Raw genomic sequence first — 57671 nt, forward strand, 5'->3', positions numbered from 1 at the left:
CTCCCGCTGCGCCGGAGTGCCACTGCGCACTCCGGCGCAGCGGCGCCTCCACGTTGAACCAATGGCCGGCAGCGCACGTGCACAGCCCTGAAGAAGGGAGCGCACCATGCGCATGCGCCTGCTGGCGTCCGGCCTGACGGCACTGCTCGCGATGACGCTCGCCGCCTGCGGGGCCTCCTCGGCGGCGGCACCGACGTCTCCCGCGACGACCAACCAGAGCGTGCCGTCGACCTCGTCGTCGACCGGCGCGCAACCCACACCCTCCTGCACGAAACCGCAGAACAACGGTGGTGACCATGACGCGGACAACAACGGCGGCCCCGACGACGGCGACGGCTGCGGCACCTGAGCCGGCCTGGCTGGCCTGGCTCTTCCGGCCGGTGCCGCGAGCAGCTGCTCCGGCGGCGCGCGTCGCAGTCCTGGCGGGGATCGTCTTCGGCGCGGCCATGGTCGCGACGTCGGCGGTGATCCACCTGCACCTCTGGATGATCGGGTACAAGCACGTCCACCTGATCGGGCCCGCCTTCATGTTCCAGGCCATCTCGGGGTTCGTCCTGGCGCTGGTCATGCTGGGCTACCGGAGGCTGATCACGGTGCTCGCCGGCCTCGCATTCTGCGCGGGCAGCGTGGTCGCGCTGCTCCTGTCGGCGACGGTCGGCTTCCTCGGGCTGCACGACGGCCTCAGCGTGCCCTGGGCCGGCTGGTCGTTGACGTGCGAGCTTGCCGGGGCGGTGATCCTGTTCGGCTGTGCCGGCGTGATGCTGAAGCGCCGTTGAGGCCCGGGCGCCGTAGCAGCTGTCAGGCGGGCGACGTCGTGGAGGCCGTGGGCTGCGGCGTGACCGGGCGGCCGGGTCGAATCGCGGACCAGCCGCGCCGGCGCTGGAACGGCAACTCGAACACCTCGGCGAAGAGGCGGGCGAACGCGACGGTCAGCGGCACGATGACGGCGCACAGTACCAGGAACGTCGACCCACCGGTGCCGACGTGACCCTGCATCATCCCGAAGTAGGCGGCGATGACGATCGGCATGTGGGTCAGGTAGAGGCTGTAGGAGAAGCCGCCCAGGCTGCGCAGGGGGCGCAGGTCGAGGAGGCGCACGAACCACGCCGCCGGGATGCTGGCCACCGCCACGAGGAAGCAGCCGATCGCCGGCCCCAGAGCCAGATCCACCCAGAACAGATGCGTGTTCGTCCAGACCGCGCCCCTGACCGCGATCAGGACGAGCACCGGCGCGACCAGGGCGACTGAGCTCACGCCCCACACCCCTCGCCCCCGACCCTTTGCAGTGCCGACGAGGCTCGCGGCGACGACACCGACGGCGAACAGCACCGCCAGGTCGGGGGTGTACTGGTCCACCAGCCCTTGCGCGGCTCCCACGTGCGCGGCTGCGCAGCCACCCAGCGCGAACACCGGCACTCCGACGATCGCCAGCGGCGCCGCGCGGTTGACGCGGCGCACCGCCAGGACGAGGAGGGGGAGTACGACGTACAGCTGGGCCTCGATCGCGATGGACCAGAACGCCCGGTTGGGACTCGGCGCCGGGACCGCGTCCTGCACCAGGAGCGCGTTGGCGATCACCGACTTTCCGGTCGGGCGCGGCCAGCCCGGCTGGGCGACCACCATCCAGGTCATCAGCAGGCTGAAGGCGAGGGCCGCCCAGTAGGGCGGGAGGATCCGCCACGCCCGGCGCCGCGCGAAGGCCGCGACCCCGCCCAGGCGCCACCCGTGCCGCGCCGGTGACAGCGACAGCGAGAAGCCCGACAGCACGATGAAGACCACGACAGCGAAACGACCGTAGATGAAGCCGGCAGCCCACGGTGGGGCACGGTCGGCGGGATAGCCGGGGAACGCGCGCAGGAAGATGTGGTTCACCACGACGAACAGCGCGGCCAGCCCTCGGATGCCGTCGAGCCCCGCGAGCCGCCGCTCGCCCGCGGCGACCGCGGCGGTCACGACGAAGCCTGCGAGGGGCAGGCAACGTCTGCATCGGTGCAGTGCGAGAGCCCACGCAGGGTGTGTGCACCGCGGCGCGCCTTCGTCAGCAGGTAGGCCGCGTTGACGGCCGACAGGTGCACGGCTGTCGACACCAGTTCGGTCACGACGACGCCGTGCGCAGTGAGCTGTGAGGCCTTGTCGGGGTTGTTGCTCAGCAGCGCGATGCGCTGCACGTCGAGCGCCTGCAGCATCTGCGCGGCGACCGTGTAGTCGCGCTCGTCGGCGTGGCGGCCCAGCGCGAGGTTGGCCTGGTAGGTGTCGAGGCCGCAGTCCTGCAGCGCGTAGGCGTCCAGCTTGTCGTAGAGGCCGATGCCGCGACCTTCCTGTCGCAGGTAGAGCAGGTAGCCGCCGTGCCCGGAGATGCGTTCGACCGCTTCGCGAAGCTGCGCCCCGCAGTCGCACCGCTGGCTGCCGAACACGTCGCCGGTGACGCACTCGCTATGAGGTCGGACCAGGGGCGGGGTGCTGCCGTCCGGGTCGAATGCGCCCAGCGCGAGAGCGAAGTGCGGCTGCTGATCGGCCAGGCCGTTGAACGTCACCATGTCTGCGGTCGTGGTGTAGCCGTCGGCGAAGCGCAGCGGCACCGAGATCCGCCGGCGCACCGAGGCGCGGGACCGCGCGGCCGGCTTCACCGGCCCGCCCGTTCCGCCTCGAAGCGTGACGACAGCGCGTAGCGGGTGAGCACGACGTCGCCCACCTGGCGGACCTCGGCTAGCTCGGCCCGGCGGTCGACCGTCCACGGGAAGCAGCCGTCGAGCACGAACCGGCGCGCCCGCGAGTCGCCGACGAAGAACGGCGCGATCACGAGCTGCAGCTCGTCGGCCAGCCCGGTGGTGAGGAACTGCGTGTGCAAGGTGGCACCGCCCTCGACCATCAACCGATTGACCCCGCGTGCGCTGAGGTCCTCGCTGATCAGCCGCATGTCGAGCGACTCGCCGAGGTCGATCACGGTGGCTACCGCACCCAGCCGTGCGGCGATCCGGGCCGCTGCCGCGTTGCTGCAGTAGACGTACTTGTCGGCGTCGTCCGTGGCGAAGAAGTGGGCGCAGGGGTCGAGGTGCCCGGAGGAGGTGACCGTCACCTTGACGGGGGTCGGCGGGTCGCCGCGCTCGATCCGGTCCCGCCGACGTGCGGGGGAGCGCACGAGCAGCCGCGGGTTGTCGTTGCGCAGGGTCGTCGCGCCGACCATGATCGCGTCGCAACCGGCCCGGACGCCGTCGACGCGATCGAGGTCGGCGTCGTTGGACAGCACCAGCCGCCGGACGTCCGGGCTGTCCAGGTAACCGTCGAGCGACATGCTGGCGCTGAGCAGTGTGTACGGACGGTCAGCCACCGTTGCCTCCTTCCAGCGAGCGGGCGATTGCGAGCTGCGGCGGCGTGCCGGCGGGATGGGGCGGCACCCGCCGGCGGGCCGCCGTCCGCGACATCTCCGCGACCAGCACGGCGGCTCCGGGCGACACCGAAGCGAGCGCCAGCACGCCGTACAGCGTCGTGATTGCGACCCCGGTCGCGGCACCGAGACCGGCAGCGGCGAACGCCCAGGCCGCGGCCCCTTCGCGTGGTCCCCAGCCCGCGATGCCGAGCGGCGCCGATGTCGCCAGCTGCACCAGGATCGCCAGCGGCAGCAGTGTGCTGACGGAAGCAGACGCCCCGGCCGCGTGCGCGGCGATGAGGAAGACCGTGGTGTGCCCGGCCACCACGACGAGCGAGGCCAGTGCGACCTCGAGCCGGATGCCGCGGGCGAGCGGACCCGCGCGCAGGTCTGCGGTCACGGCACGGACTGCACGTGCGACGCGGCCGGCGGGCATCCGCGCGGCCAGCACCGCCACGGCAGCGGCGACTGCTGCGGCGGCACCGAGGACGAGGAGGGCGGCCGGGACGGCGGCGCGCACGGGCGAGGGCAGCGCGGCCAGCACGACGATCGCGACGGCCGCCTGCACCAGCTGTCCGGCGGTGCGTTCCCAGGCGACCGCCCGCAGGCCGCCGCCGACACTGCCCACGTCGCGCCCGTGCACCACACCGCGGTGCACGTCACCGACGATGCCTCCCGGCAGCACCAGGTTGAGCAGCTGCGAGCGGTAGTAGGCCGCGACGGCGACCGGCAGGGGGAGCCGCACCCCGAGGCCGTGCGCCACCAGCGTCCAGCGCCAGGCGGCACAGGTCGTCGTCAGCGCGGTGATGACGACGGATGCAGCGAGGGTCGTCGGCGTCATCGCGCGCAGACCGTGCGCGAACGGCGACGGCCCGATCCGCGCGACGACCGCGACGAGCACGGCCATCCCGATCACGAGCCGCAGCGCGCGCCCCCGGCTCATGCGTGCGCCACCTTCTCGGCCACCAGCGCGAACTTGCGGACGCGCCCGTCGCGCAACCAGTCACGCCACAGCCGGTGCGACGTGAGCAGGTCGTGGAGGCAGTCACGACCGAGCTGGGCGGCGATTGCGTGGGCATCCGCGCGGAACGCGTCGTGGAGAGCCGCAGCGGTGGACCGATGGGCCTGCGTGCACTCGGTCTGCCAGGTCACCCGCAACCCGGCCCGATCGAGGGACGACAGGAGATCCGGCAGCGCGACCGGCCACACGGTGCCGGACGCGGGCATGCGCGATCGCTCCGCTGCGGTCAGCGGGGGTCCTTCCTCCGCGGTGACGGCGAGACGCCCGCCCACGTCGAGGACGGCGGCGACCTGCTGCAGCAGCGACTCCTTGTCGGCGAAGGCGAGCAGCGTCTCCAGCATGAGGACGACGTCGTAGGGGCCACGGGGGATGGGCGGCACCCGGGCGACCTCGAAGCGGCAGTCCAGATCCAGGGCCCGTTGGCGCGCGACGCCGATCGCTTCGGCGTCCTCGTCGATCCCCACGTAGCTGCAGCCCAGCTCTCGGCTGATCAGCAGCCCGGGGCCACCGACACCGCAGCAGAGGTCCAGGACGGCCACTCCTGGTGCAACCCCAGCCCGGGCGGCCAGCTGCAGGATCTCGGTCGCCCCCATGAAGCTCTCCTGGCCGACGAACTCACCCGGCGCGAAGGCCGACAGGCGCGCCTGCAGCAGTGCGCGGTCGTAGTGCGCCCGCCCGTTGACCCGTCGCGGCTGCCGGACCACGTTCACGGCTGGGCCACGATCGGTGCTGTTGGTGCCGCACTGAACGCGCGCAGGAAACGGTTGCGGAAGGCATCCATCCGCCAGACCGGTGCATGCGCGTTCGGCAGCAGTCCGGGCTGCCACCGCCAAGCTGCGATGCGCGCGAGCACCTGGGGATCGCGGGCGATGATCGAGACCGGGACGTCGTGTCCGGCCCTCGCGCCGCTGACGACGGTGGCCGGCTGATGGTCGCCCAGCACGATGAGCACGAGGTTGTCGTCGTGGACGTTCTGCAGGAACGAATCCAGGGCGTGCAGTGAGTACTGCACGGACTCGCCGTACGCCGCCTGCACCTGCGCCCCGTCGCGCCAGACGGCCGACGGCTGTTCGCCCTGCGCCGGCATCGGGTCGTAGACGCTGCCGTCGCCGAGGCGCTGCCACGGGACGATGCGCGGCAGCGGTGCCCACGGCGTGTGGCTGGACACCAGGTCGATCTCCGCCATCACGGGTCGGCGGTGCGCCGGAGCGAGCTCCCGCCGGGCGAACGCCGCCAGGGTGTACTGGTCGGGGATCTTCGCGTAGCTGAAGCTCGGGCCCCGGTAGCCGACGTCGTTGCTGCCGTACAACGCGTCGAAGTCGTACAGGTGCTGACCCTCTGGCCACGGCGGGCGGCTCGACGGGATGTCCACGACTGTGCGCCAGCCGCCTCGTTTGAACAGCTTGCTGAGCGTCTCCCGGTTGCTCGCTGCCAGCTGGTCGTAGCGCTGCTGGCTGTCGATCCACAGTCCGGACTGCAGGGTGGAGTGCGCCAGCCAGCTGATGCCGCCGAACGTCGGTGAGGTGAGGAACGCGCTGCGGGCGCCGTAGCCCACGGCCTGCAGCTCCCGGGTGCTCGACCGCAGCACCGCATCGACTGGTGCGGAGAACGACGAGCCCTCGACCGCGACCCGGCCGTAGCTCTCGACGAACACCAGGAGCACGTCCTTGCCCCGCAGGCCGGTGAGCAGTGCGCTACCTGCTGTGCCGGCGTACGGGTCGGTGGCCGCGATCTGTTCGGTGAAGGCGTGCTGGTCCTCGACGGCCGTCCGCGCCCGATCGACCTCGCTGGTCAACGTTCCCGCCGCCGAGGTCGAGGCGAGCGGCGCACCGCCTCCGGCCGTGACCCCGAGTGCGATGCACAGCGTCCAGACGACGGCCAGCGTCGTGACCGTCGGAATCGCGGTGGGCCGGTGCCGGGCCGCGAGCGCCGCAACCCGCAGGGTCGCCAGCGTGATGACGGCGGCGAGCGCGACCATGGCGCATCCCGCTGCCACGAGGTAGAGGACCGCTCGGACCCGGCCGACCGAGTCGCTCAGCACCCCGATCGCGGGCCCGAAGCTGCTCCAGTCGGTGACCGGGTTGAACGGCCGGTCGAGGACGGTGAAGAACCCGAGGTCCAGGATCCGGATCAGGGTCAGCCCGCTGAGTGCCACGCCGGCGACCCCGGCGATGAGCCGTCGGGGTCGAGGCGGTACGGCGACTGCGACGGCGACGAGCAGCAGCCCCTCGACGGGCACCCGCAGGAACGCCCCGGGGGTCAGCTCGGTCAGGTGATCGGGCACTACGAGCGCGGCCCAGACCACGAGCACGGCGACGACGGCGACCACCCTGCGGATGGCCGGGCGCAGCCCCGACGGCGCCGGCGGTGCCGGCCGGTGCCGGTGCAGCCACCAGACGTCGCGGCCGAACGACTCGAGCAGCAACGCGAGCGCGACGGCCACGGCGACCCGGCCCCACACGGCGGGCAGCAGCGTCGCCGCGGCAACGGTGAGGACGATTCCCTGGATCGCGGCGACCGACTTCCGCCACTGCCGCGGCGGCAGCGCGGCGCGCAGCCAGGGCGCCGGCCGGCCCGCGACGAGGAAGGCGTAGCGCATCAGCCCGATGGCGAGCACCCACGGAGCCAGCGACTGCGCGACCTCGACGCTGAGGGCCAGGATCAGGAAGGCGTCGACCTCCCCGTCGAACCGTGCGCCGACCGCCGACGCCGTCGCGGTGCGACGAGCGATCCATCCGTCCACCGCGTCCAGGGCGATGACGAGCGAGGCCAGCGTGACGATCGCCGCGGTCGGCGCCGGCCGGCTGAGGCCCGTCGTGACCAGCGCGGCCACGGCGCCGGCCAGGATCGAGCGCCCCAGAGTCACCAGGTTCGCCGGGCCCAGCCGATCGGCGCCGGCTCGGAGCAGGCCGCGGTGCAGCAGCCCCGCGGTGACCGCTGCGCCGGCAACGCCGACGCCCCAGCCAGCGGCCGTCAACCCGACCACGCCGTCGAGCAGCCCGAGCAGCGCGAGCGCCGCGGCGAGACCGGTGAGCAGGGCTGATTGAACCGCGCGCACTCCCGCCTCCGTGTCTAGGCCGCAACGCTGTGCACGCGAGCGTCGGCGAGACGGTTCAACGCCCCGCAGAAACGAGGTCGAGGTGGATGAGGCCCGGGCGTTCTGGGTGCGCGAGCCCGGTACCGGTGAGATCCGCGCGGCGCGACTGCCTGCGCTCGGGCAGGGTGACGTCCGCGTGCGCACGCTCTGGTCCGCAGTCAGCCGCGGGACGGAGGCGCTGGTCTTCCGCGGCGGCGTGCCGGCGAGCCAGTACGCCGCGATGCGCGCGCCGTTCCAGGACGGCGAGCTGCCCGGCCCCGTGAAGTACGGCTATCTCAACGTCGGCGTCGTCGAGGAGGGGTCGACGGCGCTGCGGGGACGCCGCGTCTTCTGCCTCTACCCGCATCAGACGTCGTACGTCGTCCCGGCCGGATCCGTGATCGTCGTGCCCGACGACGTCCCGTCGCGTCGTGCGGTGCTTGCCGGAACGGTCGAGACGGCGGTCAACGCGCTGTGGGACGCCGCGCCGCTGCTGGGTGACCGGATCGCCGTGGTCGGCGCCGGGATGGTCGGCTGCTGCGTGGCGCGGCTGCTCGCGCAGTTTCCGGGCATCGACGTCACCCTCGTCGACGTCGACCCGCAACGCGCGCAGGTCGCCGAGGCGCTCGGGGTTGCGTTCGCCGTGCCGTCAGCGGCGCCGCGGGGGCGCGACCTGGTCGTGCACGCCAGCGCGACGTCCGCCGGTCTGCAGCTGTCGCTGGACCTGCTCGCATTCGAGGGCACGGTCGTCGACCTCAGCTGGTACGGCGACACCGAGGTCACCCTGTCGCTCGGCGGTGCCTTCCACTCGGGCCGGCTCGCCATCAGGGCCAGCCAGGTCGGTCGCGTGGCGCCGGGCCGCCGGGCCAGCCGGACCGGTGCGGATCGGCTCGCGCTCGCCCTCGACCTGCTGCGCGACGGCGCGTTCGATGCCCTGCTGACCGGCTCGTCGAAGTTCGAGGAGCTGCCCGACGTGATGGTCGGGCTGGCCACCGGTGCGCTGCCGGCGCTGTGTCACACGATCAGCTACGACGAGGGGTGAGGCGTGTTCAGCGTGACGGTCCGCGACCACATGATGGTCGCTCACAGCCTGCGCGGAGAGGTCTTCGGCCCGGCGCAGCGGTTGCACGGCGCGACGTACGTCGTCGACGTCACCTTCCGCCGGCAGGCGCTCGATGCCGACGGCGTGGTCGTCGACATCGCCGCTGCGGCCGCGCAGGTCGGAGAGGTCATCGCGGAGCTCACCTATCGCAACCTCGACGGCGAGCCGACGCTGGCCGGTGTCAACACGACGACCGAGGTGTTGGCGCAGGTGGTCGCCGACCGGCTCGCGCAGCGGATCCATGACGGGCGGCTCGGTGCGACCGCGCTGGGGCTCGGGGAGATCCACGTCACGCTGCACGAGTCGCACATCGCCTGGGCCAGCTACGAGCGGTCGCTGTGACGTCCCTGCACGTCGTCGTCCCGGACGGTGTCGACGACCCGACGCGGCCCAGCGGTGGCAACGTCTACGACCGTGAGATCTGCGACGGGTTGGCGGCGGCCGGGTGGTCGGTCCACGAGCACCCGGTGCCCGGGGCGTGGCCGTGCCCGGACGGTGCTGCCACGGCGGCTTTGGCCGACGTCGTCGGCGCGATCCCGGACGGCGCCACGGTGCTCGTCGACGGCCTGATCGGCTCGACCGTGCCGGGCGTCCTTGCGGCTGCCGCCACCCGGTTGCGTCTCGTCGTGCTCGTCCACATGCCGTTGGGGGACGGGCCGCCGGGCCACCGGGTCCGCGACGCCCGCGACCGCGAGCGAGACGTGCTGCGCGCTGCGGCAGCCGTCATCACGACCAGCGCCTGGACACGCGAGAAGTTGCTCTCCGACTACGCGCTGGCGGTCGATCGCGTGCACGTCGCCGAACCCGGAACGCGACCTGCCGCGCCGGCCCCGGGCACCGCCGCCGGCGGGCGGCTGCTCTGCGTCGCCGCGGTCACCCGGCAGAAGGGCCACGACCTGCTGCTCGCGGCACTGGCCGGGATCCGCGACCTTTCCTGGCACTGCGACGTCGTCGGCAGCCTGGAGCGGGAGCCCGGCTTCGTGGCGGCGCTGCGCCGGCAGGCCGAGGCGCTGCACGTCGGCGACCGCGTCGCCTTCCGGGGGACCCAGGTTCGCGACCGCCTCGACAGCGCCTACGCCGCCGCCGACGTGCTGGTCCTGCCGTCGCGTGCGGAGACGTTCGGCATGGTCGTCAGCGAGGCGCTCGCGCGTGGGCTGCCGGTGATCGCGACCGGTGTCGGAGGAGTGCCCGGTGCGCTGGGCCGCGCCCCGGACGGCCGGCCACCGGGGCTCCTCGTCCGCCCGGCCGACCAGCAGGCTCTGGCCGCTGCCTTGCGCGGCTGGCTCTCGGACGCCGAGCTGCGCGCGCGGCTGCGACGAGCCGCCGCACAGCGCCGCCCGATGTTGCCGCGGTGGTCGGCGACGGTCGACTGTGTCGTCCGGGTCCTGGCGGCGGTGGCGGCGTGAGCGACGCAGTGGGGGTGGTGAGCCCGGCGTGGCTGGACCTCCGGGAGCGGGCCGACGCCTCCGCCCGCGATCCGGCTCTGGTCGACGCGCTCCGCCACCAGCTGCCTGGCGGTGCCCCGCTGGTGGCCCATGACCTGGGGTGCGGGAGTGGCGCCATGACGCGCTGGCTCGCGCCGCAGCTCGCCGGCCCCCAGCACTGGGTGCTCCACGACCGCGATGCCACGCTGCTTCGGCTCGCCGCAGCTGTGGCCGTGCGGTCAGCGGATGGCGCCGCCGTCACCGTCGAGACCCGGCTCGAAGACCTCACCGACTTCGATGCCCACGACCTGGCCGGTGCCTCGCTCGTCACTGCCTCGGCGCTGCTGGACGTGCTCACCGTCGAGCAGGTGCGGCGCGTCGTGTCCGTGAGCACGGCGGCCGGCTGCCCAGCCCTGATCACGCTCACGGTGGTCGGACGCGTCGAATTCACTCCGGCCGACCCGTCCGACGCGGCGCTCACGTGCGCGTTCAACGCCCACCAACGACGAACGGTCGACGGGCACCGGCTGCTCGGCCCGGACGCGATCGCGTTCACGACCGCGGCATTCACCCACGCTGGAGCCGCGGTGCTGGTCCGGCCGAGCTGCTGGCGTCTCGACGCGTCACACCAGGACCTGCTGGGTGAGTGGCTCGCCGGCTGGATCGACGCGGCGTGCGAGCAGGAGCCCGGACTCGCGCCGGTCGCTCGCGCCTACGCCCGGCGTCGCGCCGCCGAGTTGGCCCGCGGCGACCTGCGAGTCGTGGTGCACCACCGGGACCTGCTCGCACTTCCGCCCTAGACGAGCCCCGGTGGCGCCGCGTCCAGGAGGGCGAGGATGCCCAGTGCGAGCCGCCGCGCGTCGTGCGGGTCGAGCTCGACGGCGACCCGCGCAGAGGGCCCCCGGTCGGGATTGCGGAAGTCGATGTTGAGCGTGTGCGTCGCCGGAGCGGACACGGGGTGGTCCAGGTAGAGCATGGCGTCGGACAGCGGGAACCAGCCCGTCGCTCCCTTGCCGGCGCCGCTGATCGCTACGTGCGTCGTCTCGTAGGTGCACATGAGAGCTCTCACGCAGCCAGGTGTCGGCCGAAGAACTGCCAGATCTTCTGCCATCCGTCGGCGGCCGCCTCCGGTCGGTAGCTCGGCCGGTCGGTGGAGAAGAACGCGTGACCCGCGTCGTCGTAGGTGTGGAACTCGAACTCCTTGCCCGCGGCCGCGAGCGCTTGCCGCAGGACCTCGGTCTCCTCCGGAGTCGGGTAGCTGTCGTCGGCCCCGAAGAGTCCGAGCAGCGGGCAGCGCAGCTCGGGCGCCAGGTCGACGATCGGCTCCGCGCGCAGCGGCATGCCCTCCGGTGGCCGGGCGACGAGGAACGCGCCGTAGCAGTCGACGGCCGCGTCGAGCGGCAGGCTGCAGGCGGCGAGAAACGACTGGCGACCGCCGGAGCAGTAGCCGATCGTCGCGACCTTGCCGTTCGACGCCGGCAGCGATCGAAGGTAGTCGACGGCGGCACCGACGTCTCCGATCAACCGATCGTCCGGCACCCCGCCCACGGCGCGCGCTGCCGCCGCCGCGTCGTCCGGGTCTGCACCGGGCGCCTCTCGGCTGTAGAGGTTCGGGCACAGCGCGAGGTAGCCGTGTGCGGCGAACTTGCGGGTGATCTCCTTCGTCCCCTCGTCATATCCGGGCATGTGATGAATGACGACCACGGCGCCGTAGCGGCCCTCGGCCAGCGGTTCCGCGAGATAGGCCTCCACGGGATCGCCGCCGTGGCCGGTCAGCGTGATGGTGTGGGCCCGTAGATCAGCACTCATCCGGACTCCTCGGCGTCGGGTGCGGCCAGACCTGCCGGCCGGCCGCACCCGACCCTATGGCCGGCGGAGTGCGTGACTCAGACGTGCTGCTGCGCCGCCGCGAACAGCTCGAGCTCGATGCCGTCGGGGTCGCGGACGACGAACCCGGAGCCGTACGGCGCGTCCGTGATCGTCCCCGGCGCGACGCCCCTGTCGGTGAGTGTGCCGCGCCACCGGACGAGCTTCTCACGATCCGCGCAGCTCACGGCGACGTGCTGGACCTCCGCGGCGGGAGCGCCGGCCAGCGCGAGGATCCATCCGCCCGTCGGGCTCAGCAACGTGACGTGTCCGGTGCCGTCGTCGGCGATCTCGCCGTCGATGCGTACGAGGTCGAACGCCTCGCGGTACCAGCGCTCACTCCTCGCCAGGTCGGTGACGCAGAGTGCGATGTGGTTGATCGAGCCGAGCGTGGGCGCGTCGCTGCCGGGTGGCAGGTGGCGGCGTGCCTCGTCCTCCTCCAGCGACGGACCGATCATCGGCGCGCCGTGCTCGGCGCTGGCGCGCGAGAGCGTCTCGAAATCGAGGTCGAACTCGTCGTGGGGCGGCAGCCGGCGGTCGTCGGTCGGCGTACCGACGGCCTGGACGAAGCGCAGGAAGCTGTCGTCCGCATGCACGAGGAGCAGGCGCGCCGGGACGCGGCTGGTGACGCGGAACGTGTGGCCGATCCCGTGGGGCAGCACGACGTAGCTGCCAGGCCGCGCGACGATCGTCCGGTCGCCGCAGCGGATCACCAGCTCGCCGTCGAGCAGGTAGAACGAGTCGTCCAGCGACTCGTGCACGTGCTCCGGCGGCGACCCGCCGGGCGGGATCGTCAGCTCCATGACGGCCGGGCACACCGGTGCGCCCTCGGGGTTGCGCAGCACCAGGAGCGTGCCGAGGAACCACCAGGCGCGGCTGGTGGCGGGCTCGCTGGCGATCTCCCGGTCGCCGATCTGCGTCGGTGCGGATGTGACGGTCATCGAGATTCCCCCTTCGTGGACCTGGATGGAGACGTCGTACGGCTTCTGGCCTTTCGGCGGTCGTGGCTCTCGTCGCGCAATGCGGCCACCAGCGTGTCGATCGCCCACGCCACGGCCTGCTGTGCGTCGGTGTCGTCGAGCCCGCTGTCGTCGCTGATGCTCACCCACGACACGGCACTGCAGAGATGCGCGATCACCGCGGTGGCGCGGCGCGCGGTGTCCGCGTCGAGGCCGTCGGTCAACGGCTTCAGGGCGGTGCGGATCGCCGCGACGCGGTGCGGGCGGCCCGAGGATCGCGCGGCACGCCCGGCCGTGGTCTGCACCAGTGCGCGGGTGAGCGTCGGCCGGGAGGAGAGGCGGCGTGCTGCGTCGAGGAAGCTGGCGGAGATGTCGTCCGGGTCGCCGATGTCGAACGGAACTCCGAGTGATCCGTAGAGGTGTTCGCCGGCTGCGGCCAGCAAGGACGCCCGGTCGGGGAAGTAGCGGTAGAGCGTGCGCAGCGAGATCCCGGCCGCGGCCGAAACGTCCGACATCGACACGTCGTCGACGGTCTTCTCCTCGAGCAGGCCGACCGCCGCCTCGAGCACCGCCAGCCGGACGTGGTCGGCTTGGCGCTCGCGGAGTGACCGCTCCGGAAAGGTCATGACACGACTATGACATCGAGACATAGTCATGTCAACGCAAGTCGCGTCGCGAGTTTCCGACCGAGCAGGCCGATGACGGCGCGGCCTCAGGTGCTGCCGACGTAGGTCGCCAGGTGCGCGCCGGTGAGGGTCGCCCGGCCGGCGACGAGATCGGCCGGGATGCCCTCGAAGACGACGCGGCCGCCGTCGTGACCCGCCCCGGGGCCGAGGTCGATGATCCAGTCGGCGTGGGCCACGACGGCTTGATGATGCTCGATGACGATGACCGACTTCCCGGAGTCGACGAGCCGGTCGAGCAGGCCGAGCAGCTGGTCGACGTCGGCGAGGTGCAGCCCGGTGGTCGGTTCGTCGAGGACGTAGACGTCACCCTTGTCCGACATCTGGGTCGCCAGCTTCAGCCGTTGCAGCTCGCCGCCGGACAGCGTGGTCAGGGGTTGTCCGAGAGTCAGGTAGCCGAGCCCGACGTCCGTCAGCCGGTCGAGGATCGCCCGAGCGGCCGGAACGTTCGCGGCGTCGTCGCCGAAGAAGTCCCGCGCCTCGGTCACGGGCATCGCGAGCACCTCGCTGATGTCGCGTCCGGCGAGGCGGTAGTCGAGCACCGACGCCTGGAAACGTTTGCCGTCGCACTCCTCGCAGGTGGTGGAGACGCCGGCCATCATCGCCAGATCCATGTAGACGACGCCGGCGCCGTGGCAGGCCGCGCAGGCGCCGTCGGAGTTGGCGCTGAACAGCGCCGGCTTCACGCCGTTGGCCTTGGCGAAGGCCTTGCGGATCGGGTCGAGCAGCCCGCTGTAGGTCGCCGGGTTGCTGCGTCGGGATCCGCGGATCGCGGCCTGGTCGACGGTCACCACACCGTCGCGCCCGGACAATGATCCGTGGACCAGTGAGCTCTTGCCGGAGCCGGCCACACCGGTGATGGCGACGAGGATGCCGAGTGGCACGTCGACGTCGACGTCCTTCAGGTTGTGGGTGTTCGCGCCGCGAACCTCCAAAACGCCCGACGGCGCGCGCACGGACCCCTTCAGCGAGGCGCGATCGTCCAGGTGCTGCCCGGTGAGCGTCCCGCTCGCGCGCAGTCCGCCGACCGTTCCCTCGAACACGACCTCGCCCCCGGCCGTGCCGGCCCCCGGCCCGAGGTCGACGACGTGGTCGGCGATGGTGACGACCTCCGGCTTGTGCTCGACGACGAGGACCGTGTTGCCCTTGTCGCGCAGCTGGAGCAGCAGGCCGTTCATGCGCTGGATGTCGTGCGGGTGCATCCCGATCGTCGGCTCGTCGAAGACGTAGGTGACGTCGGTGAGCGACGACCCGAGATGGCGGATCATCTTCGTGCGCTGGGACTCACCGCCTGACAGGGTGCCCGACGGCCGGTCCAGGCTCAGGTAGCCCAGCCCGATCTCCACGAACGACTCGAGGGTGTGCAGCAGGGCGGCCAGCAGCGGTGCGACCGACGGCTCGTCGAGGCCGCGCACCCATGCGGCGAGATCGCTGATCTGCATCGCGCCCGCGTCGGCGATGTTGATGCCGCTGATCTTCGACGACCGGGCCGCCTCGTTGAGCCGGGTGCCGTCGCAGTCGGGGCAGGTCGCGAAGGTGACCGCCCGCTCCACGAACGCACGGATGTGCGGCTGCATCGCGTCCGGGTCCTTGGACAGCATTGACTTCCGGATCCTCGGGATCAGCCCTTCGTAGGTCAGGTTGATGCCGTCGACCTTGATCTTCGTCGGCTCGCGGTAGAGGAGGTCGTGCAGCTCCTTCTTGGTGTACCTGCCGATCGGCTTGTCGAAGTTGAAGAACCCGGAGCCGCGGAAGATGCGGCCGTACCAACCCTCCATGCTGAATCCCGGCACGGTGAGCGCACCGTCGGCGAGCGACTTGCTGTCGTCGTACAACGCCGCCAGGTCGAAGTCGGTGACCGCACCGCGACCTTCACACCGCGGGCACATGCCGCCCTGGTAGACGACCTCGCGTACGACGACCCGCTCGCCCTTCCCGCGGTCGACGTCCATCGACCCACGCGCCGTCCTCGTGGGCACGTTGAACGAGAACGCCGTGGGCGGGCCGACGTGTGGCCGGCCGATGCGGCTGAACAGGATGCGCAGCATCGCGTTGGCGTCCGTGGCGGTGCCGACGGTGGAGCGGGCGTCGGCACCCATCCGCTGCTGGTCGACGAGGATCGCCGGCGTCAGCCCGTCGAGGACGTCGACCTCCGGGCGGGCCAGGGTGGGCATGAACCCCTGCACGAACGCGCTGTAGGTCTCGTTGATCAGGCGCTGCGACTCGGCGGCGATCGTGTCGAACACCAGCGAGCTCTTGCCCGACCCCGAGACGCCGGTGAACACGGTGAGCCGCCGCTTGGGGATCTCGACGCTGACGTCCTTGAGGTTGTTGACGCGCGCACCGTGCACGCGGATGAGGTCGTGGCTGTCCGCGACGTGCTGCTCCATGCCGTTCAGGCTAGGGGCGACCGGAAGGTCGGCAGGTCTCGCGCCAGACCGCTGCCGGCAGCCTCAGGCAGCGGCGTCCAGTGCCCCCGGGAACAGCAGCGCCAGCTCGCGTGGGTAGCGGGCGATGAGGCCGAGCTCGTCGTCGGTGAGCGGCCGGCCGGACATCGCGTTGCACAGCTGGACGACCTGGAACGCCAGCTCCTCGTCGGGACTGTCCAGCCCGAGCCCGTCCATCACGTGCCGGAACCCCGCCTTCCCGCCGTACTCGCCGGTGAGGACGACGCGTCCCTCCCGGCCGTGCCAGTCGTGGGGGAACGGACCGAGGGTCTGCTCGTCGTAGAGCTCGTAGTTGCCGTGGTCCTTGAGCGCGCCGTCGGCGTGGATCCCCGACTCGTGCGCGAACGCGTTGCGCCCCACGCCGACCTGGTTGAGGGGGAGCGGCTGGCCGAGCGCGTACGACGCCCACAGGGCGAACCGCCGTGCCCACGACAGGTCGATGGGGTCGCCGATCTCCGCCGGGGACAACCCGAACCCGTGGCGGAATGCGAGGATCGTGGACAGCAGGTCGGCGTTGCCGGCCCGCTCCCCGATGCCGTTGATGCAGGTGTTGATCCAAGCATCCTGGCCCGCGTCGAGATCGCCGAGCGCACCGGACACGGAGTTGGCGACGGCGAGGCCGAGGTCGTTGTGGCAGTGCGTCTCGATCGGCAGCCCGGTGTCGGTCGCCAGCTTGGCGAACCGTTCGCGGATGCGGTCGGGAGTGTCACCGCCGATCGTGTCGCAGTAGCGCGCGCGGTCGGCGCCGGCCTCCTTCGCCGCGAGGGCGAATTCACGCAGGAACGCGTCGTCGGTGCGCGACCCGTCCTCGGCGTTGACGCCGACCGTGGTAGCGCCGGCCTGCTTGGCCAGCCGCACCGCCGCCGTCATCTCCCGGACGATGGCATCGCGATCGAGCCGCCCGCGGAACTTGTTGGCGATCATGTAGTCGGAGGTCGAGATCGAGAGGTTGTAGTGCCGCAGACCCAGCGGCGCGGCCTTCTCGACGTCGGCGGGCACGGCGCGGCACCAGCCGGAGAGGCGCAGATCTCCGAACGCGCCCGCCTCGGCCAGCGCGATCTGCGCGCGGACGTAGGGGACCTCGTGGAAGAGGAACGGGAAGCCGATCTCCGACTGCGCCACGCCGAGGCGCCCCAGGTAGACGTTGACCATCGTCTTGCCGAACTTCGACAACCCGGTCCGGGCCGTCTGGACGCCGTCGCGGTTGGTCACGTCGAGGAAGTGGATCTGGGGCATGCGTCCTCCTGTCGGGCTCGTTCTTCGCCTCTCACATTGACAGTTGGAGCGACATCGATCAACATTGATTCCACAATCAATGTCAGAGGGTGGCGGATGGCGGCTCGCGACTGGGTCGATGCCGCCGAGGCGGCCCGGCGCCTCGGGGTGAAGCCGGCGACGCTCTACTCCTACGTGAGCCGGGGCCTGCTGCGCTCCCGTCGCGATGCCGACGGGCGGCGCAGCCTCTTCGACGCGGCCGAGGTGGCGGCGCTGCGCCGGCGGGCGCACCCGCCCAGCCAGGACCAGCAGCTGACGATCGAGTCCGCGATCACCACGCTCGGCGACGACCGCCCCTACTACCGGGGGCGTGACGCGCTGGCCCTGGCGCGGACCGCGACCTTCGAGCAGGTGGCGGAGTGGCTCTGGAGCGGCCCGGAGGCGCCTACCGCTACGCCGTGGCAGGCGGACCCGGCGGCGGCGGCAACGGCCGCGGCCGCGCAGACGCTGCTGCCGGAGACGGCCCTCCCGCTGGATCGGCTGCACGTCGTCGTCACCACGCTCGCGATGAGCGACCCGCTCCGGTTCGCACTGGAACCCGAATCGGTGGCCGCGGTCGGCAGGTCGATGATCGCGGGCATGGTCGAGGCGTTGCCGGCGCAGAGGCGCCGCCGCCCGGGCCCGGCGATCGCCGAGCGGTTGTGGTCCAGGCTGGCCCGGACCCCGCCGGCATCAGGCCTGCTGCGCGCGCTCGACGCCGCGTTGATCCTGCTGGCCGATCACGAGCTCGCCGCCTCGACCGTCGCCGCGCGCGTCGCTGCCTCGGTGCAGGCCGATCCCTATGCCGTGGTGAGCGCCGGCCTCGGCGTCGTCGGTGGCCCCATGCACGGCGGGGCGACGTTGGGTGCCGAGCGAATGCTCGCCGAGGTCCGCGAGCCGGAGAGTGCAGCGGCGGTGATCGGCGAGCGCCTGCGCCGCGGCGAGCGCATCCCCGGCATCGGGCACATGGTCTACCGGGAGGCGGACGGCCGCGCGCGGGTGCTGCTCGACCTCGTGCGCGCGGCGGCACCGGGTCACCCGAGGCTGCAGGCGGCGGAGGCGCTGCTCGCAGAGTTCGCCGCGCGGGGCCTGCCGATGATGAACATCGACTTCTCGCTGGCCGCGCTGACCGCGGTGGCCGGCATGGTGACCGGCGCGGGGGAGGCGGTCTTCGCGGTGGCCCGCACGGCGGGCTGGCTCGCGCACGCGCTGGAGGAGTACGCGCACCCCTCGCCGCTACGCCCGCGCGCGGTCTACGTCGGCCCTGCTCCGCTGGACGCGCCGCTCGAGCCGGTCTAGCCGCGGACGATCAGCGTGCCCTTCATGTAGGGGTGGATCGTGCAGATGTAGTCGTAGGTGCCGGGTTTGGTGGGTGCGGTGAACGTCGCCGTCTTGCCCGGGTCGATGGTGCCCGTGTCGAACGACTTGTCCTTGGCGGTCACCGTGTGCGGGGCCGTGTCGTTGTTGCGCACCGTGATCCGGGCTCCCGGCGCGACGGTCAGCGTGGCCGGTGAGTAAGCGAAGTTCTTGATGCTGATCGTCGACCCCGACACCGGCGTCGACGAACCGCCGCTCGACGACGCCGACGACATCGGCATGTTCGACATCGACGCGGTGCCCGACGCGCCGGAACCGCCCGACGAGCCGCCGCAACCGGCGGCAACCACGGCCAGCGTCAGGATGGCGAGCGCGGTGGCGGGAAGGCCGGACGCGCGGGAGCGGTGGTGGGAGGTCATGGCCCAGATCCTGACATGCGTGCCTAGAGCGTCTTCACCGCTTGCGCCAACTCTCGCCAGCCGTCGCGCGGGGGTGCCGCGAGGTCTTCGCCGAGCACTTGGACGCAGACGTGGTCGGCCCCGAAGTCGAGGTGCTGCTGCACCCGGTCGACCGCCTTCTCGACCGGCCCGACCGCGACGATCGCGTCGACGAGCCGCTCGCTACCGCCGTCGGCCACGTCGTCGTCGTTGAACCCGAGCCGCTTGAGGTTGTTGACGTAGTTGGGCGCCCGCAGGTAGACGGCCATGCCCTTGCGGGCCGTCTCGAGGCCCCGCTCACGGTTGCTGTCGATGACGACCATCTGCTCCGGCGCGAGGATCGGGCCGGGCCCGAGGATCTCCCGTGCCGTCTTCGTGTGCTCGACCGGCACGAAGTAGGGGTGCGCGCCGTCGGCCTTGGTGGCGGCCAGCTGCAGCATCTTGGGCCCGAGCGCCGCCAGCACGGTCGCGGAGCGCTCCTTCGGCCCGACCCCGCGGAAGATCGCCTGATCCATCTCCTCGAGGTAGCCGACCATCTTCGAGTAGGGCTTCGAGTAGTCGTGGTGCCGCACCCGGTCCACCAGGTGGTGATGGCTGACGCCGAGCCCGAGGAGGAAGCGGCCGGGGAACGCTTCCTCGAGGCTGCGCTGGGTGTTGGCCATCGTGACCGCGTCGCGCGCCCAGATGTTCGCGATACCGGTGGCGATGTGGAGGCGCTCGGTGGAGTCGAGCAGCAGCGTCGCGGTGACGAACGGATCGCGCCCGACCGTCTCCGGGATCCACAACGTCGGGAAACCGAGCTCCTCGAGCTCACCGGCGACCCGCCGAGCCTCTGCGGAGGGCAGGGCGTCGAGAACTCCGGTCCAGATACCGACCCGACCCAGGTCGAAGCGCTTCGTCGTCACGATGCCGACCATACGTGAGGCGCTGCCCGCGCCTACCGGCGTACCGGCTGCTTCTCGCGCTCCGACGACGGGTACGGCGCCGCGCCGGGAGTTCCCTCGCGCTTCGCGCGCTGGGTGCGAATCACCTCGGCCGCGACGCGCACGAGCAGAGCCGCGACGTAGACGACGGCGTAGAGGAGTGCGAAGACGATGAGCGCCACGGCGAGCCACGACAACCAGACCACGTCGGGTGGTGTACCCGAATCCGGGCCGTTACTCCTGGGTGTCGGCTCGCCGGGTTGGCGGGTAGGGAGCACGAATGCCCCGCGTTCCCTGGCCTTCGCCCCTGCTCGTGCTCAAGATCGCCGGCGGCATCTTCGGAGCGTTCGCCCTGATCTCCGGGGCGGTGTTCGCGGTCGTCTACCTCACCACGCCCACGCCCGAGCCCAAGGCGTCGGCCACGGCGCAGGCGACCACGTTCTCCTTCGCCGACGGCAGCTCGCTGGCGACGGTGGGGCAGGTGATGCGCAAGAACGTGCCGCTGCAACACGTGCCACTCGACCTGCGGCACGCCGTGCTGGCCGCGGAGGACGACAGCTTCTACTCGGCGCCGGCGATCGATCCCTGGCGCACGCTCGAGGCCGGCTTCCGTGACCTCGCCGGCGGCAGCATCCAGGGCGCCTCGACGCTGACGCAGCAGTACGTGAAGATCGCCTACCTCAACGACGAGCGCAGCATCGGACGCAAGCTGCAGCAGGCGGTCCTCGCGGTGAAGCTGGCGCAGGCCCAGCCGGCCGACCAGATCTTCCAGGACTACCTCAACGCCGTCTACTTCGGCCGGCACGCCTACGGCGTCGACACTGCGGCCGAGGCCTACTTCGGTCAGCCGCTGTGGAAGCTCGACACCGCGCAGTCGGCGCTGCTCGCCGGGGTCATCAACGCCCCGAGCTCGCTCGACCCGGCGCTGAACCCGCAGGCGGCGAAGACGCGATGGCACTACGTCGTCAACCGCCTCGTCGCCGACGGCTACCTGGCGCAGGCCGAGGCCGACCGGCTGCAGTTCCCGAAGACGGTCCCGCCGCACGCCTCCGCCGCGCAGGCATACAACGGCTCGCGCGGCTACCTCGTGCAGGCGGTCAAGCAGGAGCTGCGGCGACACGGATTCAGCGACCGGGAGATCGAGACCGGCGGGTTGAAGGTGACGACCACCATCGACCCCAGGATGCAGCGGGCCGCGGTGGCCGCCGAGGAGCAGGTGCTGCGCGCCGGTCCGCCGACCGACCCCCTGTCCGGGCTCGTCGCGGAGGTGCCCGGCGACGGCGCGATCCGTGCGCTCTACGGCGGCCGCGACTACGGCGGCAAGTACCCCGCGTCGCAGGTCAACACGGCGCTGGACGCACGCCGTCAGGCCGGGTCGTCCTTCAAGCCCTACGTCCTCGCGACCGCGCTCGAGCACGGCATCCCGCTCAGCCAGCCCTTCGACGGGTCAAGCCCGAAGACGGTGCCCGGCTACCCGCACCCGGTCCTCAACTTCAACAACGAGCAGTGCACGCCCTGCACGCTGCTCGACGCGACCGCTCAGTCGGTCAACACCGTCTACGTGCCGCTCGCCGCGCAGGTCGGTCCCAACCAGGTGGCCGCCCTCGCGCACGGCGCGGGCATCCCGGCGTCGGTGCCGTTGCACGGTACGCACGGCTATGCCGATGCGGGTATCGCGCTCGGCATCTACGGCGTACACGTTGTCGACCAGGCGACGGCCTACGGCACGTTCGCCGACGGCGGCGTCGCGGTCGAGCCCTACCTCGTGTCGAAGGTCGTGCGGCCGGGGCACGGCGTCGTCTACCAGCACAAGGCGGTGCGGCACCGGGCGATGCCGCCGAGCATCGCCGCGGGCGTGACCTACGCGCTGCAGGACGTCATCGCCAACGGCACCGGCAAGGGCGCGACCCTGCCGGGCCGACCGGCGGCCGGCAAGACCGGCACGGCCGAGAACGCCGCCGACGCCTGGTTCGTCGGCTACACCCCGCAGCTCGTCACTGCGGTCTGGATGGGCTACCCGAGCCCGTCACACACCCTGCACGACGTCGAAGGAGTCGCGACGGTGACCGGCGGCACCCTCCCCGCCACGCTGTGGCAGCATTTCATGACCGCGGCACTGGCCGGGGTCCCGGCGGCGCCCTTCCCCGCCTACAGCGTCGCGCCCGCGCCCGCCCCGGCGGCGCCGGCCGCCCAGCCGCCGCCTCAGCCGCAGCCGGCCGTCCCGCCGCAGAACCTGCCGTTCGGGCACGGCGGCAAGCATCATCGCCACGGCTAACCGGCCGGCCGCCGGCTCGCCGGGCGGCGCGGTGCCGAGGACAGTGAGGGCATGAGCGGACCCGTCAGCACCGTCGACGCAGCAGCCGTCCCCGAGCACGGGGAGCCGACCGCGCCCGAGGTCGAGATCAGCGAGAGCCACTTGGCGACCGTCGGCCGCTTCCGGGTGCGACGCGCGCTGCCGCGTCGCACCCGCCGCACGGTGGGAGCGTGGTGCTTCGCCGACCACATGGGCCCCGCGAGCGTGACGGAGAACGCGAGCCTCGACGTCGGCCCGCACCCGCACATCGGGCTGCAGACCGTCACCTGGCTGCTCGACGGCCAGGTGCTGCATCGCGACAGCCTGGGCAGCGAGCAGATCATCAGCCCCGGGCAGCTGAACCTCATGACCGCCGGGGGCGGGGTGAGCCACAGCGAGGAGGCGACCGGGCACTACCGCGGCGAGCTCGAGGGCATCCAGCTCTGGATCGCGCAGCCCGACGCGACCCGCACGGCGGGCGCACGGTTCGAGCACCACACCGACCTGCCCGCTGTCGACCTGCACCGCGGCGCGGCCACCGTGCTGGTCGGCGAGCTGATGGGTGCCGGCAGCAGCGCGCGCCACGACTCGCCGCTCGTCGGCGCCGACCTGCACCTGGGCGGCGGGCGGGTCCTCGTCGAGCTGCGACCGCAGTGGGAGTACGCCGTCGTGGTGCTGCGCGGCCGGCTGGTCGTGGACGGCGCGCCGCTCGGGCCGGGCCATCTCGGCTACCTCGGCCGCGGCCGGGACGAGCTCGCCCTCGACGCCGACGTCGAGACCCGGGCGATGCTGCTCGGGGGTGAGCCCTTCGAGGAGCGGATCGTCATGTGGTGGAACTTCGTCGCCCGCAGCCGCGAGGAGCTGGCCGCCGCCTACGCCTCGTGGGACCTCGGTGACGACCGCTTCGGCACGATCGACTCGCCCCTGGCGCGCATCCCGGCCCCGACGCCCTACTGGCTGACGATGCGTGAGCCGTGAGCGCCGGTGGCAGGCTGAGGGCATGGCGCGACCCGAGCTTCTGAACGAGTCCGAGGTGCAGCGACGGCTCGCCGAGCTTCCCGGCTGGTCGGGGGACTCGCAGCGGATCAGACGCAGCGTGGCGCTGCCGGCCGAGCGGTTGAGTGCGCTGCTCGGGGAGGTCGACCGGGTGCAGGCAGAGCTCGACCATCACGCGCAGATCGAGCAGCAGGACGGCGGCGTGACGTTCGTGGTCTGGACCCATTCGGCCGGCGGCGTCACCGGCCTCGACTTCGAGCTGGCGCTGCGCATCAACGCCGTCATCGGCGGTTGAGCGGGCCGCCTGGGAGCTAGTGGACCTCGAGGCCGGCCTGGTCGGCCTCGACCCAGAAGCCGACCTCGTCGAGGTGGCGGAGCAGCCGTTCCCTGCCGGCCATGATGTGGGCCGCGGTCGCGTCTCGCGCGCCGTCGGCGTCCCCCGCGCGAAGCGCCGACAGGATCGCCTTGTGGTCGCGCGTGACCGCGCGCCGCCACTGCGGGTCGGCGCTGTAGAAGTTCTGCGGCAGGTACTGCGAGGCGCTGCGCAGCAGGTAGGCGAGCTTGCGCGACCCGGCTGCGGTGTTGAGCGTGCGATGGAAGAGGTACTCCAGCGTCTGGATCTGCCGCGGCGTGCCCTCGGCGACGGCCACGGTGAGCCGCCCGTTGATGTCGTCGAGCTTGGCGATGCGCTCGTCGTCGACGCCCGCGGTGGCTCGCGCGGCGAGCTCGCCGGCGAGGCGAGCCTGGACCTCGAAGAGGTCCTCGACGTCGAGACGGCTCAGCGGCGAGACGACGAAGCCGCGCCGCGGCAGCAGCCGCACGATGTCCTCGCCGCGGAGCAGGAGCAGTGCCTCGCGCACGGGGGTGACGCTCGTGCCCAGCCGTTGCGCGACCGCTTCGAGCCGGATGAACTCACCGGGGCGAAGCTTGCCGGACATCACCTCGTCGCGCAGCTGCGCCGCGATCTCTGCCGAGAGCTGTCGCCGGTTGCCGACCTCTGCCGCGCTGCCCTCCCATGCGGAAGTCACCACGACAGGCCTCACTTCCGACGCGACGAGCCAGGACCTCGCGGAACGCCTAACGGTACCGCGGGCGAATCGTCGCGATCCGGCGACGGAGCGCCCCGCAGATGGACGTGGCAGCGGCAGATTCGTGGCCGAGCGGGGCGGGAATCTCGACGGCACGTCGTACAGACAGGAGATCCCCATGGCAGCCACAGACGCCATCACCTTGCTCACGAAGGACCACCGGGAGGCGGAGACGCTGTTCGGCAAGATCGAGGCCTGCACCGGCAACGACGACAAGACGCTGTCCCGCAAGCGGGACCTCGCCGAAGAGGTCGTCACCGAGCTGATCCGCCACTCGATCGCCGAGGAGGAGTACCTCTACCCGGCGGTCCGTGACGCGTTGCCCGACGGCGACCAGATCGCCGACCGCGAGATCTCGGAGCACTCCGAGGCCGAGAAGACGATGAAGAAGCTCGAGGGGCTCAGCCCCGACAACATCGAGTTCGACGCGGCGTTCCGCACGCTCGTGACGCAGATCAAGGCGCACGTCTCCGAGGAGGAGGGCGAGCTCTTCCCGCGGCTGCAGCAGGCGTGCACCCCCGAGCAGCTGCGCGAGCTCGGTGGCAAGCTGGAGACCGCGAAGAAGATCGCTCCGACCCGGCCGCACCCGTCGTCGCCGAAGACGCCGCCTGGGAACAAGATGGTCGGCCCGCTGGTGGGTCTCGTCGACCGGCTGCGCGACGCTCTGACCGGGCGCGGCGCCAAGCGGTGAGCCGGACCGCGCCGACTTGCTCTACTCGCGGGTAACCGATGGCATCGGTGTGTGACGGAACAGAAGCCTGATGACGCCCGCGGCATCCAGTTCCCGCAGGTAGGCGGGCGGCGCAGCACCACGCAGACGGCGCGGCAGGTGTTCGCCGCCGCCGTGCGCGACGTGGACGCGCGCACGGCGGCGGCGATCGAAGGCGAGACCGCCTGGCGCAAGCGCTACCCGCGGCACCTGCGCGCCGTCCTCGAGGCGGAGGCGGGGACGACCGACGCAGCGGTGCGCATCGCCCGCACCGGGCTCGACCGGCTGCGCGCAGAGCTGGTGTTCGCCGATGCGCAGGAGGAGCGACCGCTCGCCGCCGGCCTGCCGTCCCGACGGGGCGCGGCTCTCGGCACGACCAGCGTCAAGGGCGAGGGCGTGCGCCAGCGGGAGCTCGTCGTCCCCTACCGCGGACGGCAGCTTCGCGGCGACGAGTTGCACCGGCAGCTGGACGACTGGGTGGGGCGCGACATCGCCGAGCCGTCGTTCGCCGAGGTGATCCGGCGGGTGATGGCCAACCCGGACTGGCTCGCCGTGCCCGACCGGCAGGTGGTCCTGCTCGGCGCCGGTGCGGAGATGGGGCCGTTGCAGCCGCTGACCGCGTGGGGCGCCAGTGTGCTCGCCGTCGACGTCGCCCGGCCGACGATCTGGAAGCGGATCGCCGCGACCGCCCGGGCCGGCAGCGGCGTGGTGCACGCCCCCGTCCACGACAACGCCGACCTCGAGCAGGCCGGCGCCGACCTGCTGACCGAGACCCCGGAGATCCTCGACTGGATCGGCGGCGTCGACGGGCCGATCGTCGTCGGCAACTATGCGTACGCCGACGGCTCGTCCTTCGTGCGGGTCGCGATGGCTGCCGACAGCATCACCGCCGAACTGCTCGCGCAGCGCGGCGACGTGGCCGTCGCCTACCTCGCGACGCCTACCGACGTCTTCGTCGTACCTCCCGAAGCCGCGGCTGCCGCGCAGGAGCGCTTCGCGCACCAGGGCTGGCGGGGCGGCGTCTACCGACCTCTGCGGCTGATGACCGGGGGCCGGCTGTTCGCTCCTCACTACGCCGGCACGGTGACCACGCAGGCCGGACCGGTTGGCATCGCCGATGCACTGGTCACGCAGCAGGGGCCGAACTATGCCCTGGCCAAGCGTCTGCAGCGTTGGCGGGCGGTCGTCGCCCGGCACGACGGCGTACTGACCTCTGCGCACGTCGCGCCGTCCACCCGCACGCGGTCGGTGATGAAGAACCGCATCCTCGCCGCCGCATACCGGGGCGCACCCCTGTTCGGCGTCGAGATCTTCGACCCCGCCACGTCGAACACGCTGATGGCCGCGGTCCTCGTGCACGACCTGCACGAGCCGTCCGCGGCGGCCAACCCGGCCACGCCGCTCGCGCACCCGCACCAGCTGTTCATGGAGGCCGCCAACCACGGCGGCCTGTGGCGGGAGCAGTTCCACCCGCGCACCGCGCTGCCGGTCGCTGCCGTGCTGGGGCTGGCGGGTCTCGGCCCGCGGTCGTGAGCCTCGGGTCGTTCGATCGCGCCGCCGGCTACTACGACGCCACCCGCGGCCTATCGCCCGACGTCCAACGTCAGGTCGCCGACGTCCTGACCGATGCACTGCGCGGTGCAGGCCCGTCCCTCGAGATCGGGGTCGGCACCGGGCGGATCGCGCTGCCGCTGCACGCGCGCGGGGTGCGGCTGGTCGGCACGGACGTCGCGGCCGCGATGGTGGCGCGACTCGTCGCCAACGCGGGTGGGCGCCAGCCCTTTCCCCTGGTGCTGTCCGACGCCGCGGCGCTGCCGTTCCGTGACGCGGCGTTCGACGGGGCGCTGGCCTGCCACGTGCTGCACCTCATCCCCGAGTGGACGACCGTGGTGGACGAGGTGTGGCGGGTCCTGCGGCCGGGTGCGCCGTTTCTCGTCGACTTCGGCGGCGGCACGCCCGCGCCGTGGAGCAAGGACATCGCGCGCATCTTCCGGGGCCACGGGATCGAGCACCGGCGGCCAGGAGTCTCGTCGGTCGATCCGGTGGCGGAGCGGCTCGGGGTCGCGCCGCTGCCGCTGCCAGAGATCCGCGTGCCCGTCGAGCGCACCCTGGGCGGGGACCTGGCCGACTGGGAGGCGCAGATCCACTCGTGGACCTGGCCCTACTCGGCGGCTCAGATCCGGGCCGCCTGCGACGACGTGCGGGAGTGGGCCCGCGACAGTGGCCGCGCGCTCGGCGAGCCCGCGTGCCTCGAGCAGGTCATCAGGTGGTGGTCCTTCATCCGGCCTGCTGCTTGATGGCGCGACGCGTCGCCTGACACGCTCGCCGCATGAGCGATCTCGATGTACGGCGTCTTTCCACGCTCGCGGCACAGCTGCGGGACGCCCATCACGCGGGCGGCCCGCTGGTGCTGCCCAACGCCTGGGACGCCGCGAGTGCCCGGTCGGTCGCGGCTGCGGGCTTTCCGGTGGCGACGACCAGCGGCGGGGTGGCGGCAGCCCTGGGTTATCCCGACGGCGAGCGCATCCCGGCCGACGAGATGTTCGCGGCAGCTGCCCGCATCGCCGCCGCCGTCGACGTCCCGGTCACTGCCGACATCGAGTCCGGCTACGGGTTGTCCCCCGACGAGCTGGTCACACGGCTGCTCGCCGCAGGCGTCGTGGGCTGCAACCTCGAGGACACCGACCACCGGGAGCGCGGCGCGTTGGTCCCGGTTGATGTGCAGGCGCAGCGCCTGGCCGACGTGAAGGAGGCTGCGCAGCAGCAGGGTGTCGACATCGTGGTCAACGCGCGGGTCGACGTGTTCGTGCAGCAGGTCGGCAGTGCCGGCGAACGCGTGGCGCTGTCGCTGCAGCGCGCAGCGGAGTACGTCGCGGCCGGCGCCGACTGCGTCTACCCGATCCTGGCCAATGCTGAGCAGCTCGCGGAATTCGCCGCGTCTCACCCGGGGCCGGTCAACGGCATGGTGCGGCCCACGGACCCGACGCTGGCGGAACTGCTACGCCTGGGCATCGCGCGCATCAGCTTCGGCTCCGGCCTGCACCGCAGCACCGATCAGGATCTGCAGCGGCGCCTGGCCGCCATCGCGCAGGGCAGCGACGACTGGTCCGCAGCCCCAGACCGGGCCTGATTCTCGGTAGCGTTGCGCGATGGACATCTCCTGTGCCTTCGCCACCTCGCTCGAGACGCCGCAGCACATCGCGCGCGCGGAGTCGCTCGGTTACAAGCGCGCCTGGTGCTACGACAGTCCGGGGCTCTACCCCGATGTCTGGATGATCCTGGCGAAGGCGGCCGAGATCACCGACCGGATCGCCCTCGGTCCCGGCGTACTCGTGCCGAGCAACCGGCACGTGATGACCAACGCCGCAGCCATCGCCACCCTGGAGGCGCTGGCGCCCGGGCGGGTCGTGGTCGCGGTCGGCTCCGGCTTCACCGGTCGGTTCGTGCTCGGCCAGAAGCCCGTGAAGTGGGCGGCGGTGCGGGCGTACGTCGAAGCGCTCCGGGCGCTCCTGCGCGGTGAGGACGTCGAGTGGGAGGGGGCCACGATCCGGATGATCCATCCGCAGGGCTTCGTCGCCGACCGGCCGGTCGACGTCCCGCTCATCATCGGCGCCGCCGGTCCGGTCGGTACCGAGGTCGCACGCGCCGTCGGTGACGGTGTCTTCGCCGCGGGGGCGACGGTGACCGGCTTCGACTGGGCCGCCGCGCTGACGTTCGGCACCGTGCTCGAGGACGGCGAGGACCCGGGCTCCGAGCGAGCCCTGCAAGCCGCCGGCCCGGCCGTCAGCGTGCTGTTCCACTTCCTCTACGAGCACAACCGGGATGCGCTGGCCGCGATCCCCGGCGGCGCCGAGTGGGCCGCGATGATCGAGACGCTCGACCCGCGCACGCGCCACCTCGCCGTGCACGAGGACCACCTGGTCGCGCTCACCGAACGCGATCGTCCCTACGTCAGCGGCGAGGCCCTTCTCGCGCTGACGACCAGCGGCACCAGAGAGCAGGTGGCCGACAAACTCCGCGCGATGGCCGACTCCGGAGTCACCGAGGTGGCCTACCAACCCGCGGGCGCCGACATCGACCGTGAGCTCACCGCGTTCATGGATGCCGCTTCGCTGGTCTCCTAGCGCGCCGGCTCGATAGGTCGTGACCCGTGAGTTCTCCTAGTGAAGGGCCACCCGCGGGTCTACTGTCGGCGCCGTGAGCGAAGCGCTTGACGCGACGGCGGAAGGACGACTGGCGGAAGCGGGTCGCCTGTTCACGTCGGACCTGTCCGTCCCCGAGTTCACCCTGCTCGAGCACACCGGCTTCGCGCCCGTCGAGTTCGTGATGGGGGTGTCCGTCTACCACGTCGGCTTCCAGCCGTCGCGCGGCATGGCCGCCGGTGAGTACCAGGTGCTCACGCAGGCGATGTACCAGGCGCGGATGAACGCCATCGCGCGTCTCGTCGCCGAGACCAAGAAGGTCAACGCGGACGGTGTCGTGGGCGTGCAGCTCGGCTACCGCGCGCACGGCCCGGAGTCGATCGAGTTCACCGCCATCGGTACGGCGGTGCGCCGCAGCGACGGCCAGGGATCGGGCTACCGGCGGCCGAACGGTGAGCCGTTCACCTCGCACCTCGGCGTCAAGGAGTTCTTCCAGCTGCTGAACGTCGGCTGGTGCCCGGTGTCGTTCGTGCTCGGGACCTGCGTCTACCACATCGCCGTGCAGGGTCTGCTGCAGACGATGAAGCAGGTCGGTCGCAACACTGAGATGCCGCAGTGGACACAGGGTTTCTACGACGCCCGTGAACTCGCGATGTCGAGGCTGCAGTCGGAGGCCGAGCGGGACGGGGCTGAGGGCGTCGTCGGCGTCAACACCGAGACCAAGGAATGGGTCTGGGGCGGCCACACCCTCGAGTTCTACGTCTCCGGCACCGGCATCAGGCGGATCAGCGACCAGCGCGGCGAGCTGCCCGCCTTGGTCGTGCCCACCGGATGAGCCGGGCGCAGCTGACCGCAGCCCTGCAGGCGGCCGCGCAGCACCCGGACGGTGGCGCCTGGGCGCTGCAGGCACTCGGCAACGTGCCGGGCTGCTCGTGGGCGCAGGCCGAGAAGTCCCTGTTCGGCCGCGAGAAGTCGCCGGCCGGTCTCACGGTCGGCGAGTGGAGGTTCGAGCCCACCGTCGTCTCCGGGCTGCCCGGTGTGCGGGTCGTCCATGCCGTCGGCGGGATCAGGCTTGCGGAGACGGAGGCAACGCTGGAGAGCTGCGCGCAGGAACTGGCGGGCGTCATCGCCGATCGGGTGCAGGCGCTGGGCACCGGCGCGCAGACCGAGCTCGCCGCGGTGACCGAGGGCCTCGCCCGCGCCGCCGAGGAAGTCGGCGGCTGACCGGTCGCAGCGTCCGATCAGACCGCAGATGGGCGGCAACGGAGCCGTCGGGGAGTCACGGGCCGGCGTAGACGTCGACCCAGACGTGCGTGCCGTCGGGCAGCAGGACCCCGCGGGTCTGCTGGTCGGGTGCCGCCTGCGGTCGGCCGTCCAGGTCCATCCACTGCACGCCGGCGCTGCCGGGCGTGTAGGTGGTTGCGGTTCTCGCGTCGTACGACGTGGCGCCCGCGGTCGCGACGGTGACGCCCACCGCACCCCCGCCCGGAGCCGCTGTGAAGCCGCTGGTCGCCGGGCCGCAGCCGAGGAGGCCGTCGCCGGTCGGGTCGCTGTGCAGGGAACCGCCGGCGTAGACGTAACGCCCGCTGCGCACCTGGTCGTGCGGCGACCGCGGCAGCAGCGCGGTGAGCGCGTCGTCGACGACGTCGCCCTCCTGCCCGCTCGACGCCTCCGCGTCGTCGACGTGGTGGCAGCCGAACCGGTCGACGTCGTTGCCGTTGGGGTTGGACGGCGTCGGTGTGCCGACCTCGTTGTCGGCCGGGAAGATGTAGCCCGACAGGTCCTCGCCCAGGCCTTGCACGAAGCGCCAGCGCCCGCCGAGCTGGGCGAGCACCCAGCCGTGCACCGGCCCCGCCGTCGGGGCCGCCTCGCCGGACGCGCCGTGGAAGTCGTGCGCGTAGGTGAAGGGGAACAGCTCACCCGGTGCGGTCACGAACGAGCCGTCGCCGATCCGGAAGTAGCCCACGTCGGTGGCGATCTGGTTGCCCGCACCGCAGGCCGGCGGGATTCCGGTGCCGGTAGGGATGCCGTCGGTGTAGAGGATGCGGTAGTCGAAGACGCAGGCCGGGCCGGCGGCCAGGAACAGCAGGTTGGTCACCGGCGCCTGGATCGTCTCGACGGCGTAGGAGATCTGGTCACTGCGCGACCAGGCCCCCTCGTCGAGCGCCCGCTCCGCCCAGCCGGCGACCCGCTCGCCGAGCGTCTTCGTGTAGGTGTCGTAGCCGCCCTCGTGCGGGACGGTCTCCGGCGGCCCCTGATAGATCGTGCGGCACCCGTCGAGCGAGGGGTCCTCGTGCTCGCCGACAGGGGTGCGGTCGAACGGGCCGCTGAGGATGCGTGGCATCTCGACGGAGCCGACCATGCCAGCCATCGACAGCACCGGCGAGTCGCCGTAGCGGGCCCGGATCGACGTGCGCAGGAAGTGCCACCAGTCGCCCGACACGTAGTGCTTGGTGCTGCTGGAGAACCCGAGGTCCTCGGCGTGGATGCCGTAGTTGACCAGCGTGGCGAACACGTTGTCGCCGTGGGCGGAGACCACCTGCATGGCACCGACGCTCTCGTCGGCGGTGAACGGATAGGACGACCAGCACGGCATCAGGTCGTCGGCGAGCACGCGGCCGTAGCGCACCCGGGCCGGTTGCACGTCTGCCGCGGCCTTCTCGATGGCAGACGAGATGCGACCGACGAGGAACTCCACGTAGAACGGGTCGACGCCGCTCGTCGTCTGGGTCGGTCCGGTGATGCCGATGGTGTCCGGTGCCGACTCGTCGTGGGTCGAGGACGGGAAGACGGCGTCGAGGCGCACGCCGTCGGCCGCCACCTTCGCCCGCACCTCGTCCCAGATCTCCTTGAAGACGCCCTCGTTGTCGGCGGTGACGATCGCGATTCGCTTGCTGCCGTTGGCGACGACGAGCGCGTCGGCCTCGAGCGGGTCGAGCGTCTTGCTGGCCAGGCGATCGCAGCAGTCGCCGCCGCCGAGGTAGATGCCGTCCCAGCGGCCGTCCGGCGGGCGCAGGCCACCCAGCGCGGTCGGCGTCGGGCAGTCGAGGAACGGCTCGCCGGCCACGCCGTTCGCCGGGTCGGGAGCGTCGTAGTGGCCGTTGCCGTTGAGGTCCTTGTAGGGCTCCTCCAGAGCGAACTGGCGTGGGCCGTCGTAGATCCCGGGAGTCCCGACCGGCCGGCAGTCGGCCGGGTCGGGCGCCGTACCCGCGGCGGGTGGCGTGATGTCGACGGATGCGGCGCCGGCGACCAGCCCGGCCTGCACCTGGCCGGCGTCTGCCGCGACGACGGTCAGGGGTGTCGCGGTCAGCACGAGCACCGCCGATGCGACGAGCACGCGTCGCACGTCAGGCCTCCCGGCGTCGGCGGTGGCGGCGCCGCAGCAGCGCTGCCGCGAGAGCGAGCAGCGCGACGTCGACGGGCGCGAGGAGGGCCGCCAGGTTGCGTTTCGCACCCGAGCCCGTGGTCGCGGCAGCGGCAACGGTCCCGGCCGGCAGCGGTGTGGCGCCGGCGCCGGACGCCGGCGGCGACGCGGCCCGCACGGCGAACTGCACGGGGACGCCGCTGTGCACGTCGATCGGGAACGACAGGTTGCCCGCGGCATCCCGCTCGCTCACGGTCACCGTGCTGCCGCCGTCGGCGAGAGTGCCGAGGTCGATGTCCTGCGCCGTGCCCGCCGCTGCCGGCTTGGTCGGCAGCACGTGCGGGGTGCCGTCGACGGTCACGACGTACGCCGTGCCGGCCTGGCCCGCGCAGTAGCCGTTGTCGCCGCTCGCCGTCAGGTGCAGGACGTCGCCGCTCAGCGACACGTGCCGCAGTGCGCCGGGAGGTGTCGCGTCGGTGTCGTAGTCGCCGCTGTTGCGCAGGTCGTGCTGGAACTTCGGCCACTCGAGGTCGCCGCAGACCGAGCCCGTGGTGTGCCAGACGAAGAGGTTGCCCTCCCGGGTCGGGATCGCGACCTCGAGCCCGCCGTCGCCGAGCAGGTCACCGACGGCCGGTGTCTGGGTGACCCAGCCGCCCGTGAACTTCGGCCAGCCGGTCGGTGACGTGCCGCCGAGCTGGTAGGCGCGCAGGTCGTAGACGGCCGATCCCTGCAGCACCGACGCCCGGCCGCTGCCATCGATGTCGGCGATCGCCGGGGTGTCGAAGAACATCAGGTCGTTCATGCGCGCCGGGAAGCCGGGCTCGAAGGTGCCGGTCGTGGCGTCCCAGGCGTCGAGGTGGTCCTCGGCGCCGAGCTGCTGGTCGGGCAGCACGATGTCGAGCAGCCGCTTGAGGCCGGTCGCACCCATCGCGAACGACATCGGCGAGCTGGGCCCGGCCAGCCGGCCGAGCACCCCGCCGCCGAGCGACGCGATCGAGGGCCCGTCGGTCGCCCCGCTCTTGAACTCCGCCTGCTCCTCGGCCATGGTCAGGTAGTGGCCCTGGGGGTCGGTGCCGTAGGCGCTGGTGCCGTCGGGGTTCAGCAGGTAGGGCGGGCTGGCGATGGACGCGGTCGCGATCTGAGGCGTCGTCGAGTTGGGTAGCACGTGACCGACGACCGGTGAGCCGTTGGAGCCCGAGCCGACGTCGGGCAGCACCTCGGTTTCGACCATGCCGATCTTCACCGGCCACCCGGGCAGGTAGGCGTTGTCGCCGAGGCCGGCGACCGTCGGCTTGCCCGGGTGCGCCGTGCCGTCGGCCCAGAGCGCGTAGGTGCGGGTGTTGCCCCCGGCGATCGCACCGCTCTGCCCGATGAGGTCCGCGAGCGGGGTGCGCATGCCGTAGTTCGGCGTCTCGGCGTACTCCTCGTCGACGTTGACGAGCACCTCGGGGCGGCCGTCGCCGTTGATGTCGGCGACCGTCGGCGTCGTGATGATCTGCCGGCCGTACTTCGGCGCCGCGTCGGGCTTGAAGTCGATCCGGTTGCTGACCGGGTCGACCGAGGCGACCTTGACCGGGTCGCGCAGCAGCACCGGCCAGCCGGCCACCGGGGTCCCGTCGTCGTGCCACGCGTAGACGTGCCCGTCCATCGCGCCGGCGACGATCTCCAGCCCCGGGTGGTGCGGGTCGAGGTCGCCGATCGAGGGCATCGACGCGAACGCCTTGTCGACCGTGTTGACGTGGTCGCGCGCGTGGTGCGCCACGTAGTGGTCGCAGATGGGGCCGATGCCGGTCTCGCAACCCGGATCGTGGGAGTACGCCGGATCTGTGTGCACCGGGAAGCCGGGCAGTTCGTGACCGGTGTGGTCGAAGACGTGGAGGGTGCCCTCGACGTCGGTGACCGCCACCTCCGGGTAGCCGTCGTCGTTCAGGTCGGTCACGACCGGGCTGCCGAGCAGCAGCGGAGCGTGGACGTCGGCCGACACCGCTCCGGACGTGAAGGCGTTGTGCCCCTTGGTCGGCAACCAGTCGAGCGGGTCGGTCTGCGCCGGCCAGCCGGTGGCCTCCGTGCCGTCGGCCTTCAGGGCGTGGATGTAGCCGTTGCCGTCGCCGAACACCATCTCGGCCTTGCCGTCGCCGTCGACGTCGGCGAAGGCGACCGCGGTCATGTCGGCGTCGAGGTAGCGCGGGAAGCCGGGCAGCAGGTCGGGGTCGGCGTGCGCGAAGTACTCGCGCTGCTCGATCGCGTCGAGCCCGGACGACGGGTGCACGACGACCCGCACCCGGAACGCATCCTTCTCGGGCAGGTCCGGCGACGTCGGGTCGTCGAGAGGCGTGTAGGCCGGCGGTGCCGCGTCGACGAGCGCGCGGACCTTGGCCAGGTCGAGGGTGGCCAGCGTGCCCGTCCTCGGCGAGGACCCGTGCCCGGCGGCGACCGTCGTCCACGTCTCGGACATCGGGAACGGCGGCGGCTGCACGCCCGGCGCGACCTGGACGCTGTAGTCGTAGGACGCCGCGCGCGGGGCGGCCACCGTGCCCACGACGTCGACGGTGCCGGTGGTGCCGAGGGGTGACCACCAGCGAGGCGACGTGATGTCGGCCTCCGCCGGCACCGTGCCCGCGGCGACGAGGTGCACGAGCTTGTCGGCGGAGATGCGGCCCCAGCCGGTCATCTGGTCCCAGCCCTTGGTCGTCACGTAGCGCACGGTGCCGGGCAGGGTCGTGGCGCGGTTGTCCGGCGGGCCGAACGGCGGCGCGGGGTCGGAGAAGTCGATGTCGTCGGCGGCCAGCCGGAACAGCTGCTTGGCCTCTTCGGCCGACAGTGGGCGACCGCTCGCGTCGGGCTTGATCAGCCCGTGCTGCACGGCGTTCTGCGCCGCGGAGTAGAGCAGCCCGGCCATGCCGGACGCCTGGCCGGTCGCATCGGAGGAGCACGAGTTGGACTCCACCGACACCCATGTGTAGCCGCCGTAGTTGGTGCAGCCGTTGAACGCCAGGTAGGACTTGGGCGACTCCAGCGCGACCCCGCTCTGGTCGGCGTAGTGGGTCACCGAGTTGACGACCATCGTGTGGTTCAGGGCGGCCGGATAGTTGTGGTGGCCGGCCTCCTCGTCGGCCTCGCTGGCCACGACGAGCACGCCGTGCCGGTAGGCGTAGTCGACCGCCGTCTGCCCGAACGCCGTGTGGTTGATCGTGCCCAGCGCCTCCTGCACCACGTCGGCCCCGTTGTCGGTTGCGTAGACGACTGCGGCGGCGAACTTGTTGATGTCGGCGATGAACGAGTCGCCCACCCGCAGCGGCAGCACGCGACAGCTCGGGCACTCGCTGATCGAGGTGGCCGTCGCGGCGGCGCTCGAGTCCTGCGCCTCGCCGGTGCCGTGCCCGTAGGTCACGTCGTCGGCCGGGTCGTTGTCGTGCTGGTAGAAGTCCCAGCCGGCGATGTCGTTCTTGTAGCCGTTGTGGTCGTGGTCCTTGCCGTCGGAGAACGTGCGGATCAGGTCCTCGGGCGTGAGGTAGCCGCGGGTCTTCGACTCGGGCACGGCAGCGGCGATCCGGGGGTCGCCGTCGTAGTCGCTGACGCTGAACACGTGGTCGCCGTTGGTGTCGTAGACGCCGTGGCGGGCGCCGTACGTGTTGTCGCACGCGGCCGGGTCGTTGCCCTTGCAGGGGGGTGGCAGCTCGCCCCGGTTGAGCTCGACCTTGTCGACCAGGTTCGGGGTGTCCCACTCGATGCCGGAGTCGAGCACCGCGATCACGGTGTCGGGCCGGCCGGTCGTCACCTGCCACGCGCGGTTGGTGCCGGCCCCCTTGACGCCGTAGAGCTCCTGCGGATTGTTCTCGACGAGCGGGTCGTAGTCGCTGTCGCCCGGCTGCGGCGCGTAGTCGGTGAGCTTCTGCGAGTCCTTGCACTTGAAGCCCGGCGGCAGGTCGCTGCCGGCCGGGTGCTGCGTCGCCGGGTCGAGCGTCCCGGCGCAGCTGCCGTCGCGGATGTGCAGGGTGCTGTAGTCGCTGCTCGCCAGCGCCGGGTAGGTCGTGGCCGGCCCGGCCTCGGCCGTGGCCGGCGAGGCGAGCACGACGAGGGCGACTGCGGTGACGGCGGGCAGGGCGCGACGGCCCGGCAGCATGCGCATGCGCGGCTCATTCGACGCCACCGGCGCGCGTCCCTGCCGGCTCACGGGGGCAGCAGGACGTACTGGTCCCGGGAGCTCGTGGCGCTGGTGCCGGCCGGCGTGCGCACGACGACGTCGACCTGCCCGGGCACGAGGCCGGCCGGCGGGGTCGCGACGAGGTAGTTGGCCGACAGCACCCGCACGCCGTGCGCGCGGTGCGCGGCATCGGTGCCACCGAGGAAGACCTGCGTTTCCGGGCCGAAGCCGGAGCCGCTGACCAGCACCGGTTGCGAGGAGGCGCCGGCCGCGTAGTCGGGCCCGCCCGGGCCGACGCCGGTGACCTCGGGCCGCTGGGAGGTGACGAGGTCGCGGTAGGCCGGCTCCAGCCCGGCGTTCTTCAGCAGGGACTCCGGCAGGTCGCTCGGTCCCGGGTGGTCGGGCAGCACGTGCGGGTCGACGATGCGGATGTCGACGGGCGGGGGCGGGCAGATGTACGCCGGTGCCGGCTGCGCCCAGTAGTTGTGCTGCATGAGGATGTGGCCGACCGTGTTGCAGCCGCCGTGGGCGAACGCGTGCGCCTGGTACTCCGCGTTGGTGTCGTAGGTGACGTAGTCGCTGCCCTCGTCGTTGTAGTAGGTGAACTCCGCCCAGGTGGCCAGCAGCGCCACGTTGCCCCGGATCATCAGGCCCCGGGCCATCTGGGCGTCGGAGGTGCTCGTGGTCAGGAACGGGTCCGTTGCCGGGCCGGCCGGGTCGACCGGCCCCTGCGTGCCGTTGGTGTAGATCGCGCCACCGTCGGGCGTGGTCGTGAGGTAGTCGTAGATGAGGTTGTCGGCGATGAGGTTGTGACCGACGATCGACGGGTTGTCGGGGTTGAGGGTGTCGGTGTGCCAGCCGCCCCAGCCGAAGCTGATCGCCGTGTAGGGCGTGCGGGCGATCTGGTTGTGCGCGATGACCGTGTCGCGCGTGTAGCCGACCCAGATGCCGATCGCGCCGTGGTACTCCTGCGCGACGTCGTGGATCCAGTTGTCCTCGATGACGTCGCGCTCGTTGATCTCGCGGGCGTCGGCGTGCACCCACGACGGCAGCGGGTCGTCGGTGCTGCCGAGCTGGATGCCCGACCCGGAGGTGTCCCAGATCTCGTTGCCGCGGATCACGTCGTCCTTCGCGCCGTACGAGAAGTCGACCGCCGCGGCACCGACGTGCGCGAAGCGGTTGCGCTCGAGCAGTACGCCGCGGGCAGCGGTGAACTCCACCGTCGCGGGCGGCTTGGTCCAGGCGGCGAAGGGGCAGGTCCCGCGCGGGGTCGTGTACTGGCAGGTGCCCTGCGGCGGCCGTCCCGACGACGGGTCCGAGCCGGACGCGTTGACGCCGGTGAGCGTCATGTTGGCCTGCATCTCGGCGAAGCCGTCGTCACCGCTCGGTTGCCGCCACGTCGTGTAACCGAACGTCAGGCCACGGATCGTCAGGTGCTCGATCGGCCGGTCGAGCGACCCGTGCGCGTCGATGAGGGTCTGCAGGACGGGCAGCTCGACGTCCTGGCGGTTGGGGTCGACGCCTGCGGGCGGGTGGTAGTAGAGCCGGCCCGCCGGCTGGTCGAGGTACCACTGGCCGGTGGTCAACGGCTGCCAGACGTTCTCGATCGCACTCGGCGGGTTGGCCGCCGACAGCCCCTCGAAGCCGCCCATCGCGTTGTCGTCGGGATCGGTGCCCGCGACGAGCGTGTCGGGGATGTGCAGGTTGGACCAGCACGGCTGGCGCACCCGGACGGCCGCCCCGCCCGGCACCGCCGCGACCGAGGCGACGTCGCAGCGTGGCTCGGTCCAGAAGCCGTTGCCCATGCTGAAGACCAGCTCGACGTCTGAGGGGTTGCGCCACGCGAGGACGCCGGTGTCGGCGGTCAGGTAGCCGTCGGAGGTCTGGACCCACGCGCTGGGACCAGAGGACGTCCTGGCCAGCCGTTGCCCGTCGGCGTACAGCTCGCGGCTGACGAGGTTCTTCGGCACCGGCGCCGACCAGGTGCCGGTGGACGCGTCGGGGACCCAGCCGGTGACCTGCCGGCCGCCGGACAGCAGGGGGGCGGCGCCAGGAGCGTTCTCGTAGACGACCTCGTGTCCGTCGCGTCCGCCGTCGCGGGCGTCCATGGCCAGCGGTGCGGTCAGCCGGTAGGTGCCGCCGGTCAGCTCCACGGTGACGTCGCGCGTGCCGTCGAGCGTGCGCGCGAGCCGCTGCGCCTGCAGCAGCGAGCAGGGAACCTGGGCGCTGCACGCAGCGCCGGCCCCGGTCGGCGCGACCGTCAGCACCGCGGGCACACCGCTGTCGGCCCAGCTCGCAGCGCCCGCCGTTCCGGTGACGGCCAGCGCGGCCCCGACCAGCCATACCCAACCGTGCCGACGCATGTCCGGAACCCCTAACCTGACGCGGGCTTCAGGTGAAGGTAGGGGAACCGTCACCATCGCGCCAGGGAGGTCATTTCGGCCGATGGCCGGCGACCGGCCCGCCGATCCGGCGTATGGTCCAATCAGTATCTGAGACCTACGTCACATACCTCGTGGAGGGCCGTGTGATCCCGCAGCAAAACGACAACCGGACGCCCGATTTCGACGCCGTGGTGGTGGGGGCAGGGTTCTCCGGGCTCTATCTCCTGCACCGGCTGCGCACGCTCGGCTTCTCGGTGCGGGTCTTCGACGGCGCGGGCGACGTGGGCGGCACGTGGTACTGGAACCGCTACCCCGGGGCTCGCTGCGACATCCCGACGACCGACTACACCTACAGCTTCGACCCGGAGCTCGAGGATGCCTGGCAGTGGTCGGAGAAGTACGCCACCCAGCCAGAGATCCTCCGCTACCTGGGCTTCGTCGCGGACCGCTACGACCTGCGCCGCGACATCCAGTTCAACACGCGCATCGAGTCGGCCACGTGGGACGACGCGGCATCGCTCTGGCGGCTCACGACCGACCAGGGCAAGCACGTCACCTGCCGCTTCTACGTCATGGCCACGGGCTGCCTGTCGCTGCCGAAGGAAGTCGACATCGAGGGTGCCCCGTCGTTCGCAGGCGAGGTCTACTACACCGGTCGATGGCCGCACGAGCCGGTCGACTTCACCGGCAAGCGGGTGGCCGTCATCGGCACCGGCTCCTCGGGCATCCAGTCGATCCCGCTCATCGCGCAGCAGGCCGCACAGCTGACGGTGTTCCAGCGCACCCCCAACTTCTCTGTCCCGGCGCACAACGGCCCACAGCCGGCCGACCGCGTCGCTCAGATCAAGGCCGACCGGGCCGCCTACCGCGACGCCGCGAAGTGGTCACGTGGAGGCATCCCGACCGAGATCAGCGAGGTCAGCGGCCTGACCGCGCCCGACGACGTGGCGCGGGCCCGTTTCGACGAGGCGATCGCGCGCGGGGAGCTGTTCGCGATCCTGGGCGTCTTCAACGACCAGGGCGTGCACCTGCAGTCCAACGAGCGGGTCGCCGAGATGATCCGCGAGCGCATCCGCTCGATCGTAAAGGACCCGGAGACGGCCGAGACGCTGTGTCCCAAGGACCACCCCTTCGGCACCAAGCGGCCGTGTCTCGACACCAACTACTTCGAGACCTACAACCTGCCGCACGTGCGGCTGGTCGATCTGCGCAAGCACCCGATCAGCAAGATCACCCCGACCGGCATCGACACCGTCGACGAGTCGTTGGAGTTCGACGCGATCGTCTACGCCACGGGCTTCGACGCGATGACCGGCCCGATCGTCGCGGTCGACATCACCGGGCGCGACGGCGTGACCCTCAAGGAGAAGTGGGCCGACGGCCCGTCGACCTACCTCGGCCTCACGACCGTCGGCTTCCCGAACTTCTTCGCCATCACGGGCCCCGGCAGCCCTTCGGTGCTGTCCAACATGGCGGTCTCGATCGAGCAGCACGTCGACTGGGTCTCCGACGCCATCGCCTACCTGCGCGACCACCAGTTCACGACGATCGAGCCGACGCCGGGTGCAGAGGCCGGGTGGAACCAGCACAACGCCGACTGCGCGGCGATCACGCTGCACCCGACCGCCAACTCCTGGTACATGGGCGCCAACGTCCCGGGCAAGCCGCGCGTCTTCTACCCCTACATCGGCGGGGTCGACGCCTACCGCGGGGCCTGCGACGAGGTCGCCGCCAAGGACTACCTCGGCTTCAAGCTCACCGGCCCCGCCGGTGAGCAGTGCCACGACGGCGTCGTCCGCCGCGTCCAGCCCGACGTGCAGCTCGTCCTCGACATGATGGGCATGCTCGGGCTGCCGCCGCTCGAGTCCCTTCCGGTGCCGGACGCCCGCGCGTTCATGGAGCAGACCAACGCGATGCGAATGCCCGGGCCCGAGGTCGGCGAGATCGTCGACGGCCAGCTGCCCGGCGCCGCCGGCCCGCTCGACTTCCGGCTGTTCCGGCCGCCGACCCCCGGCGCGCACCCGGTCGTCGTCTACTTCCACGGCGGTGGCTGGGTGCTCGGCGACCACGTCTCCGACGAGCCGCTGTGCCGCGACCTGTGCGTGCGCACGGGCGCGGTCGTGGTCTCGGTCAACTACCGGCACGCGCCCGAGGACCGCTTCCCGGCCGCGGCCGACGACGCCTTCGCGGCCGTGCGCTGGGTCGCCGACAACGCGGTCGAGCTGGGGGGCATCCCCGGGCAGCTCGTGGTCGCCGGCTGGAGCGCCGGGGGCAACGTCGCCGCGGTCGCCTGCCAGCGAGCACGCGACGAGGGCGGCCCGGAGATCCTCGGCCAGCTGCTGCTGACGCCGGTCACCGACGAGGACATGACGCGCCCGTCGTACGTCGAGAATGCCGACGGCTACGTCCTGACCGCACCGCTGATGCAGTGGTTCTGGGACCACTACGCCGACCCGGCCGATCGCGCCGACCCGGTCGCGTCGCCGCTGCACGGCAAGCTCGAGGGGCTGCCGCCGGCCGTCATCGTCACGGCCGACTTCGACCCGCTGCGCGACAGCGGTGAGGCCTACGCCCAGGCGCTGTCGGCGGCCGGTGTGCCGGTGCAGCGCATCAGGGCGCGCGGCCACACGCACACGTCGCTGACCATGGTCGACGTGGTGATCTCCGGGGCGCCGGTGCGCGCCGAGATCGCCGGGGCGCTGCGGTCGATGCTCAAGGCGCCGGTGCCGGCCTGACGGTCAGCCGGCGCCGGGGAGCACGCGGCGGTCGATGAGCACCTGCAGCCAGTGGCAGAAGCTCTGCTCGGTGTCGTAGGTCGCGCAGAACCCTGCCTGCTTGATCTTCACCGTGCTGACGAACGCCGGCGGTGGTGCCTGCTCGGCACCGTAGGCGAAGCAGAAGTCGGCGTAGTGGTGCGACTCACCGAGCAGGTCGGCCATCGGCACCGGTCGCAGGCCCCGATCGCGGACGATCTCGTCCCACACCTGCGCGTGTGCCGGAAGGAACTCCGCGAGGCGCACCGGGTCGTCGGGCCCGGCCTCGACGCCGAGCACCTCGGCCATGGCCGGCCACAGGTCGCGCCAGGCGAACACCTCGCCGTTGGTGAGGTTGAAGTGCTGACCGGCCGCAGCCGGCGTCGTCGCGGCCCAGCGGATGGCGTCGGCCACCAGCCGGGTGTCGACCGCCTCCCACACGTAGGGCACGCCGCCGGGGAACCCGAACGGCTTGCCCAGCCTGGTGCAGATCGCGGCGTAGGCCCCGATGACCGGAGGCAGGTTCATCACCACGCCGTAGTTGGGCCCGACGATGAGCTGGGGCCGCATGATCGTCCAGTCGTAGCCGGCGCGGGCGGATTGCTCGCGGACGAAGTCCTCCTGCAGCCAGTAGAAGTTCTCGTGCTGGTCGCGGGGAAGACGTTCTCGCGCCGGCACCGGCATCGGGTGCAGGTGGATGCCGTAGGCCTTGGTGCCCTGCAGCAGCGTCACGTGTCGCAGGTCGGCCGCGACCTCGGCGAGCGGCTCCATGAGGTTGCGCAGCATCGCCAGGTTGGTGTCCATCTGCTCGCGCTGGGTCCAGCCCGGCACCAGGCCTGGCAGCTCGTGCACGGCTGTGTAGACGACGTGCGTCACCGCGCCGAGGTCGGCGGCGGCCGCGCGGCACGACGCCGTGTCTCTCAGGTCGAGGGACAGGTGGCGGAAGGGCTGGTCGCTGAACACCTCGGGCGTACGTCGCGACACCGCCACGACGTCCCACCCGTCATCGAGGAAGGCGTCGACGCACGCCGTTCCCACCAGGCCGCTGGCCCCCGCGACGAGAACGGTGCCGGCCATGGCCGCTCCTTCAGAAGTTGAGCCGGAGTCCTGGGCACGACCACTCGGTCGCGTAGAGCTTTCCACGGCCGGACGACGTGATGTAGGCCGTGCGCAGGTCGTCACCGCCGAAGCAGATGTTCGTGACGAACACGTCGTACTCCGGGACCTTGACGACCTCCTTGACCTTGCCGTCCGGGGTGATCGCGGTGATGGCCCCGGTCAGCAGGGTGGCGACGCAGACGTTGCCCTCGCTGTCGACGGCGAGCGAGTCGAGCAGCTGGAACCCCTCGAACGAGTGCAGCAAGGTCGCGCCCGCCGGTGTGTAGAGCTGGGTGCCGGGCTTGAGCACCCCGGGCCCCTCGACCTCCCACTGCCAGACCCGCCCGGTCATGGTCTCCGCGACGTAGAGGCGGGTGCCGTCGGGGGACAGCCCTACGCCGTTGGGGTGGTCGAGCGGGAAGACGATCTCGCGAATCGACGAGCCGTCGGGCAGCGCGTAGTAGAGCGCGCCCCGGTCCACCTCGCGGTCGCGGGTCTTGCCCAGGTCGGTGAAGTAGAAGCCGCCCTCGGCGTCGAACACGATGTCGTTGGGCCCGCGCAGGCCGCGGCCGTCGCACTCGGTGTAGAGGTCCTCGACCGTGCCCGTAGCCGGGTCGACCTTCTGGATGCGCCCGCCGATGTAGTCGGGCGGCTGCGGCCCGGGTGCGGTGATGCCGTCCACCTCGAACCACACGAACCCGCCGTTGTTGCAGACGTAGATCGCGCCGTCGGGACCGACGGCCGCGCCGTTCGGCCCGCCGCCGCAGTCGGCGAACCGCTCGATGCTGCCGTCGGGCGAGACGCGGGCGAGAGTGCCGCCCTGGATCTCCACCACGACCACCGACCCGTCGGGCATGGCGATCGGTCCCTCCGGGAAGCGCAGCCCGGAAGTGACCTCGCGCAGCTCGGGCACGGATTTCTCCTTTCCACGGCGCGGATCCGGAGGCGTGGACCGGTCGTGACGGGTACCTCCGAAGACGGCGACCATCGCACTACTTGACGTTGACGTCAAATACAGGTTTGTTGGGAGATCGGGTCCGGGGCGGTGGTGTCGCGGCCACTGGCAGGAGGTGTCGCAGGACATGGTCGAGACGGTGGCGGCGGCGTTCGAGACGCTGATCCTCGACGTGGCCGACTCGATCGCGACGATCACGCTCAACCGGCCCGAGCGCATGAACGCCTACACGGCGTTGATGGGACGCGAGCTGGCGGCCGCCATGCGGCGGTGCGACGAGGACGACGAGGTGCGTGCCGTCGTCGTCACCGGCGCCGGCCGGGCGTTCTGCGCGGGGCTCGACCTCGACTCCGGCGGCGACGCGTTCTCGCCCGACTCGCTCAAGCAGCACGAGCAGGGCCGCGGTGAGGGGCGCTCGCCGATCGACGTGCGCAAGCCGGTCATCGCCGCGATGAACGGCCACGCGGTCGGCATCGGGCTCACCATCGCCATGCAGTGCGACATCCGCATCGCCGCTGAGGAGGGCAAGTACGGCTTCGTCTTCGTCTCCCGCGGGATCGTGCCGGAGAACAACTCCAACTGGATCCTGCCGCGGGTGGTCGGCAGCGCGGTCGCCGCGGAGCTCATGCTGACCGGCCGCATCTTCTCCGGCGCCGAGGCGGCGGCGCTCGGGGTCGCCGGTCGCGCGCTGCCGTCGGCCGAGGTGCTCCCGGCCGCGCGGGCACTCGCCGAGCAGATCCGCGACAACACCGCACCCGTGTCGGTCGCGCTGACCAAGCAGCTGCTGTGGCACGCGATGGAGAGCACCCGGCTGCAGAGCCTGGCCGCCGAGCGGGCCTTGCTGGGCTGGGTCGGTGCACAGCCCGACGCCACCGAAGGGGTGCTGTCTTTCGCCGAGAAGCGGCCACCGAAGTGGTCGTTGCGGGTGTCCACCGACATGCCGGACTGGCCCGCCACCTGAGCCGTCGGAGGACCCATGGCACGCACGCGAGACCAGCTCGTCCAGGAGCTCACCGCACCGGGCGGCCCGTTCGAGATCGTCGAGAAGCCGGTGCGCGGCGTCCCCCTGCGGGTCTACACGATGCCGCCGCGCACGCTGCGCGACGTCGTCATGTCGATGGAGCAGCACGCCGACCGCGACTACCTCGTCTACCGCGGTGAGCGCTGGACCTTCGGCGACGGGCTGCGGATCATCGCCGGCCTGGCCACCCACCTGCGCGAGCAGTACGGCGTACGGCGGGGCGACCGGGTCGCCATCGCGATGCGCAACTATCCCGAGTGGCCGTTCGCGTTCTGGGCCTGCCAGGTGCTCGGCGCGGTCGCCGTACCCCTCAACGCCTGGTGGACCGGACCGGAGCTGGCCTACGCGCTGGGCGACTCCGGGGCCGTCGCGCTGTTCGCCGACGGGGAGCGGGTCGAGCGGCTGCAGCCCGAGCGCGCCGGTCTGCCACAGCTGCGCCACGTCGTCTGCGTCCGCGGTGACACGGCCCACAGCGACACCCACCCGTGGCAGGACGTGCTCGATGCGCTGGACCCGGGCGCGACGTTGCCCGACCCGGACATCGACACCGACGACGACGCCACGATCATGTACACCTCCGGCACGACCGGCGTGCCGAAGGGTGCCGTCGCCACCCACCGCAACCACTGCACCAACCTGCTCAACACCGCTTTGCTCGGCGCCGTGAACGCCGTGCTCGCCGCGCCCGACGGTGCCGCTCCGCAGGCGCCGGCGGCGCCGGCCCAGCCGGCGTCGCTGCAGACGTTCCCGCTGTTCCACATCGGCGGGCTGACGGGGCTCTACGTCAACACCGCGTTCGGCGGCAAGATCGTGCTGCAGTACAAGTGGGACACCGCGGAGGCGCTCGATCTCATCGAGCAGGAGGGCATCACCGGCCTCGCGCTGGTGCCGACCCTGCTGCGCCGGCTGCTGGAGTCACCGGAGATCGAGAAGCGTGACCTGTCGACGCTGGGCGGCATCTCGTCGGGCGGTGCACCGGTGCCCGCCGACCTGATCACCCGCATCGAGTCCGACTTCGAGCGCAAGGTCGCCCCCGCCAACGGCTACGGGCTCACCGAGACGACCTCGGCGGTCATCGTCAACGCGGCCGACATGTACTTCGCGCACCCCGACAGCATCGGGCGCCCGGTGCCCGGCACCGACGTCCGGGTCGTGGAGCCGGGCGGCGACGACGTGCCCACCGGCGAGGTGGGCGAGCTCTGGGTGCGCGGCCCCAACGTGGTGCGCGGCTACTGGAACAAGCCCGAGGCGACGGCCGAGGCCTTCACCGACGGGTGGTTCCACACCGGCGACCTGGGCTACGTCGACGCCGACGGCTTCGTCTACGTCGTCGACCGGCTCAAGGACGTCGTCCTGCGCGGCGGCGAGAACGTCTACTGCGCCGAGGTCGAGGCGGTGCTCTACCAGCACCCCGCGGTCTACGACGCCGCCGTCATCGGCGTGCCGCACCCGAGCCTCGGCGAGGAGGTCGCCGCGGTGGTGCAGCCGCGCCCGGGCAGCGACCTCGGCGCCGACGAGGTCCGGCGTTACGCGGCGCAGCACCTGGCGGCGTTCAAGGTGCCCGTGCACGTCTTCGTGCAGCGCGAGGACCTGCCTCGCAACGCCGCCGGCAAGGTGCTCAAGCGCGAGCTGCGGGAGCGGGTGACGCAGCCGGCGGGGCTGACGCCCGGCGCCTAGCCCGTCACCGGCCAGCAGACCTCGGTGGTGTGCGCGAGCAGGTCGTCCGGGTCGCCGGTCGGCAGGTAGTACTCCCGGATCGGCCCCGCCGCGCCGGTCGCCCGCTCGAGCACCCAGGTGCCGAGCGTGCCGTAGGTCCGGTCGAGATCGCCGAACGGCCCGTCGTGCACGAGCACCGCGACGTCGACGCCCGGCACCTCGGCGTACGTCACGCGCGGCGGCAGGGCCGACGCCGGCGCCGCGTCGACCGGGACGAACACGACCACGTCTCCCTCCTCGTCCTCGAAGAACTCGCGCGGGAACAATGCGCCGTCGGGACCGCTGCGCGTCGCCGCACTGCCGGCCAGAGTCCGGTGCAGCAGGGTGAACGCCTCCATCCACCACGCCACGGCCTGCTCCGCCGGCACGTGCTCGGCGACCATCAGCGCCGGGGTCGCCGGGAGGTGGCGCCGCTGCACCCGCTCGTCGTCGCGCGGCTGCTCCAGCAGCGAGCGCAGCGACGCGACGGTCTGCTGGGTCTCCTGCAGACGCTCCTCCATCCGGCGCAGGTGCGCGACGAGTGCGGCATCGCGCCGGGACGGGTCCGGCGCCTGCACGATCTCGCGCACGTCGTCGAGCGGCATGCCCAGGTCGCGCAGCCGCCGGATCATCTGGGCGGTGCCGACCTGGTCGGGCGTGTAGAACCGGTAGCCGGTCGACGCGTCGATCTCGGCCGGGTCGAGCACGCCGACGTCGTGGTAGTGCCGCAACGCCTTGACGCTGAGATAGGTCATCCGCGAGAAGTCGCCGATCGACAGCTTGGTCGTCATGGGCACACGGTGGACTCTCCCGTAGGGGGAGGGTCAAGTGCGCGCGACGCCGCGAGATTCGCTGCTTGACTCTCCCGTTGGGGGAGGCCCGACAACGGCTGCATGACAGACATCGCTCCCGTGGCCACCCGCGTCACCGCTCCCCGCACGGTTACCGGCAGGCTCGCCGACCTGCGCGCCAGCCGCTGGCTGCCGCTCCCGGTGCTGCTCGCCGGCACCTGCCTCATCGTCCTCGACTTCTTCATCGTCAACGTCGCGATGCCGGCGCTGCAGCGCGAGCTGCACGCGGGCACGTCCGCGCTCGAGTGGGTCGTCGCCGGCTACGGCCTGACATTCGCGGTGTTCCTGCTCGCCGCCGGTCGGCTCGGCGACCGCATCGGTCGCCGGCGGATGTTCGGTCTCGGCGTCGGGGTGTTCACCGCCGCGTCGCTGGCGTGCGGCCTGGCCCCGTCGGCCGAGGTGCTCGTGCTGGCCCGGCTGGTGCAGGGCCTCGGCGGCGCGATGATCTCGCCCACGGTCCTCGCCCTTCTCGGGACGTTGTACGACGGAGCCGATCGCGCCAAGGCGATCGGCGCCTACGCCACGGTCATGGGCGTCGCGGCCGCCGGCGGCCAGCTGGTCGGTGGCGTGCTGCTGCACGTCGACCTCGCCGGCCTCGGCTGGCGCACGGTATTCCTCATCAACGTGCCGGTCGGCGTGCTCGTGCTGGCGCTGCTGCGCAGCAGCGTGCCGGCCTCGCGGCCCACGGCGCGGGTGAGAGTCGACGTGGTCGGCCTGCTGCTCGCGACCCTGGCGCTGACCGCGCTGGTCTTTCCGCTCGTCGACGACCCGGCGCGCGGCTGGCCGGTCTGGTCGTTCGTCTCGCTCGCGGCGGCACCGCTGCTGGGCGCGGACTTCCTGCTCTGGCAGCGCCGGCTGGTGCGCCGCGGCGGGTCCCCGCTGCTGGTGCCGGCGTGGTTCCGCGAGCGGCACTTCAGCATCGGCATGGTCACGCAGTTCGCGTTCTGGTGCGGGCAGGCGTCGTACTTCCTCGTGCTCGCGCTCTACCTCCAGCTCGGCCGGGGGTTGACGGCGCTGCAGGCCGGTGCGGTCTTCTCGGTCCTGGCTGCGGCGTACCTCCTCGCCTCGATGCGGTCAGCCACGCTCGTCGCGCGGTTCGGTCGCGCGGTCGTCGTCGACGGCGCCCTGGCGCTGGCGCTGGGCCACGTCGCCACCGTGCTCGCCGTCGCCGAGGCCGGCGGCTCGGTGCTTGCGCTCGTGCCCGGCCTGCTGCTCGCCGGCGCCGGCATGGGCCTGTGCCTGGCGCCGATCACCACGATCGTGCTGACGAGCATCGACCCCGCCCGCGCCGGGGCGGTGGGCGGGCTGCTGTCGACGATGCAGCAGATCGGCAACGCCGTCGGCGTGGCCGTCATCGGCCTGGTGTTCTTCGGCAGCGCCGACCAGGGCTACCCGCACGCGTTCGCGCTCAGCACCGGCCTGCTCGCGATCCTGCTGTGCGGCGTCGCGGGTTGCGCGCGGCTGCTGCCCGGCGACCAGGGGCGCGACGGCGCGTGAGGTGCGCTAATACGGTTGCCGGCGCTCGGCAGGATGGCGGCATGAGCGATCCGTCGACCGTCCACATCCTGCGCGTCTTCACCGACGTCGACGGGCGCCACGGCAATGCGCTCGGCGTGGTGCTCGACACCGCGGGCATGCCCGACGACCGGTGTCAGGAGATCGCCCGAGATCTGGCGTTCAGCGAGACCGTCTTCGTCGACGACCCCGCCCGCGGGGCGTGCCGCATCTTCACGCCGGCCGTGCAGCTGCCGTTCGCCGGCCACCCGATGGTCGGCACCGCCTGGCTGCTCGCGCACGAGGGAGGCGGCCCCGACAATCTGCGTCCGCCGGCCGGCGCCGTGCGTTACGGCCACGACGGCGACGACTGGTGGGTGCAGGCGCAGGTCGCCTGGTGCCCGGCCTGGGGGTTGCGTCAGCTGGCTTCCGCGGCGGAGGTGCTCGCGGCCGCCGCCCCCACCGACCACGCTCACGACCTCGTGTGGGCGTGGGCCGACCGCGCCGAAGGCGCGGTGCGCGCCCGGGTCTTCGCCGCCGACCTCGGCGTGGTCGAGGACGAGGCCACCGGTTCCGCCGCCATCCCCCTCGCGGCGCACCTCGGGCGTCGCATCGTCATCACCCAGGGCGTGGGCTCGCGGCTGGTCGCCGAGCCGACCGGCGACGGATCGGCGCGGGTCGCCGGCCGCGTCGTGCTCGACGGCCAGCGGGTTCTCTGAGCCCGACGTCTACGCCGCCCCGACGTGGCCGCCGACGAACGCGGTCGGGAGACTGGCCGTCAGGTGGCTCGGCCGTGGGGGCCGGCCGGATCGGAGGCACCCGGTGAGCACTGTCCGCGTCGAGCGCGAGCGGCCCGAGATCGCGGTCGTCACCCTGGACCGACCCGACCGGCTCAACGCGATGAACCACGACCTGGTGTCGGACCTGCACGCGGCCCTCGACGAGCTCGCCGCGGACCTGACCTGCCGGGTGGTCATCCTCACCGGTGCCGGACGGGGGTTCTGCGCCGGGCTGGACCTGAAGGGGGCCGGGCAGGCACCGCACACCGAGGGGCTCGGCCGCGCCGCCGCCGGGATGCGCTCGCAGCAGCACATCGCGGCGCTCGTGCCGCGGCTGCGGTCGATGCCGCAACCGGTCATCGCCGCGGTCAACGGCGCGGCCGCCGGCGGCGGGCTGGCGCTCGCCCTCGCCTCCGACGTACGCATCGCGTCGGCCTCGGCGAAGTTCAACGTCGCCTTCGTGCGCATCGGGTTGTCCGGCTGCGACATCGGGGTCAGCTGGCTGCTGCCCCGGCTGATCGGGGCGACCCGCGCCTTCGAGCTCATGCTGACCGGGCGGATCATCGACGCGGCGGAGGCCGACCGGATCGGTCTGGTCGTCCGCGTCGTCGCCGACGACGAGCTGATGGGCGCGGCGATGCAGACCGCCGAGCTGATCTGCGCCAACTCGCCGTTCGGAATCTGGATGACCAAAGAGGTCATGTGGTCCAACCTGGAGACGCCCAGCCTGCACGCCGGCATCGACCTCGAGAACCGCACGCAGATCCTGTCGTCGTTCACCGAGGACATGCAGGAGGCGCTGGCGGCGTTCCGCGACAAGCGCCCACCCCGCTTCGGCGGGATGGGCTGAACCGGACAGGTCGGTGCCGCGGAATGGGGGCGCCGGGTCCGGAGTTGTCGGCGGGGAGCGATAGGGAGGGCCGGTGAGCCTGAGCGCACCGCAACGGCACGTCCCCGACGGGATGATCCTGGCGCTGGTCTGCGCCGCGCAGTTCATGGTCGTGCTCGACGTGTCGGTGGTCAACGTCGCGCTGCCCTCCATCGGGCGCGAGCTGCACTACACCGCCGGCGGCCTGCAGTGGGTCGTCAACGCCTATGTCCTGACATTCGCCGGTTTCCTGCTGCTCGGAGGCCGCATCGCCGACCTGTTCGGGCGCCGCCGCGTCTTCATCGGCGGCCTCGCGCTGTTCTCGATCGCGAGCCTGCTCGGCGGGCTGGCCCAGACGTCGACCGAGCTGACGATCGCCCGCGCCGTGCAGGGCGTCGGCGGTGCGGTGCTCTCGCCCGCCACCCTCACCGTGATCATGACGACGTTCGCCGAGGGCAAGGCCCGACACCGCGCGCTCGGCATGTGGAGCGCGGTGGCGGGCGCCGGCGGCGCGTTCGGCGGCATCATCGGCGGCGTCCTCACCAACTACCTCAGCTGGCGCTGGGTGCTGTTCGTCAACGTCCCGATCGGCGCCGCTGCGGTCGTCGCCGCGGTCGCCCTGCTCACCGAGACCCGCCGGAGGGAGGCGACGCGCGACATCGACGTCAGCGGTGCGGTCCTCGCGACCGTCGGCCTGGCCACCGTCGTCTACGCGATCGTCGGCACGACGACCCACCCGTGGGGCTCGGCGCGCACGATCGCGCTGCTGGCCGTCGGCATCGTGCTCCTCGGTGCCTTCCTGTTCAGCCAGGCCCGGCTGGCCAAGGCGCCGCTCATGCCACTGTCGCTGTTCCGCTCGCGGTCGGTGTCCGGCGCCAACGCGGTGATGCTGCTGTCGGGCATCGCGTTCTTCTCGATGTGGTACTTCCTGTCGCTCTACCTCCAGGACGTGCTCGGCTACGGCCCGCTGAAGGCCGGGCTGCTGTTCCTGCCGATGAGCGGCGCGATCATCATCGGCGCGCAGACCAGCGCGCGCCTCGTCACCCGAGTGGGAGTGCGCCCGGTGCTCACCACCGGCCTGCTACTGGCCACCGGCGGGTTCGTCTGGCTGGCCGAGCTCGGCGCCGCCAGCGGCTACGTCTCCGGCGTGCTGGGCGGCAGCCTGCTCACCAGCCTCGGCATGGGGCTGTCGTTCACCCCGCTCGCCACCGCCGCGACGGCCGGGGTGCCGATGCACCAGGCCGGACTGGCCTCCGGCGTCCTCAACACCTCGCGGCAGGTCGGCGGCTCGCTGGGCCTCGCGATCCTCGCCACCATCGCCACCGACCGCACGCACGCGCTGCTCAGCGGAGCGCACACCGGCACCGGGGCCGCGCTCACCGCCGGCTACGACCGGGCGTTCCTGGCTGCCGCGGTGGTCATGCTGGTGGCGGCCGCGGTGGCGGCGCTGGCGATCCCGGCCCTTCGGCGTACGCCGGAGGAGGAGGTCCGCACCGCGGTCGGCACCCCGACCCCGGTGCTCACCGACTGACCGAGGCCCGTCCTACGAGCCGAACCGCTGCTCGAGGTCGCGCACCTCGGTCATCCCGATGAAGTCGGCGAACTCCTGCAGCGAGGGCAGCCCGTCGAGCGCGCCCGCGGGGGTGCCGTCGGCGCGCAGGGTCGCCAGCAGGCGGCGCATGCCGGCCGTCGCCGCGAGCAGCGTCCCGACCGGGAAGATCACCAGTCGGTAGCCCAGCTCGGTCAGCCGCGCCAGCGGCACGGGAGGCGTGCGGCCGCCTTCGGCCCAGTTGAACAGCAGCGGCACGCCGCGCAGGGTCGCCGCGATCGCCTCGACCTCGGCCTCGTCCTGCGGTGCCTCGACGAACAGCATGTCGGCGCCCGCCTCGGCGTAGGCCGCGGCCCGGCGCAGCGCACTCTCGAGCCCCTCCGGCGCGCGCGCGTCGGTGCGGGCGATGAGCAGGAAGTCGGGGTTGGTGCGGGCCGCGACCGCCGCGCGGATCTTGGCGACCATGTCCTCCTGCGGCACCACGGCCTTGCCGGCGAGGTGCCCGCATCGCTTGGGCATCACCTGGTCCTCCAGGTGGATGCCGGCGACGCCCGCCTGCTCGTAGTCGCGGACCGTGCGGATGACGTTGATCGGGTTGCCGTAGCCGGTGTCCGCGTCGGCGACGACCGGTACGCCGACCGCACCGGCGATCGCGCGGGCGTTGTCGACCATCTCGCTTCCGGTGAGCAGGCCGATGTCCGGCCGGCCGAGCCGGGCGGCCGCGGTGCCGAACCCGGTCATGTAGACGCAGTCGAACCCGGCCGCCTCGACCAGCCGCGCCGACAGCGCGTCGTAGGCGCCGGGTGCGAGGACCGGCGACTCGGACGCGAGCAGCTCGCGGAGCCGGCCGGCGGGCGCCCGGGGCTGCAGCAGGGCGGACATCGCTGCAGACCGTAACCCGTCAGCGTCCCGGCCGGAGCCGCCGGTGCAGCCGGTAGCCCGCGAACGCCAGCACCGCCACCGCGATCGCGACCCCGACGTAGACCTCGTCGTGGCGGAACGACCGGTAAAGGCTGTCGATGTGGCTTCCCGCGACGTAGCCGACGGTGAGCCAGACCGCGACCCAGAGCACGGCGCCGATCACGTTGAAGACGATGAAGCGGCGCCAGTGCATCTTGGCGATGCCGGCCACGATGCCGTTGGCCTGCCGCAGCCCCTCGACGAACCGGGCGATCGTCACGACCTTGCCGCCGTGCCGGGTGAAGAACTGCTCGGCCTTGTCGAGTCGCTTCTCGGTGAGGAACACCCGCCGGCCCCACCGCAGGACGAGCTGGCGCCCGCCGAAGTGACCGATCGCGAAGCCGACGTTGTCGCCGGCGATCGCCGCGAGTGTGGCGACTACGCCGAGCACCACGATGTCGAGCCGGCCGGCGCCCGCGTAGACCGCCGCCGCGATGAGGATGGTCTCGCCCGGCACCGGGACGCCGAAGTCCTCGAGGAACAGGAACAGCGCCACCGCGCCGTAGCCGTAGTGGTTCAGCGTCGGGGCCAGGGAGGCGAAGACGCCGGGAAGATGTGGCGAGCCGGTCACCGCGGAAGACCAGGCCGGGGCACGCACACGGCGTTGGTCGTGCCCAGGCCCCGTGGGGCCATGCCCGAATGCTACGAGAAGGCGGGCGCGTGCGGCTTGGGCAGCAGCTCGATCCAGGTGCGGCCCGGGTGCAGGGGCAGCGGGTGACCCGCGGCATCGACGATGACCATCGGCCGTGCGACCGTCGGTCGCTGCCACGTGCCCTGCTGCACCTGGCCGTCGCGCAGCAGCCAGCAGGTGCCGCTGCCGATGACGACCGGCAGCGGGTCTTCGTTGCCGGCGGCGTCGGTGATGCCGGTGCCGGCGGTCGCGACCGAGAGGATCACGATGTTGTCGGCCGTTACGCGGCTGCCGTCGACGAGGACGTCGGGGGAGCCGTCCTGGGTGCGCAGCCAGTGCCCACCCGACCAGGTCCAGGCGGCGCTCGACATCGGTGAGAACGCCATCGTCACGTGACCGGCGGGCGTGCCGGCGCCGGGCGTCGCCGAGTAGCTGAACAGCCGTGGCGGGGCGGGCATCGTCGGGCGCTGCGCATGCCCGGCTGCCCACAGCGACGCGGTCGAGGTGAAGACGTTGTGTGGCGCGTAGCGGCCGTGCGCCCGGTAGTAGAGGCTCGGGTGGTCGTCGAAGCCCAGCAGCAGCGACGTCGAGTGGTCGATGACCGGTGCGATCTCGCCGGCCGCCGCGCCCGAGTAGCCGAAGTAGCCGCCGTTCAGCTCGCGCAGCAGGTCGGCGTCGACCGGCCGGGCGGAGCGCACGGGGCCGACCGCGGACGCACCGGTCGACTGGTAGGTCGCGAGCAGCCTCGTCAGCCCGCCCTCGACCAGCGCCTCGGTCACGATGTCGGCCTGGTTGACTCCCGCCTGCGGCAGCGCGGACGCGATGTTGTCGATCTTGATCGAGAGGGCGGGCCGGGCGATCGACGCAGGGTCGGCGGCGGGCAGCCCGGTCAGTGGTGAGACCGGCCGCGGGCTCGGCGTCGCCGACGGCGGCGCGGGCGGCGACGGGGTCTGCAGGGTGACCGTGTGCGCGGCGGGTTTGGTGCCACCTGCACAGCCGGCCAATGCGGCCACGCCGAGGGCGCCGACGGCGAGGAGCACGCTGGAGCGGCCGAGGGGTTTTGCTGCCACGAATCGCACGGTAGGCCGGTCCGTCCGGTTTCCGGCGTCGCCATGCCGACAGTCACCCGAACGGCCAGGGTCAACCCGCCGACGGGCCCTGGACGCGGCTCACGTTGTCGACCGCCGGGTGCTGCTCGCCGGCGGGTCCGGCCGCAAACGCCCGGAGCAGGTTGGCCGTGACGACCCGGATCACCACCTGTGCCCGCTTGTCGCCGCGCCCCTGGGTGCAGATGTCATCGAGCGCGCACACCCACGAGCTGGTGCCGCTGTCGAAGACGCCGGCGCCGCTGCCCGTCGTGTAGTAGGCCGACTCCTGCGCATCCGACTGTCCCCGGCACTGGACCGGCGAGTGGAAGAGCACCTCGATCGGTCGCGGCGTCTGCGGGCGGCTCAGGTCGACCCGGTCGTACTCCGAGCCGACGAGACCCGGCAGCTGCTCGCCGTCCCGCGCACCGGTCCCGGCGAACAGCCAGCTCGACGCGTCGGCCACGACCAGCGGGTCGTCGACCGGGTTGCACTGGTAGGTGACGCCGGTCAGCGACGTCTCCGGGTCGTCGAGCGGCGGCGCGCGCCAGTTGACCGTGACCTGCTTGTCGTCGACGCCGTCGAGCGGGTCCTCGCTGGCGGACTTGTAGTCGATGATCAGGCGGTCGGGCCCGAGCGGCCCGTCGCCGAACCGGATGTGCCGGTAGATCGCGTTGGCACCGAGGAACGCGACGTTCGTGCCCCGGTCGCGGGCCGCCGTGACCGACGCGCGCATCGCGCTGGACCAGTACTCGTCGTGCCCGAGTGACAGCACCGCGGCCGCCCCGTCGAGCAGCGTCGGGTCGCGGTCGAGGTCGATGCTGGTCGCGTAGGCGAGCGGCAGCCCCAGCTTCTCGGCCAGGGCGAGGGCGGGCAGCTCGTTGCCCAGGAAGTCGCCGGACCCGGCCCCTTCGGCGTACGGCCGGTCGAAGCTCACGATCCGCGCGCGGTCGGCGTAGCCCGACAGGCCGCTCCGGCCGTGGTAGAGGCTGTAGCCGCCCCAGGCGTTGTAGGCCTGCCACGTCGTCACCGCGTTCACGATCACGACCGCGTGGTCGGGCGGGTGCACCGCCCGGACCGTGAGCGGCACGAACCACTGCTTGCCGGAGTCGGCGTCGAGCCGCAGCAGGTAGTCGCCCGGCGGCCAGCCGTCCGTCGGCACCTGCATCGACGGCTGCCAGGGAGCGGTGACGGTGTGATTCATCGGGTCGACCCGGGCCGGCAGCTGGTGCACGCCGTGCTGGGGCGGCGATACCCAGACCTCGCGCGCCTCGTCGCCGGCGTACCACCCCATCCGGTACGCGCGTACGACGTAGCCGGTCGAGCTTGTCGACACGTAGAGCGTCACGGGGTGACCGGTGACCACGCTGGTGTGGTCGGCGTAGGCCTCGATCTCGTGGTCGGTGGCGGCATCGTGGATCTGCCAGTCGGCGGTGCCGGGCTTGGCGTTCTCGGTCGCGACGCTCCAGGGCGCCATGTCCGTCGGCGCGGTCGTCGACGGCGTCGCGGCCGGTGGCGTCGCTCGCGGGGTCGCCTGCACGGCGCAACCGCCGATCGCGGCTGCGGCGAGAACGGGAACGGCGGCGCGGCGCAGGGTCGACCACCCCGGTCGGACCCGCCCCGGGGAGGACGTCGTCACGGCGTCCCCAGCGTAGGCGGGGTCTTGCCGGATGCCTTAGGTTGCCTCCAGGTGACCAGGGGAGGGCAGCCGATGGCCGCGCGACGCGCGAGCGTGCGTCGGCAGGTGCGCATCGCGCGACCGGCGGACGACGTCTGGTCTCTGGTCGGCGATCCGCGGCGCATCACCGACTGGTTCCCGGGGATCGTCGCTGCCGACGTCGACGGCGAGACCCGCACGATCACCACGGGAGCCGGTCTGCCCATGCCGGAGCAGATCGTCACGTGCGACCGCCTGCAGCGGCGGTTCCAGTACCGCATCACCGCCCCGCTCTTCCAGGAGCACCTCTCGACGATCGACGTGATCGACCTGGGTGACGGGACGAGCCTGGTCGTCTACGGCGTCGACGCCGCCCCCGCGACGATGGCGCTGGTCATCGGCGGCGCGGCGGGCAACGCGCTCGAGCACCTCCGCGTCGTCATGGAAGGAACCGGCTGATGGGCCGCAAGATCCTCTTCGTCACGACCGACCAGCAGCGCTACGACACGCTCGGCTGCAACGGTGGCCTGCTCTCGCGCACCCCGGTCGCCGACCGGCTCGCCGCCGAGGGCATCCGCTACGAGCGGGCCGTCCCGCAGTCGGTCGTCTGCATGCCGTCGCGGTCGACGATGCTCACCGGCCAGCACCCCACGACGCACGGCGTCTGGATGAACGGCGTCCCGCTGCCCGTCGACGCTCCCTCGGTCGCCGGCTTGCTGCACGACGCCGGCTACCGCACCGCGCTGGTCGGCAAGGCGCACTTCGAGCCGTTCCTCGACCCGTTCCTGCGGTTCACCGAGAATGCGCTGTCGCGCACCGGCACCACCCCGCCGGGGGGCACCCACCGGGGGTTCGAGCACCTCGAGTTCGCGACCCACGGGGCGATCGGGCCGCTGCACTACGCCCGCTGGCTGCGTGAGCACCACCCCGAGGCCGTCGGCATGTTCTACGCCACGCTCGACGGCGAGCTCGAGGTCAACGCCGAGGGGGGTGGCGACAGCGGAGCGCCCCAGGTCAAGGCCAACGCCGTGCCGCGGGAGTGGTACCACACCGACTGGGTCGCGGACCGCACGATCTCCTGGTTGGAGTCGCTCGACACCGACGACGACTGGTTCTGCTGGATGAGCTTCCCCGACCCGCACCATCCGTGGGACCCGCCGCAGTCGGAGGTCGGACGGGTCGACTGGCGCGAGGTGCCGCTGCCCGCCGGCTACCCGCAGACCGCCGCCGAGCGGGAGGCGCTGCTCGACCGCAAGCCCCGGCACTGGCGGCTCTGGTA

52 protein-coding genes (1 of these 52 running past the window's edge) are annotated in these 57671 nt (G+C 72.2%); 26 read left to right on the top strand and 26 right to left on the bottom strand.

What is annotated here, in order from left to right:
- Positions 1–106 precede the first annotated feature (106 nt).
- Together VFJ21_09900 and VFJ21_09905 are read left to right on the top strand one after the other, a co-directional pair.
- The gene (locus tag VFJ21_09900; protein HET7407430.1) at positions 107–349 is read left to right on the top strand and encodes a hypothetical protein; all 243 of its coding nucleotides are present in this window, start codon (positions 107–109) and stop codon (positions 347–349) included.
- The gene (locus tag VFJ21_09905; GenBank protein ID HET7407431.1) at positions 297–776 is read left to right on the top strand and encodes a hypothetical protein; all 480 of its coding nucleotides are present in this window, start codon (positions 297–299) and stop codon (positions 774–776) included. Before VFJ21_09900 ends, VFJ21_09905 begins: the two co-directional genes overlap by 53 nt.
- 22 nt (positions 777–798) lie before the next feature.
- Here the strand turns inward: VFJ21_09905 and VFJ21_09910 are convergent, their stop codons facing one another.
- The 6 genes from VFJ21_09910 to VFJ21_09935 are packed head-to-tail and all read right to left on the bottom strand — an operon-like array spanning position 799 to position 7446.
- On the bottom strand, positions 799–1953 hold the full coding sequence (locus VFJ21_09910; GenBank protein HET7407432.1) for an acyltransferase: 1155 nt from the start codon (positions 1951–1953) through the stop codon (positions 799–801).
- On the bottom strand, positions 1950–2735 hold the full coding sequence (ribA, locus tag VFJ21_09915; protein ID HET7407433.1) for a GTP cyclohydrolase II: 786 nt from the start codon (positions 2733–2735) through the stop codon (positions 1950–1952). The genes VFJ21_09910 and ribA overlap by 4 nt, the downstream gene beginning before the upstream one ends.
- Positions 2624–3328, bottom strand: a complete 705-nt coding sequence (locus VFJ21_09920) for a dihydrofolate reductase family protein (protein ID HET7407434.1) — start codon at positions 3326–3328, stop codon at positions 2624–2626. Before VFJ21_09920 ends, ribA begins: the two co-directional genes overlap by 112 nt.
- Positions 3321–4310 (bottom strand): lysylphosphatidylglycerol synthase domain-containing protein, encoded by a 990-nt coding sequence (locus VFJ21_09925; GenBank protein ID HET7407435.1) that lies wholly within the window; start codon positions 4308–4310, stop codon positions 3321–3323. The genes VFJ21_09920 and VFJ21_09925 overlap by 8 nt, the downstream gene beginning before the upstream one ends.
- Positions 4307–5098 carry a methyltransferase domain-containing protein gene (locus VFJ21_09930; GenBank protein ID HET7407436.1) on the bottom strand — a complete coding sequence of 264 codons (792 nt, stop codon included), beginning with the start codon at positions 5096–5098 and terminating at the stop codon, positions 4307–4309. Before VFJ21_09930 ends, VFJ21_09925 begins: the two co-directional genes overlap by 4 nt.
- Positions 5095–7446 carry a CDP-alcohol phosphatidyltransferase family protein gene (locus VFJ21_09935; GenBank protein HET7407437.1) on the bottom strand — a complete coding sequence of 784 codons (2352 nt, stop codon included), beginning with the start codon at positions 7444–7446 and terminating at the stop codon, positions 5095–5097. The genes VFJ21_09930 and VFJ21_09935 overlap by 4 nt, the downstream gene beginning before the upstream one ends.
- Positions 7447–7528: 82 nt before the next feature.
- Between VFJ21_09935 and VFJ21_09940 the strand changes: the two genes are divergently transcribed.
- Genes VFJ21_09940 through VFJ21_09955 form a run of 4 tightly spaced genes read left to right on the top strand, consistent with a single transcriptional unit; the run spans position 7529 to position 10790 of the window.
- Entirely contained in the window at positions 7529–8506 is a 978-nt protein-coding gene (locus VFJ21_09940) for a zinc-binding alcohol dehydrogenase (GenBank protein HET7407438.1), read from the top strand.
- A gap of 3 nt (positions 8507–8509) precedes the next feature.
- Positions 8510–8908 carry a 6-carboxytetrahydropterin synthase gene (locus VFJ21_09945; protein ID HET7407439.1) on the top strand — a complete coding sequence of 133 codons (399 nt, stop codon included), beginning with the start codon at positions 8510–8512 and terminating at the stop codon, positions 8906–8908.
- Positions 8905–9972 carry a glycosyltransferase family 4 protein gene (locus VFJ21_09950; protein HET7407440.1) on the top strand — a complete coding sequence of 356 codons (1068 nt, stop codon included), beginning with the start codon at positions 8905–8907 and terminating at the stop codon, positions 9970–9972. Before VFJ21_09945 ends, VFJ21_09950 begins: the two co-directional genes overlap by 4 nt.
- Positions 9969–10790, top strand: coding sequence for a class I SAM-dependent methyltransferase (locus VFJ21_09955; protein ID HET7407441.1), 822 nt, complete (start codon positions 9969–9971; stop codon positions 10788–10790). Before VFJ21_09950 ends, VFJ21_09955 begins: the two co-directional genes overlap by 4 nt.
- Here VFJ21_09955 and VFJ21_09960 read toward each other — a convergent pair.
- The 6 genes from VFJ21_09960 to VFJ21_09985 all read right to left on the bottom strand — a co-directional run bounded on the left by VFJ21_09960 (position 10787) and on the right by VFJ21_09985 (position 17181).
- Positions 10787–11059, bottom strand: a complete 273-nt coding sequence (locus VFJ21_09960) for a DUF6295 family protein (GenBank protein ID HET7407442.1) — start codon at positions 11057–11059, stop codon at positions 10787–10789. The genes VFJ21_09955 and VFJ21_09960 overlap by 4 nt on opposite strands.
- Entirely contained in the window at positions 11056–11799 is a 744-nt protein-coding gene (locus VFJ21_09965) for a dienelactone hydrolase family protein (GenBank protein ID HET7407443.1), read from the bottom strand. The genes VFJ21_09960 and VFJ21_09965 overlap by 4 nt, the downstream gene beginning before the upstream one ends.
- A 77-nt stretch (positions 11800–11876) precedes the next feature.
- A complete protein-coding gene (locus tag VFJ21_09970) occupies positions 11877–12797 on the bottom strand; it encodes a cupin domain-containing protein (GenBank protein HET7407444.1) in 921 nt (306 codons plus the stop codon).
- Positions 12794–13441, bottom strand: a complete 648-nt coding sequence (locus VFJ21_09975; protein HET7407445.1) for a TetR/AcrR family transcriptional regulator — start codon at positions 13439–13441, stop codon at positions 12794–12796. Before VFJ21_09975 ends, VFJ21_09970 begins: the two co-directional genes overlap by 4 nt.
- Positions 13442–13527: 86 nt before the next feature.
- The gene (locus VFJ21_09980; GenBank protein ID HET7407446.1) at positions 13528–15888 is read right to left on the bottom strand and encodes an excinuclease ABC subunit UvrA; all 2361 of its coding nucleotides are present in this window, start codon (positions 15886–15888) and stop codon (positions 13528–13530) included.
- 63 nt (positions 15889–15951) lie between these two features.
- Complete coding sequence (locus VFJ21_09985; protein HET7407447.1) at positions 15952–17181, bottom strand: hypothetical protein; 1230 nt, start codon at positions 17179–17181, stop codon at positions 15952–15954.
- Between the two features lie 96 nt (positions 17182–17277).
- Here VFJ21_09985 and VFJ21_09990 point away from each other — a divergent pair, with 96 nt between their 5' ends.
- On the top strand, positions 17278–18498 hold the full coding sequence (locus tag VFJ21_09990; protein HET7407448.1) for a citrate/2-methylcitrate synthase: 1221 nt from the start codon (positions 17278–17280) through the stop codon (positions 18496–18498).
- On the opposite strand, the gene VFJ21_09995 is transcribed toward VFJ21_09990, so the two are convergent.
- Genes VFJ21_09995 through VFJ21_10005 form a run of 3 tightly spaced genes read right to left on the bottom strand, consistent with a single transcriptional unit; the run spans position 18495 to position 20082 of the window.
- On the bottom strand, positions 18495–18935 hold the full coding sequence (locus tag VFJ21_09995) for a cupredoxin family copper-binding protein (protein HET7407449.1): 441 nt from the start codon (positions 18933–18935) through the stop codon (positions 18495–18497). The genes VFJ21_09990 and VFJ21_09995 overlap by 4 nt on opposite strands.
- A gap of 23 nt (positions 18936–18958) precedes the next feature.
- The gene (locus VFJ21_10000) at positions 18959–19858 is read right to left on the bottom strand and encodes an LLM class F420-dependent oxidoreductase (protein ID HET7407450.1); all 900 of its coding nucleotides are present in this window, start codon (positions 19856–19858) and stop codon (positions 18959–18961) included.
- Positions 19859–19890: 32 nt separating this feature from the next.
- Positions 19891–20082 carry a hypothetical protein gene (locus VFJ21_10005; protein HET7407451.1) on the bottom strand — a complete coding sequence of 64 codons (192 nt, stop codon included), beginning with the start codon at positions 20080–20082 and terminating at the stop codon, positions 19891–19893.
- Between the two features lie 74 nt (positions 20083–20156).
- Between VFJ21_10005 and VFJ21_10010 the strand changes: the two genes are divergently transcribed.
- The 3 genes from VFJ21_10010 to VFJ21_10020 are packed head-to-tail and all read left to right on the top strand — an operon-like array spanning position 20157 to position 23460.
- Positions 20157–22151, top strand: a complete 1995-nt coding sequence (locus VFJ21_10010; GenBank protein HET7407452.1) for a transglycosylase domain-containing protein — start codon at positions 20157–20159, stop codon at positions 22149–22151.
- Between the two features lie 51 nt (positions 22152–22202).
- Positions 22203–23147 carry a pirin family protein gene (locus tag VFJ21_10015; GenBank protein ID HET7407453.1) on the top strand — a complete coding sequence of 315 codons (945 nt, stop codon included), beginning with the start codon at positions 22203–22205 and terminating at the stop codon, positions 23145–23147.
- 22 nt (positions 23148–23169) lie between these two features.
- Positions 23170–23460, top strand: a complete 291-nt coding sequence (locus VFJ21_10020; GenBank protein ID HET7407454.1) for a 4a-hydroxytetrahydrobiopterin dehydratase — start codon at positions 23170–23172, stop codon at positions 23458–23460.
- 16 nt (positions 23461–23476) lie between these two features.
- On the opposite strand, the gene VFJ21_10025 is transcribed toward VFJ21_10020, so the two are convergent.
- Positions 23477–24196, bottom strand: coding sequence for a GntR family transcriptional regulator (locus VFJ21_10025; protein ID HET7407455.1), 720 nt, complete (start codon positions 24194–24196; stop codon positions 23477–23479).
- A gap of 175 nt (positions 24197–24371) precedes the next feature.
- On the opposite strand from VFJ21_10025, the gene VFJ21_10030 reads away from it, so the two are divergent.
- From VFJ21_10030 to VFJ21_10060, 7 genes are all read left to right on the top strand, one after another.
- Positions 24372–24944 (top strand): hemerythrin domain-containing protein, encoded by a 573-nt coding sequence (locus VFJ21_10030; GenBank protein ID HET7407456.1) that lies wholly within the window; start codon positions 24372–24374, stop codon positions 24942–24944.
- 51 nt (positions 24945–24995) lie between these two features.
- Positions 24996–26495 carry a hypothetical protein gene (locus VFJ21_10035; GenBank protein ID HET7407457.1) on the top strand — a complete coding sequence of 500 codons (1500 nt, stop codon included), beginning with the start codon at positions 24996–24998 and terminating at the stop codon, positions 26493–26495.
- The gene (locus VFJ21_10040) at positions 26492–27259 is read left to right on the top strand and encodes a class I SAM-dependent methyltransferase (GenBank protein HET7407458.1); all 768 of its coding nucleotides are present in this window, start codon (positions 26492–26494) and stop codon (positions 27257–27259) included. The genes VFJ21_10035 and VFJ21_10040 overlap by 4 nt, the downstream gene beginning before the upstream one ends.
- A 32-nt stretch (positions 27260–27291) precedes the next feature.
- A complete protein-coding gene (locus tag VFJ21_10045) occupies positions 27292–28092 on the top strand; it encodes an isocitrate lyase/phosphoenolpyruvate mutase family protein (GenBank protein ID HET7407459.1) in 801 nt (266 codons plus the stop codon).
- A gap of 19 nt (positions 28093–28111) precedes the next feature.
- A complete protein-coding gene (locus tag VFJ21_10050) occupies positions 28112–29086 on the top strand; it encodes an LLM class flavin-dependent oxidoreductase (GenBank protein HET7407460.1) in 975 nt (324 codons plus the stop codon).
- Positions 29087–29159: 73 nt separating this feature from the next.
- On the top strand, positions 29160–29939 hold the full coding sequence (locus VFJ21_10055) for a heavy metal-binding domain-containing protein (protein ID HET7407461.1): 780 nt from the start codon (positions 29160–29162) through the stop codon (positions 29937–29939).
- A complete protein-coding gene (locus tag VFJ21_10060; GenBank protein HET7407462.1) occupies positions 29936–30328 on the top strand; it encodes a DUF5073 family protein in 393 nt (130 codons plus the stop codon). Before VFJ21_10055 ends, VFJ21_10060 begins: the two co-directional genes overlap by 4 nt.
- Positions 30329–30383: 55 nt before the next feature.
- On the opposite strand, the gene VFJ21_10065 is transcribed toward VFJ21_10060, so the two are convergent.
- The 3 genes from VFJ21_10065 to VFJ21_10075 are packed head-to-tail and all read right to left on the bottom strand — an operon-like array spanning position 30384 to position 38975.
- Positions 30384–32450, bottom strand: coding sequence for a hypothetical protein (locus tag VFJ21_10065; protein HET7407463.1), 2067 nt, complete (start codon positions 32448–32450; stop codon positions 30384–30386).
- A 1-nt stretch (position 32451) separates the two neighbouring features.
- Positions 32452–36597 (bottom strand): S8 family serine peptidase, encoded by a 4146-nt coding sequence (locus tag VFJ21_10070; GenBank protein ID HET7407464.1) that lies wholly within the window; start codon positions 36595–36597, stop codon positions 32452–32454.
- Positions 36598–36638: 41 nt separating this feature from the next.
- Complete coding sequence (locus VFJ21_10075) at positions 36639–38975, bottom strand: right-handed parallel beta-helix repeat-containing protein (protein HET7407465.1); 2337 nt, start codon at positions 38973–38975, stop codon at positions 36639–36641.
- A 164-nt stretch (positions 38976–39139) separates the two neighbouring features.
- Between VFJ21_10075 and VFJ21_10080 the strand changes: the two genes are divergently transcribed.
- Positions 39140–41731, top strand: a complete 2592-nt coding sequence (locus VFJ21_10080; GenBank protein HET7407466.1) for an alpha/beta hydrolase fold domain-containing protein — start codon at positions 39140–39142, stop codon at positions 41729–41731.
- A gap of 3 nt (positions 41732–41734) precedes the next feature.
- Here VFJ21_10080 and VFJ21_10085 read toward each other — a convergent pair whose 3' ends face one another.
- Both VFJ21_10085 and VFJ21_10090 read right to left on the bottom strand, forming a co-directional pair.
- Positions 41735–42826, bottom strand: a complete 1092-nt coding sequence (locus tag VFJ21_10085; protein HET7407467.1) for an SDR family oxidoreductase — start codon at positions 42824–42826, stop codon at positions 41735–41737.
- A gap of 10 nt (positions 42827–42836) precedes the next feature.
- On the bottom strand, positions 42837–43760 hold the full coding sequence (locus VFJ21_10090) for an SMP-30/gluconolactonase/LRE family protein (GenBank protein HET7407468.1): 924 nt from the start codon (positions 43758–43760) through the stop codon (positions 42837–42839).
- 169 nt (positions 43761–43929) lie between these two features.
- On the opposite strand from VFJ21_10090, the gene VFJ21_10095 reads away from it, so the two are divergent.
- Positions 43930–44763 (top strand): enoyl-CoA hydratase-related protein, encoded by an 834-nt coding sequence (locus VFJ21_10095; GenBank protein HET7407469.1) that lies wholly within the window; start codon positions 43930–43932, stop codon positions 44761–44763.
- Positions 44764–44778: 15 nt separating this feature from the next.
- Positions 44779–46500: an AMP-binding protein gene (locus tag VFJ21_10100; protein ID HET7407470.1), complete on the top strand. Its 1722-nt coding sequence runs from the start codon at positions 44779–44781 to the stop codon at positions 46498–46500.
- On the opposite strand, the gene VFJ21_10105 is transcribed toward VFJ21_10100, so the two are convergent.
- Positions 46497–47309: a MerR family transcriptional regulator gene (locus VFJ21_10105; GenBank protein ID HET7407471.1), complete on the bottom strand. Its 813-nt coding sequence runs from the start codon at positions 47307–47309 to the stop codon at positions 46497–46499. The genes VFJ21_10100 and VFJ21_10105 overlap by 4 nt on opposite strands.
- A gap of 102 nt (positions 47310–47411) precedes the next feature.
- Between VFJ21_10105 and VFJ21_10110 the strand changes: the two genes are divergently transcribed.
- The 4 genes from VFJ21_10110 to VFJ21_10125 all read left to right on the top strand — a co-directional run bounded on the left by VFJ21_10110 (position 47412) and on the right by VFJ21_10125 (position 52041).
- Positions 47412–48866 carry an MFS transporter gene (locus VFJ21_10110; GenBank protein HET7407472.1) on the top strand — a complete coding sequence of 485 codons (1455 nt, stop codon included), beginning with the start codon at positions 47412–47414 and terminating at the stop codon, positions 48864–48866.
- Positions 48867–48907: 41 nt separating this feature from the next.
- A complete protein-coding gene (locus VFJ21_10115) occupies positions 48908–49582 on the top strand; it encodes a PhzF family phenazine biosynthesis protein (protein HET7407473.1) in 675 nt (224 codons plus the stop codon).
- A 103-nt stretch (positions 49583–49685) separates the two neighbouring features.
- Positions 49686–50492: an enoyl-CoA hydratase-related protein gene (locus VFJ21_10120; GenBank protein ID HET7407474.1), complete on the top strand. Its 807-nt coding sequence runs from the start codon at positions 49686–49688 to the stop codon at positions 50490–50492.
- 73 nt (positions 50493–50565) lie between these two features.
- Complete coding sequence (locus VFJ21_10125; protein HET7407475.1) at positions 50566–52041, top strand: MFS transporter; 1476 nt, start codon at positions 50566–50568, stop codon at positions 52039–52041.
- A 12-nt stretch (positions 52042–52053) separates the two neighbouring features.
- Here VFJ21_10125 and VFJ21_10130 read toward each other — a convergent pair whose 3' ends face one another.
- The 4 genes from VFJ21_10130 to VFJ21_10145 all read right to left on the bottom strand — a co-directional run bounded on the left by VFJ21_10130 (position 52054) and on the right by VFJ21_10145 (position 56374).
- Complete coding sequence (locus tag VFJ21_10130) at positions 52054–52941, bottom strand: oxaloacetate decarboxylase (protein HET7407476.1); 888 nt, start codon at positions 52939–52941, stop codon at positions 52054–52056.
- 19 nt (positions 52942–52960) lie between these two features.
- Positions 52961–53590 (bottom strand): DedA family protein, encoded by a 630-nt coding sequence (locus tag VFJ21_10135; protein HET7407477.1) that lies wholly within the window; start codon positions 53588–53590, stop codon positions 52961–52963.
- 71 nt (positions 53591–53661) lie between these two features.
- Positions 53662–54720, bottom strand: coding sequence for a DUF3048 domain-containing protein (locus tag VFJ21_10140; protein HET7407478.1), 1059 nt, complete (start codon positions 54718–54720; stop codon positions 53662–53664).
- A gap of 70 nt (positions 54721–54790) precedes the next feature.
- On the bottom strand, positions 54791–56374 hold the full coding sequence (locus VFJ21_10145; protein ID HET7407479.1) for a N,N-dimethylformamidase beta subunit family domain-containing protein: 1584 nt from the start codon (positions 56372–56374) through the stop codon (positions 54791–54793).
- A 72-nt stretch (positions 56375–56446) separates the two neighbouring features.
- On the opposite strand from VFJ21_10145, the gene VFJ21_10150 reads away from it, so the two are divergent.
- Together VFJ21_10150 and VFJ21_10155 are read left to right on the top strand one after the other, a co-directional pair.
- Positions 56447–56851, top strand: coding sequence for an SRPBCC family protein (locus VFJ21_10150; GenBank protein HET7407480.1), 405 nt, complete (start codon positions 56447–56449; stop codon positions 56849–56851).
- On the top strand, positions 56851–57671 hold the 5' portion of the coding sequence (locus VFJ21_10155; GenBank protein HET7407481.1) for a sulfatase-like hydrolase/transferase. The gene runs 715 nt beyond the window's last position; only the first 821 of its 1536 coding nucleotides appear in the window; its start codon is at positions 56851–56853; its stop codon lies beyond the right edge, outside the window. Before VFJ21_10150 ends, VFJ21_10155 begins: the two co-directional genes overlap by 1 nt.

It is taken from the genome of Mycobacteriales bacterium, assembly GCA_035690485.1.
Classification (GTDB): Bacteria; Actinomycetota; Actinomycetes; order JAFAQI01; family DASSKL01; genus DASSKL01.

What these genes read in the sequence shown, in the direction of transcription:
- VFJ21_09900 (HET7407430.1), top strand. Translation starts at nt 107, where the DNA reads ATGCGCATGCGCCTGCTGGCGTCCGGCCTGACGGCACTGCTCGCGATG.
- VFJ21_09905 (HET7407431.1), top strand. Translation starts at nt 297, where the DNA reads ATGACGCGGACAACAACGGCGGCCCCGACGACGGCGACGGCTGCGGCA.
- VFJ21_09925 (HET7407435.1), bottom strand. Translation starts at nt 4,310, where the DNA reads ATGAGCCGGGGGCGCGCGCTGCGGCTCGTGATCGGGATGGCCGTGCTC.
- VFJ21_09965 (HET7407443.1), bottom strand. Translation starts at nt 11,799, where the DNA reads ATGAGTGCTGATCTACGGGCCCACACCATCACGCTGACCGGCCACGGC.
- VFJ21_09970 (HET7407444.1), bottom strand. Translation starts at nt 12,797, where the DNA reads ATGACCGTCACATCCGCACCGACGCAGATCGGCGACCGGGAGATCGCC.
- VFJ21_09975 (HET7407445.1), bottom strand. Translation starts at nt 13,441, where the DNA reads ATGACCTTTCCGGAGCGGTCACTCCGCGAGCGCCAAGCCGACCACGTC.
- VFJ21_09980 (HET7407446.1), bottom strand. Translation starts at nt 15,888, where the DNA reads ATGGAGCAGCACGTCGCGGACAGCCACGACCTCATCCGCGTGCACGGT.
- VFJ21_09985 (HET7407447.1), bottom strand. Translation starts at nt 17,181, where the DNA reads ATGCCCCAGATCCACTTCCTCGACGTGACCAACCGCGACGGCGTCCAG.
- VFJ21_09990 (HET7407448.1), top strand. Translation starts at nt 17,278, where the DNA reads ATGGCGGCTCGCGACTGGGTCGATGCCGCCGAGGCGGCCCGGCGCCTC.
- VFJ21_09995 (HET7407449.1), bottom strand. Translation starts at nt 18,935, where the DNA reads ATGACCTCCCACCACCGCTCCCGCGCGTCCGGCCTTCCCGCCACCGCG.
- VFJ21_10010 (HET7407452.1), top strand. Translation starts at nt 20,157, where the DNA reads ATGCCCCGCGTTCCCTGGCCTTCGCCCCTGCTCGTGCTCAAGATCGCC.
- VFJ21_10015 (HET7407453.1), top strand. Translation starts at nt 22,203, where the DNA reads ATGAGCGGACCCGTCAGCACCGTCGACGCAGCAGCCGTCCCCGAGCAC.
- VFJ21_10020 (HET7407454.1), top strand. Translation starts at nt 23,170, where the DNA reads ATGGCGCGACCCGAGCTTCTGAACGAGTCCGAGGTGCAGCGACGGCTC.
- VFJ21_10030 (HET7407456.1), top strand. Translation starts at nt 24,372, where the DNA reads ATGGCAGCCACAGACGCCATCACCTTGCTCACGAAGGACCACCGGGAG.
- VFJ21_10045 (HET7407459.1), top strand. Translation starts at nt 27,292, where the DNA reads ATGAGCGATCTCGATGTACGGCGTCTTTCCACGCTCGCGGCACAGCTG.
- VFJ21_10050 (HET7407460.1), top strand. Translation starts at nt 28,112, where the DNA reads ATGGACATCTCCTGTGCCTTCGCCACCTCGCTCGAGACGCCGCAGCAC.
- VFJ21_10060 (HET7407462.1), top strand. Translation starts at nt 29,936, where the DNA reads ATGAGCCGGGCGCAGCTGACCGCAGCCCTGCAGGCGGCCGCGCAGCAC.
- VFJ21_10070 (HET7407464.1), bottom strand. Translation starts at nt 36,597, where the DNA reads ATGCGCATGCTGCCGGGCCGTCGCGCCCTGCCCGCCGTCACCGCAGTC.
- VFJ21_10075 (HET7407465.1), bottom strand. Translation starts at nt 38,975, where the DNA reads ATGCGTCGGCACGGTTGGGTATGGCTGGTCGGGGCCGCGCTGGCCGTC.
- VFJ21_10085 (HET7407467.1), bottom strand. Translation starts at nt 42,826, where the DNA reads ATGGCCGGCACCGTTCTCGTCGCGGGGGCCAGCGGCCTGGTGGGAACG.
- VFJ21_10095 (HET7407469.1), top strand. Translation starts at nt 43,930, where the DNA reads ATGGTCGAGACGGTGGCGGCGGCGTTCGAGACGCTGATCCTCGACGTG.
- VFJ21_10100 (HET7407470.1), top strand. Translation starts at nt 44,779, where the DNA reads ATGGCACGCACGCGAGACCAGCTCGTCCAGGAGCTCACCGCACCGGGC.
- VFJ21_10105 (HET7407471.1), bottom strand. Translation starts at nt 47,309, where the DNA reads ATGACGACCAAGCTGTCGATCGGCGACTTCTCGCGGATGACCTATCTC.
- VFJ21_10110 (HET7407472.1), top strand. Translation starts at nt 47,412, where the DNA reads ATGACAGACATCGCTCCCGTGGCCACCCGCGTCACCGCTCCCCGCACG.
- VFJ21_10115 (HET7407473.1), top strand. Translation starts at nt 48,908, where the DNA reads ATGAGCGATCCGTCGACCGTCCACATCCTGCGCGTCTTCACCGACGTC.
- VFJ21_10130 (HET7407476.1), bottom strand. Translation starts at nt 52,941, where the DNA reads ATGTCCGCCCTGCTGCAGCCCCGGGCGCCCGCCGGCCGGCTCCGCGAG.
- VFJ21_10150 (HET7407480.1), top strand. Translation starts at nt 56,447, where the DNA reads ATGGCCGCGCGACGCGCGAGCGTGCGTCGGCAGGTGCGCATCGCGCGA.